Here is a 54,474-nt window from a genome sequence, read left to right as displayed (position 1 = left end):
ATCATCAGGGAATAGTAAGCAAGTATAGTCTTTTCCGGATACTTGTTGCGGACGATGAAAATCGGATGAAAAGGCTGTAAAAGCGGAGGTGCAAACCATGAGGTTTGGCATTGTAGGGCCTATATCAAAAGATACGATTAACCGGGCGCCGGGAGAAACGACAAGCAAGTTCGGTGCCGTTGCCTATAGTGCAACCGTGCTGGCCAAGCTGCTGGAAAGTGCGGAAGATGATATCCTTTGTCTGTCCCACGTGGCGGCAGCCGACAGGGAAGCGGTGTTAGCGCTGCTTGATTTCCCCAATATCCGGCTTTGCGGTTTGGACGGACCGGCGAATAGGGGAACCGAAATTGAGCTGCAGTACCTAAACCAGCATGAGCGAGTCAGTAAGCAGACACAGGTTATGACGCCGGTTTCCTTCGCAGAAATGGAACAATTGACCGACCGGGATTATGTTATATTGATGCCGTTAAACGATACGGATATTCCCTTGGCAACAGTCAAGCGGTTCCGGCAAAGCTCGGAGGCGACTATATTCCTGGATATTCATGGCCTGCTTACCGGAGTCGACCATTCCGGCAAACGGTATAGAAAACAGTGGGCTAAGGAAGCGGAATGGCTGCAGGCGATTGATATTTTAAAAATGAACGAGCACGAAGCATCCTGGGCTGCGGGCCGCAGTCTCGGCACGTTTCCGGAGCATTTGGATTATGCCGTCAGGATGGTGCAAAGCGGGTTGACGGCTTGCTGGATTACCTTTGGCAGCCAAGCCTCTTTGGTTGTCTGGAAACGGCAGCAGCGATTGTTCTGGGCCAAAGTACCGGTCAGTGATACAGGGCAAGTGGTGGATACTATTGGCTGCGGTGACGCCGCGTCAGCCGGCTTCATTTATGCCTATTCCAGGCTGCAGAGTCCGATTATGGCGGTAGTAATGGGTAATTTGCTTGGCTCGGTCAAGGCCTCCCTGTATGATGCCAAAGGCTTTCCCACCAGGCTGGAAGCGCAGGACATGCTGTATCGGCATTACCGTAGTTATTTTCACAGCTTGCTTGATGAGGTTTTGTCACAGCAGCATGTCATTGTACACGAAATAAAAGAGGGGGATCGGGATGAAAATTTTATGTACAGCCCAAATGGGAGCAGCTACGATCATGGGTCAGGCCATGAGAGTCATAGCCATCGCTAAGACTTTGCAGCGGCGGGGCCACGACGTAAGGTTTATCGCTGCAGGCAAACTGATTCCGGTAATACGGAATTTTGGTCTTGACGTACTGGAAGCTGACAATATGCCGGATATACAACATACAGGCACGTTACAGGATTTGAAAGCAGAACCGTCTGAAGCGACGCTGACCCAGATGAAGGAACTGCTGGAAAAGATGGTGGAACTGGAACGCACTATGGCAAAAAAGGTCTGCCCTGATCTTATTGTAAGCGGCACGGTTAGCGGTGCCACCGTGGCCCGTTCGCTGGGGATCCCCTCAGCCCTGGTCTTTTTGCAGCCGCATGGACAAAAGACTGTCCAGATGGTCAGTAAAGTTATAAACCGTAAGGGAGCAGCGGAGAAACAAACCGGAACTTCCCTGCAAAGCATGTTGGGGGCAGCCGACCTGATTATCATGGAGGGAATGCCGGAGCTTGGCGGAGACCTGGCAATGGATTTTTTCGGGGCCGGGCTGGGGGAGATAAAGGAAAAGATCCGCTTTTGCGGACCGCTGCTGGTGGAGTCGCCGGACCAATTGCCGGACCGGTTTTTACTCAAGCAAAAGCATCTTGGCAACGGAGAACGAAACCTGGCCTATATAACCATAGGTGGCGGGTCGCCCTTGATTGGCGAGCAGTTTTTGGCGACCGTATTAAAAGCACTGCAATTAACACCCGATATTACCGGCGTTGTAGCCACCGGTCTTGCCATATCGCCGAATACCATTAAAGCATACCGGCCGCCGGTCAATGCGATGGTTAAAGGCTTTGTACCGGGGACTGAGCTGATCAAAGCCAGTGATGTAACGGTTTTTCATGGCGGCTCTTCCACGCTGATGAGCTGTATTGCCTGTGGCAGTCCGGCCGTAGTGATACCTTCCATGGGTGAGCAGGAGGATAACGCTGCTGTCATGGCCCGGTTTCAGGCCGGCATCGTGCTGGAGAAAGCTTCATTAACGCCGGACAAGCTGGCAGAGGCCATGCGGACCGTCATCCGGTCGGAGTCATACCGGACAGGGGCTCAGGCGCTCAAACGGCTGGGGGACGCATACGGCGGCGCAGAGGAAGCCGCCAATTGGGTCGAACAGCTTGCGGGAGGGGTACAGCGATGAAAGCCGTAATTTTAGCTGCCGGCCGCGGTTCCCGGCTGAGGCCGATTACCGACTATATACCCAAGCCCTTGGTACCGCTGCAGGGGAAACCGCTTCTGGAGTGGATTCTTCTTGGGTTGGCAGCCTACGGTATCCGGGAGTACGTGATAGCAACCAGTTATTTGGCAGAACAGATAGAAAACTATTTTGGTGATGGGAAGCGGTGGGGAGTTGAGATTGCCTACAGTCGCGGCAACGCGCCGGCCGGAAAGGCCGGCGAAGTATGGCGGTGCCGCGAGCTTCTGGCCAAGGAGCCCCGGTTTCTGGTTGTGCCCGGCGATACGCTGTGTCAGCTCGATTACTGTGAATTTATGGATTTTCATACCCGGACGCAAGGGGTGGTTTCTGTGGCCTTATCCAGCCGCTACCGGCTGGAGGTGGGCGTGGCCGAGGTGGATAAGGCGAACCGGATCACCGGATTTTTGGAGAAAGCAAACCTGGATCGTCCGGTAAGTACGGGAACTTATTTATTGGAGCAAAGCATTTTTCCTTATATCGAAAGATTTGCACCGGAGCAACAGGAGGTGGATTTACCGGCCCAGGTCTTTCCTGTTTTGCTGCAGGAGGGAAAGGGCGTGTACGGTTTTGTACGGGACTATGCCTGGTGGGATATTGGCAGGGTCAATGATTATGAGGCGATTGCCCACTTGCCTCCTCATGAGGCCCAGGCCGTCCTGGCTCCCGGCAGCTCGATAAACCAAAAAGAAGGCCGGCAGACTTAAGGAATATAAATTAAGTCTGACAGCCGGGAAGCGCCACAGTTGGTTAATAGTATTTTTAAGGTTTGCAGGCTGTTCCAAAGGCGGGTTAGTTTAAGGCGCAGCCAAAAGTGGAAAAAGGTGTGAGGCAGTTCAAAAACGGGAATCCGGTTTAAGGTATAGAAATTGGAATTTGTCCTGTCCCGTCCCAGGTTGATCGTAAAAGCGGCCCGGTAGCCGGTCTGTTTGGTTAGCTCAATTACCTGATTGTTGTAAAAGCCTCCCGGATAGGCCAGATAGTCCACTTTTTTTTGTAAATGCTGCTCAATTGCCTTTCGGGACCGGGTAAGCTGTGCGAGCACCTCGCTGTCCGAAGCTTTGGTCAGCATAATATGTGTTGCCGTATGCGACTGAAACTGAATGCCGCTGCCGGCCATTTCTTTTATCTGCTGCCAGGTCAGATATTGGCTGTTATGATCGACAAAATCGGTAATGAGAAAAATGGTGGCGGTAAAATTATATTTTTTTAGGATAGGATAGGCTTCCTGATAATTGTCTTCATACCCGTCATCAAAGGTAATCAAAACGGGATTGGACGGCAGTGGTTTACCGTATTGCAGATAGTCCAGCAATTGATCAGGTGTGATAGAGTTGTAGCCGGCTTTGGCCAAATAAGACATTTGGGCGTCAAATTCCTGCGAGCTGATTGCCAATAAGACATGGCTTTGGTTATTTACCTCATGATAGTTCAGTACGGGAACTCCGGGAACAAAGAAGAACAGATAAGCGACTCCGGCTGTAATGAGAGCAAGGCTGCCGATAGCAACGTATAAAAGCAGACGTTTCATGTAACTGCGCGGTCCTTTCCATAAATAAGTAGGGAATCATTGTTTCTGTATCATTTAATTCAACAAGACCAGGGACATTCCTGTCGAATTCTCCTGGCAATTTATCGGAATTAGTAGAAAGAAAGATGAAGTGAAGGCTTGATAAATGATATGACAATATTGCCTATTTCATGTAATAAAGGCTACAATAGAAAAGGAACAGTTATATGCGGTTTCGAAGCGAACGAAGCCTAGGAGGAGGATAACATGGAAAGGTCCAAGGTTTATTTTTCCAATTTACGGGCAACCCAGAATATGAACTTGCTGCAGAAGTTGGAAAGACTGATAAAAAAAGCGGGTATTGAGCAGATTGATTTCAAGGAAAAGTATGTAGCCATTAAAGTGCATTTTGGTGAACCGGGGAATTTGGCCTATCTGCGCCCCAATTATGCGAAAGTCGTGGCCGATGTGATTAAAGGCCTGGGGGGCAAACCCTTTCTTACCGACTGTAATACGTTATATGTGGGCCGACGCAAAGATGCGTTGGAGCATCTGGACGCTGCCTACGAAAATGGCTATAATCCTTTTACCACCGGCTGCCAGATTATTATCGGCGATGGCCTGAAGGGCACCGACGAGGCCTATGTTCCGGTTCCTGCCGGTGAACATGTGAAGGAGGCCAAAATTGGCCGGGCGGTAATGGATGCCGACGTGGTCATCAGTTTAAACCATTTTAAGGGTCATGAGCTTACCGGCTTTGGCGGTGCGTTGAAAAATATCGGCATGGGCTGTGGCTCCCGGGCCGGGAAAATGGAAATGCATAGTGAAGGTAAACCGCGCGTGATATCGGCCCAGTGCGTGGCCTGCGGTGCCTGCCTCAAAATCTGTGCCCATGGTGCTATTTCCTTCCAGGATAAGAAGGCAAAAATTGACCACACGCGCTGCGTTGGCTGCGGACGATGTATTGGGACCTGCCGGTTCAATGCGATTGGGGCGGCATGGGATGAATCCACGGATATCCTGAACAAGAAGATTGCCGAGTATACCTGGGCGGTATTGCATGACAGGCCGCATTTTCACATCAACATGGTTATTGATTTGTCGCCCTTCTGCGACTGCCATGCTGAGAACGATGCGCCGATTCTTCCCGACATCGGCATGTTCGCTTCCTTTGATCCGGTTGCCCTGGATGTTGCCTGTGCCGATATGGCCAACCAAGCGCCGGCCCTGCCTGACAGCTATCTGGCCGAACAGATGAAGGACCGGCCAGAGGACTGTGCGGAAAAGGATCACTTCTGTGTGACTCACCCGGAAACTAATTGGCGGTCCTGTATGGACCATGCCGAAAAAATCGGTATCGGTAAAAGGGCCTATGAACTGATTAAAGTATAGGGCAGGCGTGGCTGCCGTCCTGTATTATGGACTCCCGGATGTTATTATCCGGGGTCTTTTCTTTTTTAGCAGACGGGGAACTGGCTGCTTAAGTGAGGCTTGGGGAACAGTAGTGCATAGTGTGCTAAACTAGGCAGGCTGCCGCACAAATAAGTCCTGGTTGGCAAAAGGGAATGGATCGGACAGGAAGAATTACTGATGTAAGTGGGAATCTGGTGCTGTGAGAAGTATTACCCTTTTTGTTAGTAACGCTGTTGCCGGAAAGCTGTGTTTGGTGCAGGAGGAATAAGCGGTGTCCACAGTTCGTTAGCCGGGACGGACCGGTGGCTGAGAGGAGCAGACGGTGGAGGAGAAACGACTGGCAATCGGTACAGAGGACTCTCTGGCCAGCCGCAACGTTCGCATTATTATTATTCTGTTTGGTGTCTTTCTGCTTTCTTTTCTTTGGCTGGGGCTTTTTTATAAGATCGAAAATGAACGGCAGATTGCGCTGGCCGATGCCTTCAAGGATACGGCAAACTTTGCCCGGGCCTTTGAGGAGCATACCTTGCGGACCATCAAGAGTGTAGATCAGGCCGCGCTGTTTTTAAAACATGAATATGAAAAAGCGGGGAGCCGTATTGATATTCCCCAGTATATAAGGGAGGGGCGGTTTGCCAGCCAGCCGGTGGTGCTTTTAAGCGTAATCGATGAATACGGCAATCTGGCCGTCAGTAGCCAGGTGCCTTTTGTGCCGTCCAATCTGGCCGATCGCGAGCATTTCCTGGTGCACAAAGGCCGGGACAGCGGTGATCTGTTTATCAGCAAACCAGTGCTGGGGCGCTCTTCCGGCAAGTGGTCGATCCAGATGACGCGGCGGGTGAATAAGCCGGACGGTTCCTTTGGCGGAGTGGTGGTTGCTTCGGTCGATCCCTACTACTTTACCCAGTTTTACAAGCAGGTCAATCTGGGGAAAAATTCGACTATTGCGCTTGTCGGGCGGGATGGGATAGTCCGGGCCCGGGAGTCGGGAGTGACAGCGGAGCCCGGCCAGAACCTAAGCGGCGGTGCGCTGATGGCTCATATGGCAGAGCGTGAAGTTGGGCAGTATGTGATCACCAGCGATATTGACGGCACTAAACGGATACACAGCTACCAGGCGTTAAAGGAGTATCCCTTGGTGGTCTCGGTCGGCATCAGTGAACAGGATGCTTTCCAGGAAGTGAATGAGCGGGTTGCCGTTTACTACGGGGTGGCTGCGCTGATCTCGGTGGTAATTGTTATTTTTATTATGGTGCTGCTCTTTATTACGGCACGGCAAAAGCGAACGCAAACGGAGCTAAAGCAGGCTTATGATACGCTGGAAACCGAAGTGGAAGAGCGGACGCGGGAATTATTTGCCGCCAATCAGGAACTGGAAGCGATGAATGAGGAGTTTCAGCATACCAATCAGGAACTGAAAAACGAAATTGCCGATCGCCGGCGGATGGAAACCAGCCTGCGTGTGTCAAAGGAGGAATTGGTGCAAAGAAATAACGAGCTTGTTTCGGCTTTGCATATGCTGGAGCAGGCCCAGCGACAGCTTGTTCAGCAGGAAAAACTGGCCGGCATTGGACAGTTGGCGGCCGGGGTGGCTCATGAGATTAATAATCCACTGGGGTTTGTGACCAGCAATGTGGAATCACTGCAGGAGTACTTCTCCGTCTTCGACAGGGTGCTCAGCCGCTACCGTCAGTTGTGTCTGGCTTTAGAGCAGACAGAGACTGCTGCTGCCCAGACGAATATGGTGGCGGAGCTGGCTGACTACGAAAAAGAGCAGGACCTGGATTATATCCGGGAAGACCTGCCCGAATTGTTCCAGGACACGCTGGCCGGGCTGGAGCGGATGAGCAAGATTGTCCGGGGAATGCGTACTTTTTCCCGTGTGGACCAGCAGGCTGTCTTTGAGGACTATGATCTGCTGGAAGGATTGGAGAGTACACTGCTGGTGGCCCATAATGAGATTAAATATAATGCCGTGGTTGAGAAGATTCTGACGCCCATCCCGGTCATTAAGGCCGTTCGCGGCGAAATCAATCAGGTATTGCTTAATCTGATTGTCAATGCGGTGCATGCGATCAAAGACAAACACCGGACCGAAACGGGTGTCATTAGAGTATCTACCTGGTTTGATGCCGAATTCGTGTATTGCGCAGTCGAAGATAACGGAACAGGCATTACACCGGAGAATATGAAGAGCATATTTAACCCGTTTTTTACGACCAAGCCCGTGGGACAAGGTACCGGGATGGGACTGAGTATTTCTTATGATATCATTGTCAACCGGCACAAAGGCAATATCTGGGTCGAGAGTACGACAGGGGAAGGGGCTAAATTTATTTTTAAACTGCCGATACGGCACGACGGCGAAGCGGCTCTTCCTCCTGCGGCTGTCCGTTTGCCAGGTAGCGTAGAGCAGGGAGAATGACGATGGAAAAAAAGATTTTGTTTGTTGATGATGAACAGCCTATTCTTAACACCTTTCAGCGATTCTTCCGGGGCAGTGGTTTTACCGTATTTACGGCAGAAAGCGGACACCGGGCGCTGGAGATTCTTGCCCAGGAGAAAATTGATATTATCATTTCCGATATGCGAATGCCGCAGATGAGCGGACATCAACTGCTGCGACGGGTGAAGGAATTGTATCCGGCCACCATTCGCCTGATCCTCAGCGGCCATGCGGACGAGAAAGAAATAATCAAAGCGCTGCTCGACGGTTCCTGCAAAATGTATATATTAAAACCCTGGGACGGCAAGTCCTTGCAAAAAACGATTTTGCAGCTATTGGAGATCAAAGAGGTACTGCAGGCCCGAAAGCTGTTGACCATTATTAATCAAATTGACAGTTTGCACCTGCGGCCGCAGATTTTCAGCCGGCTGATGGAGCTGATTGACGCCAATGCCGATATGCAGCAAATTGCGGCAGTGGTTGAGGAAGAGCCGGCCCTTGCCGCCAAAGTATTACATATGGCTAATTCCGCTTTCTATGGCATGCGTACCGGGTCGATCAGTCAGGCCATTGTTTATCTGGGATTGACCACCGTTAAAAATATTGTTCTCCTGACCTGCCTCTGTGAGTCGGTGCCTGACCGCGGCTCCGGCCTGTTTAGCCGGGAGGCGCTGTGGCAGCACGCGATCAGAATGAACCGTCTGGTTAACCGGTTCCATTACCGGCTGACCGGCAAGAACATTCCGCCGGTTGCCGCCTCAGTCGGGTTGGTGATTAATATCGGCCTGACAGTTCTGGTAAAGCAAATGCCGGCGCAATATAAGCAAATTGCCGCTGTTCTGCGGGAGCAGCCCGGGGCGCAGTTGCTGGCTTTGGAGCGGGAAATCATTGGTGTGACTCATCCGGAGGTAGGCGGCTATCTGCTGGACTGGTGGGGTTTTCCCCAGCCGATTATTGAAGGCACCCTGTTTCATTATGATCCTTTTCACCATAACGTAACTGACCGGACGCTGGTAGCCATTGCCTGTCTGGCTCACTATTGTGCCTTGCAGGGAAAGGATAACTGGGAACAACTGCCTGTGGATGAGCGGGTACTTAGCTTTTTCAATATCACTAGAGAAGATTGTAAAAGAATGACCTTGGAAGATTGGGAATAAGCAAGGTATAAGCCGCCCGGACAGTGAATTTATGCCCTAATAAAGAAAGAAGCACCCTGTATGGGGTGCTTCTTTCTTTATTTACGGGACACTTCGGCTGTCAGGTCTTAATCAGACCCAGTTCCAGCCCTTTGGCGACCACCTTGGAACGGCTATTTACTTCCAGTTTGCCAAATAAATTATTCATATGACTTTTAACGGTGCCAACCGTGATATGCAGCTCCGCCGATATTTCGTCATTGGAGAATCCCTTGGCCAGCAAAGCGAGTACTTCTTTTTCTTTTACTGTCAGCGGAACGCATAATTCGTTATCGGTGCTTATAAGCGCGCACCTAGTTTGGGAATTTTCCGCATCTATTTTGGGAAAAAACCACTTTGCGAATCTGCTATGCAAAGTGGTTTTTTATTCATATTTTTTTCTTTCTTTAATGGCCCTTAAAAAGGATTTAAAGGGTCATTTATCGTCCGCAGCGGCCAAATACTCGGCCACCGGCGTTTGATACTCTTGCGGCAGGGTTTCGATCTTGCGCTGGGTGTTTTTGACCAGAAACGCGTAAACCTTAATCATATAGGCTTCCACCGTCAAGACGCAGCGCCTCCTTTCAGTGCTTCCACTTCGGCTGTAAGAGTTATCACCTGTTCATACAGGGCCGCAATGGCCTCGTATGCGTCGGTTAACTCTTGGCTAGGCTTCCCCTCGGCTGCTGCCGGGAATTGCTTTTCCTTGAACATTCCCATGTCTTAATCCCTCCTATATAAGTGGTTATTCATTCCAGATGCAGGCGAAGTTATCAAGGTAAACCGGATCGGCGGCCCAGTCATAGTCTGCCGTGATTACAGCCCCCTGGGGGGCCGTAACAAACAGAGTGTTGGTCTTATCCTTGTATGTCCAGTCCGCCTGCGCCAGCGGGCTGCCAGCAGCCTTTATGACCAGTGTTTCAATCTTTGCCTTATGGTCCAGTTCATAAGACTGCAGCGCGCCCGACCCGGTGCCGACCGCCTCGCCGGTGACGGTGCCTTTTTTCTGGATTAAATCAATTCTCATGGCCGAAACCGAACCTTTGGGGTCGGTTTCTTCTGTTGCCACATAATTGAATTGATCGTTCACCATTTCGGAGTTATGGGCGTCGGGATACTGGGCATCATAGGACATAGGCAAGAATTCTTCCGGCAGCCAGTTATAGTCATAATCAGCAGTCACAGAGACGCCAGCCGGGGCGGTGCAGGTCACTTTCCCGTCGGTGCTGCTGAAAGCAAACCCGGAAGACTGCTTTGTGCCATTAAAGTACAGCGCGAAGGTGTGGGCGGCTACATTCGCCGGATGTGTCAGTGTATAGGTATGCTGTGCGCCATCGCCTACACCCAGCACCTCCTGGCTGACAGAACAAGGCTTTGGCCGCAGGGAAATATAGGCTTTGATTTCAGTGTCCGGCACCACGGGCCTTTTAACCATCAGGTGGGCGCGCTGCATTTCCCGGATGAAGTTATACGTTTTGGTCACGCAGGTGCCGGTGCCTTCGGCAAATACGGCCACATTGTCGGTTCTGTGTTTGACGGATACGCTGGCCAGGGATGCCTGCGACACGTTAATGGTGGGAGCGGTTAAGGTGGCCTGTATTTTGATGGCTTTGGCTTCCGTCGCCGGAGTAGTCACATAATTTTCGACTGTCCGCCAGTCGCTCCAGCTATTGTCATTTCCCTGAATGGATGCCTTGACCTGGACGGTGCCACCGGCCACTTCCGTTTTTTCGACTTTGATGTCCAGAATATCGACCGCGCTGTCTACCGATGTAATTGTGATACTGTCGGACGTTATGACCTTTTCATACACCGTGCTGGCGGTCGTACCGCTGGCCGTGATTGACGTTACGCTGGGCGGCTCCGTGGCTGCGTCGGTCATTGTCAAAGCGACTGCAGCGTCATTTTTTGCACCGGCCAGCCATTGCAGATTGGCCACCGCAACAGCAAGCAGTTCCGCTTTTGTGTTGCCTTCCGTCAATAGGCTGGTGGCCGTTAATTCCTGGGTGGGAAGGTTTTCCCATGCCGACGATGTTGTGTTCCATCTTCTCCATGCTCCGGATGCCGCCTTGAATGCGTATTTTGTCGTTGTGTTGGCGGGTTCGGTGGACACGATCGCCAGGCCGGTAATGGTTGACATTTGGGAGCAGTCAATCTGGCTGATATTCGTCGTAAGTACCAGGGCTGTCTTTGCCATTGAATGGTCCTCCTTTTTTCTTTAGGGTTAATCTGGACAGGGTGGAAATTGTTGTGCGCCGGGCCTGGCAATGCTTCACGTATCCCAGGAAGGACATGACGCTTGCTTTCACCCGGTCCAGTGAAGCCATGCCTTTGCTGTACAGCTTGCTTAAATGCTGGAAACGCTTTTTCGCTGCCTTGATGTTTCTTTTGCGCGGCAGCTTATGAGTGGTGAAAGTCCGATAACCGGCAAAATCGACGCCGCGAGAGGCCGGGTAAATCTTTGTTTTAGGGTTTAGTTTCAGTTTCAAGTGGCATTCTAGCATCCACTTAATATCAGCCAGCGCGTTCCAAAGATATTCTTTCGACGGTCCCAGCAGCACGAAGTCATCCATGTACCGGACGTAATACTTTACCTGCATGCATTCTTTAATAAAGTGGTCCAGGGCATTCAGGTATATGTTGGCCGCTATCTGGCTAGTCAAGGCCCCGATCGGAAGCCCCTTGCCGGTGTCGTCGTTAAATCCGGCAATGATTTGACGCCACAACCATAAAACATCTTTATCCCGGATGGTTCTTTGAATTTGTTCCATCAGTACGTCGTGGTCCATGCTGGGGTAATATTTTGATATGTCGCATTGCAGCACGTAAACCGTGCCCCACGACGCCCCGGCCCGGCGCAGGAATTCCTGTACGCGGCAGACCGCTTTGTGGGTGCCTTTGCCGTTAATAGTCGCATAACTGTCAAAGATATATTTCTTTTCAAATAGCGGCCTTGTTACGTTGGCCAGGGCGTGGTGTACGACCCGGTCAATGAAGGCCGGGGCATGGATGACCCGCCTTTTAACCTCGGTCGTGCATAGAAATTCCCAGTAAGGGCCGGGCTGCCAGGTTTTCGTCTTTAATTCCTGGCGCAGATTTAACAGTGTTTCTTCATGCTTTTGATGGAACCGCAAAACGTCCCCGCGATAACGCCTTCCGCGCCTGGCTTCGCAATACGCCAGATAAAGATTTTCAAAACTGGTTATTCGTTCATAAAGCTGCGAGTAGGTTTTAGGCATTTTCCATCTTCTTCCTGGATTCAGAGAATTCAGGACCGCTTTAGGCTTTGGCTTACTTGTGGCCCTGTTTTGTTGATGTTTTCCCTTGCAGGGAAGGACAAGACTCCCAAATTACTGGCGCTGGATGGGTTCCCGTAAGATGCCCAACTTCTGGCCAAAAATGTAAATTGCGAGGCGACCGCCTATGTTGACGTTGGAGTACGACGCGGGATTGTTGAGGTTCAAGCAGAACAGCCCGTCGTAGGCCCCGTTATCCCAGTTGCCACCGTTATAAAGTCTTGCCCTAGAAACAACTTTACTTCGTGGCCTTTATCCAGCCGCCAACAATTTTGCCGATTTCATTGACGTGTCCGATCCAAACTTCGTAACGGTGGATATTGATGTACCCTAGTGCGTGGCTTTTCCGGATCAAGGCCCGCAGGTATTCGACCTCTATGTCCATGTCCTGCAGGCTTGTCTTTTTGTGAAACCGTTTTGCGCATCGGATCGTCTGATGAATTAGCTCGGCCAGCGTTTGACGGATTTGCGTGGCCAGTACATACTTTTCATGCTTCGGATACTGTTGGAGGACGATGTGACTATATTGGTCAAGTTCCTCCAAGCGAGTTAACAATTTCAATTCTTCCATTGCCATTCAATCCACCAATTTTCAAAGTGCGTTCCGTGCTATCGCCCGGAAATACAGGTATCAGTTTACAGAATTCAGACTACACCTTTGCGAGGCGACCGCCTAAGGTGACGTTGGAGTACGACGCGGGACCGTTGAGGTTCAAGCAGAACAGCCCGTCGTAGGCCCCGTAACCCCAGTAGCCACCGTGATAGCAAACAAAGTCACTGACGGCATACCAGTAATAGTCACCAAAGGTTCCATTGCTTGCCGTCTGGTCAATGCTTTTCGGCACAAATATGTCGTTGAAGTCAAACCCGCTGCCCGACGTGTCCATCATTTCTTTGGGGTAGCCATGCGCCGCCGAAAGAGCAGCCACGCCCGTGTTTATATAGGTGCCATTGCCCAGGCGGTCAAGGATTTGAATGGTTGTGCCGCTGCCTTTGAGGCCGTCCACCATGTGCCAGACATTGCCCCAAAGCTCGGAGATACCGCGCCATTTCGCATTGGTGGACCCGGTGGCCACGGCGGCGGAACTGTTGCTGTTGCCGCTGCCAATCTTGGCCTGCACATCCGGCGATCCCAGTTCAATCAGGCAAAGCATTTGTGTGGCGGCCAATTCGTAGATATTCCACAGGTGCCAGCCGGTTTGCCCGCTGACGTTTCTGGCGGTGCAGCGGTTCTGCATCGTCGGGAAGTCGATGGAAACCAGCGGGGATTTGCCGGATACGGACGCGGCCTTGCTGCTGGCTCCAGCGTCAACAGAGCATTCATACGCGCCGACCCAAAAGCCGGGAATTTCCGCACCGTCTTTCATAAAGGCGGGGTGTATGCGATATCCGGCGATCGGGCGGTCAACAACCCACCAGCACTTCTTCCCGGCCTGCTGGCTGCCGACTGGTGCCACGCCTGTTTTGTAATAGAATTTGGGGATGAACACCATTTCCTGCCCGTCGATGGTTTCGGTCTTTATTCCGGCCCAGGGATAGGTTTTATCAAAGAACGCTTTATCTAATGCCATTATTTATTGTCGCCTCCCGCATTAACTTGCTGCCAAGTACCAGCGCCGCCGCCCGTGGCAACCAGCGCAATGCCAATAGATTCACTGCCCAAAATCAATTTGCCGTTTTCAAACACCGCGCCGGTGACGGTGAAGTCGCTTTGTGAAGTATAGGCCACGGCGGCGCTAACCGGCTGGGCCGTCGTGGAACCTTTCCAGGTTTCGCCCGGTGTCCACATGTCCGTTTTGATATTGCCGCCGCCCCATGCCTTTCCGTCGTATATCGCCACGGAAGAACGGTACAATTTGGCGCGGCCCGATACATACTGATTCACGACAGGAGTTTCCAGAATCACCCGGTGCGTGTCGCCAGCCACATGCAGCGACTTGGTTTTAACTGTTTCCTGGTTCTCGCCGTCAGTCAGCATGTAATACGCACCAATCACAATGCCGGTGCTGTCCACCAGGTCGATGGAATCATCGCCGGAAACCACGGAAATGACTTGCGCTTCCATCATGTCCACCTGGTCAGGATTGTCGAAGTTTTCCACCACCAGGGCGTCGGCATCCGGATACATCATGTTTGCATCCAGGGCCAGGGCCAGGTCGCCGACGACGCGTTCCAGGTGGTCCGTCCGGCGCTCAACCTTGCTGACATCCAAGGATGCCAGCTGCCGGATGATATCGTCAAATTGTTCGGTGCCCGGAATAGCAGCTGCCAATTGGTCGCAAAGCTGTTTCAGATACACGGTTCGGTTCGCCAGTTCCTTGCCCTGGGTGTTCATAACGCCGTTGATGCCGCCTTCGGCCAGGTCCGTGACCTCCAGCTGGTAGATGCCGGGTTCCCATTTCGCTTCTTCCGGCAGGTTGTTTCTCTGTTGCTCGGCCATTTTTAAACCTCCTTAAAAATGAATTTCCCAGTAGCCTTCAATCTCGATGTCAGGTTCTTTTTCAATCGTGCCGCTGCGGACACGCCGGGAAAACATTGTGCCATCGGCGCAGAACAGACCGAATTCCCGAATGGCCGTTCCATTGCCCACGTCGGTGCCGATGAAAAAATCGAAGTGAGCTGTTTTTCCATCGACGGTGACAGCTGTCACCGGCACCAGCGTCCGGTTAGCCAGGTTAATGTCGCCTGGGTCGGCCTGCGCCGTTCCGGAACCGATGCCAATGTGGGTGACGTGCTGGCCCGCCTTGGTGCCGCCAAGTAGTTCCGCCATGCGAATGCGCCCGGCGTCGACTATCAGGTTGTGGTCCCGCCAGCGTTCAATGACGCGGCCTTGCTTTCGCACGCATATGGCCAGCACTCCTTTACAATTTTTCAATTCGTCTTGCAATTTCAAGTCGTGTTCCCCCTCCATATAGAAGTTTATCGCCGTTTAGAATCCAGGTTCCGTCCAGCCGGACCGTCACGCCGCCATCCAGCGGCCAGGTGCCGTCTAAACGCTTTGCGTGGATGATCTGCAGCGCGCCGTCAAATTCATGCGGCAGCAAGTTGTCGCCCAGGGCGATCGCTCCGTTCAGGAGATATTCACCGTTCAAAGCTGGCTTGCCGGTCGCTTCTTCCGTGAATGAAACCTTCCGGTGAAGGACCATTCCTTGATCTGTGACGTTCATTTCTTCCTGGAAAACAGGGTGCCTGTCAGCTGCGGGGCTGAATTTTTCGACGCGCTGCAGGCGCAGCTTGCCGTCAATGCTATCGGCGTATTGAGTAATTCCCAGCCGGATGCCGCCGCCGTCAAGACCGGCGCGCCCGTCCAGCGGAAACGACCCGTTCAAAAGGTTTTTATCTCCACCGTCCAGGTTCCATTTGCCGTCTAACCGGCGATACCGGCGGATAACCAAATCCCCGCTGGCGTCGATCGGCGCGGGATTGTCACCCAGGACGTGCTGCCCGTCCAGCGTCCAGCGCCCGTCCAGAAGGCGCTTGGCTTCCGGTTTTTCATGAAAGCTGGAAGTCCGGATCAGGAGCGGGCCAAGCACGTCCGCTTTGGAGTTAAGCCGCACGCCTGGCGGCACCGGCAAGCGGTGGTCCAGGTGTCTGGCGGCATCCAGCGGCCAGGTTCCGTCCAGTTTGGAAACGTCATGCAGGGACCAGCTGCCGTCCAGCCGCAGCCCTGGCCAGGGGTAATAATCTTTTAGTAAAAGGGCCATCTGCGCCGTGAAGTCTTCGTCCATGGCCGCCACATCGTCCAGGCCCGAAAATACCGTGTAGCGTATGGCATATCCAAGGTGCGCCGGTTTGGCCGCTTCCAGCGCCTGGCGCATTTCCACGCCCCAAAGCAAGTCACCCAGGGGAATGTCAATCCGGAAAGTGTAGGTCTGCGGTATTTCAATAATCTTGGCCGTTTGTCCAAGTACGAACTGGTTCACGATAGCCTGTATTTGCGCGGGCGTCATGATGGCCGGGCGCAGCAATTTGGCTTTGACAAGCGCGCGCCGCAGCGCAATGTCCGCATTTTCCGGTGGCGTCACAGCCAGTTCTTTTTCCCAGCGTTCGATCGCCCAGTCAGCCGTGTCGGCATAAAACTGTTTTAGAATCTCTTCAAGGGCCGTTCTTGCGTCGTCTATCTCGATACCCTGGGAATCCTGCACGGACTGCATGATCCGGCTGTTTCCGTAGTACCAGGATAGATATGCAAACATTGCCTTGCCGCGAACGCTATACATGGATTTCCACGGCTCCGACGACCGCGACCTGATTGTTTGCTACCGGAATATTCCCGGTTCCGCCGTTGATGGTTAAATCAATATAGTCCACGACGCCGGTCTGTTCAATCAGCAGCGACCCTATGCGGGCGTATCGGATGACATCCGCCTGAAAGGCCATGGTCGCCAGGTATTCCGTCAGGTCAGCCGTAAAGTTTTCGTTGATTTCCGCCAGTGATATGTTGGCGGAAGCGTCCATCAGCACCGTGGCGTCAATTTGGATCGGCAGCGATTCGGCTGCGTCAACCGCCACAGTCGCGCCGATCGGCGCTTTGCGTTCGCCCCCATTGGTAGGGGCGATGTATTCCTGGACTGCGGCCACCAGAGCAGCGTCCGGCGGCAGTTTGTTGGGGCCAAGAACGATAAGTTTTACCGTGCCAGGACCGTTCCAAAGGGGGATGACATGCACATCCGTGACCCCTGGGACTTCCTTGGCCCATTGTTTATAATCGTCAATGTTCCCGCTGGTGCCGGGATGGCGGACCTTTTCCAAATATCTGGCCCGCAAGATTTCAGGGTCTTCAACGTCAAGGCCGCCTGTCGTCGGCTCCGGGTTGGTAACAGCCTGTACGTTGCGCCGGTCGGCCAGCATCAGCACAATGCGCCCGGCAGGGATGTTCCCCTGCGCTCCGGCCTCCACCGCCTCGATAGCGGCTTCGCCGTGCCCGGTTTCGTCCAGCGTTATGTTTTGCGTAGTTACGAACTGGAGAGAGGAAGAATCTTCGGTTTCCGCGCCCTCCGTGGAAAGCAGCAAGCCTTCCGGCACCGTGCTGCCTGGCGTCCCGGTGAATAAAACTTTTCCCGTGGCCTTTACGGCGGGCCGGATGATGACGCCATGTTCCGCAGCCCGCATGGTCAAATAGTCGTCGGCGGATGTTTGCGCAAAACCCATGTTCAGAACGTACTGGGCCAGGAGAGACACGAAAACCAGTTCCATGGCCACCGGCGCAAGGCCGTCCCACACATAGCTTCCTTCGGTTTTGTCAATGTCGTCGTCCACGCGGTCCAGCATTCTTTGCCGGATTGCTTCTTCGGTATTTTGCGTACTGTCCAAATACACGGGAATTTCCATCTATAACACCACCTTTCCGCCTATATTCCTTGATTCTCCCCGGACGTTCACGATCCGGCAGACGAAAATCACGCCGTCCTCTATCCATTCAAACTGAAAATTGTCCACGTTCGCCGTGCGGCTATCGGCCAGCAAGCATTCCTTGGCCATGCGCCGAATCTCGCTTTCCGCCGCTTCGTGCGAATAACTTTTGCCTATCAAGGTTTCAAACTCGCTGCCGTAGTTGTCGCTATAAATCAGGTGCTTATATCGCGGGGTAGCCAGGGCCTTGACGCACCATTCAACCCATGAATTCGTTTCGTCCAGCTTGTACTGCCGACCAGTAGGGGAGAGGACGAATTCCTCTTGCGTATAATCCAGTTCCACGTTGCGGCCAAATACGATTTCCTGGGTTGTGGTTTCCTGGGTTTGCGGGTCAGGCAGTGCGGTGGCCGGAAATAAGTTTGCCATATGTCTTTACCCCCTCGGCACCACCCGCGCCACGATGACAAAATCTTGCCCGCCGTTGACCGGCACGGCCAGCACCCTGTCGCCCGGATGTAATGGGAGCAGCTGCGGCGGTGTGATAACCTGGTGGCTATGCGTGCCGCCGATCGGGTCGGCGTGGTGCCCGTCAACCTCGGTCTGTGTCATATACGGTTCGGCCAGCGTCAGGTGGTGGCTTAATAAATAGTCGTCTATCACATATTTGAATCTATCCAGTTTCAGCCCCATATTGTCGGTCATCGTCCCCAGTTCCGCCGTGACCCAGTTGCCGTCAATCGCCGCCTGGGCGCGTTCTTTCATTTGGTTATGCAGCATTCCAAAAAGTTCACTAAAGGGATCGTCTGGCATAATACCGCCTCCGGATATGTTCGCGCGTGGCCAGCCGCATCGACATGCTGCCCGGCGTGCCCAGGTCGTGCTTTACGCTGATGGCCAGCAATTCCGGCCAGCCTTCCAGGTGGACACGGTCCCCGGCGCGAATGGTGTTGATGTCTATTCCCGTTACGCTCACCGTTTCCTGGACGCCCGCCAGCATGTTGTTAGCGACTTTCAAGGCCGTTGCCGTATCGGTGGTTTTGTGTTCTGAAAGCACTTGCTGCAGTGTCCCCAGTTCCGTCTGCCCGGTCACAGTGCCCACGACCGGGCTTCTTTTTCCTTTGGAAGCGTTGCCCATTATCTTCACCTTTGTGACCGCGCCGTCCAGCGTCTGGCGCTGTGTGACGTGTTTCAGGTTTGATTGAAGTTCAAACACCCAAACCGGGTCATTGCTTCCCAGTTCCACCAGTTCAAGGCCACCGGGCTTGAATTTATAGGTCGGAGTTGTTGTGATGGTGCCCGGCATCATGCGCAGCCGGTACAGTTTGCCGCTTTTTTCAGCCGTTTCCTGCAGCGCCTCCCAAATAATTGACCAGAGGTTTTTGGGGCGGTGCATGGCCTTGGCCAAGGGCTGGCCGGTTTCCGGCAGGTTGTAAATCGGAATATTCCATTCGGCGGCAATCTGCTTGATTCGATGGGTCGCCGTGGTGCCTTCCGCAAAGTAGTATTCATCCTCGGAATTCGCCATGTAAATGCTGTTGTCGTACATGGTGATATTCCAGCGCCGCCGCCGCTGGTTGTCGATTTCCACATCCCAAACCGGGCCAGCGTTGAAAACCTGCTTGATTTGTGTGTCGCCAAACGGCACGCCGATGATTTCCATGGTATGCCCCGGCTGGATGACCGGCAGCCCGGTGAATTGGTCGCCAGGCACTGCCAGGTCCATCGTGGCCCGGCAGGCGATTTCGTCCAGCCGGTCTTCCAGCGTGAGTTTTTCGATCGTTTCCCGCAAAAAGTGCTTTCCCTGCAAAACAACGTCATAGCTAATCATTCCAGGCGTAATCATCAAAGCACCAAATCAATCGCTTTTTTCGTCAGGTTTCCCTGCAGCTTTGCTTTATTCATGTTGTAAACCTTATTCCAGTCCTGGCCGTTGCCATAATGCTGCTTTGCAATTTTGTACAGGAATTCTTGCACCGTGTCGCCGGATTTAATCTTTTGCTGCACTATTTTGGGTTTGGGTTTTGGGTTGGGGCGGTTGTTTCTGGCGTACTGCTCGGCCTCGGTTCTGACTTTTATTTCGCGCCACTCGCGGCAGGAAAGGGAATAATAGATGTCGCCAGGTTCGCCGCCCCGGTCCTCGGTTTCCAGGTTGGAGATAAGCACCAGCATATTGATGTTCAAGGATGTTCCTGTAATCATCAGGCGCACGGGCCTGTCGGGGACATAGTCCGTATTTTGGGCGGCGCACCAGCCGTCAAGGGTCATGTACGCGGTGGCCGGGTCGGGAATATCAGCATACCGGCAATAGGTCGGGGTGTATTCGATAGGGAAAAAGCTGCTGAATGATATCTCCTGCAGTTTCTTGCCGGTTGTGAAGTCCACTTCGCCTAAATTCAGGATGTTGACCGTTTCCGTCTGGCGCTCCCATTTGATGGTGATTTTCGGCGGCAGCACTGGTATTTGCAGGCTTTCCTGGGTTTGCGGGTCAGTGAAATAAATTTGCGTTTGATTTTCGTAAACAGGCTGTGACGCAATGCCCAGCGCCTGTTTGGCCAGGTCTCCGGCAACCTGTTTAAACAGATTGCCTTGCATAGATTTTCCCGTTATTAAACGGTCGGTAAGGGAGCTTTTGAAGTCATCCACAGTAAACATGTCGCACCCCCTAACTGGCGGTATTTTCCGCTTTTTGTTTGGCTGCAGCCAGGATCATGCGCCCGATTTTCAAGGCCATGGCCTCTTCGTCAGCTTCATTGATGATATTTACATTTTCCACCGTCACGTCGCCGGTCGTTGCCTGCGGCGCTGGCGGGAAACCGTAAGGGGCCGCCGTGGCCGTTCCGTTCATTCCGCCGATGGCATCCTGGGCGATGACCAGGGCGTCCATTAGGCCGCCGGTCATGCCGCCGGTCGCGTATTGAGTAATGCCCAGGGCTTCGCCGGTCTGCATCCAAAGTTCCAATGCCCTGGCGCGGCGGCTGGGGTTCAGCGGAATGACCGCTTCCGCGCCTTCCTCCGCGAACAGCGCGACGTGCGGAGTGCTAAAGATGCCGCCATCGGCGTGCCCCGGCATGGCTGCCGACTGTCCGGCAGAAAATCCGGAAGTCATGCGGTTCCAAAGATTGCCTGCCTTTGCCGACACATTGCTGATAGCCTGGTCAAAATACCCGCCAATAGCGGATGGTATATTCGAAAACCAGTTAACCACGGAATTGTAGGTATTTGACGCCCAGGTGTCCACGGTCTGGTAAAGCCCTTGCCAGGCTGTTTCCGCCCTGCCGGGCAGGGAAGAGAACCAGGCCGCCGTGTCGTTGACGGTTTGGGCCGCCCAGGTGGAAGCGTCGCTGTAGGTTTGCGTCCACCAGGCCGCCAGCCTGCCGGGCAAGGCGCTGACATAGGCGTCTGCATCATCCACCAGCTGCCCGAAGTAGGCAGCGCCCCTGCCAGGAAGTTCTGACAGCCAGGTAAGGGAGTAACCGACCGAATAACCAATGCGCTCCGGTAAGGTGTCGAACCAAGCGCTGACTGCTGCGGACATTTCGTCTTTCGCGGCCACAATTTTGTTTTTCACCGGCGTGAAGTCCAGCTGTGACGCCAAACCTCCCACATATTCGCCGATCTTGCCACCGGCGAAGAATCCGGCGACGCTGCCGCCGATACCGCCCAGTATGCCACCCGCCGCCGTGCCGATGCCCGGCGCAATCAAGGTGCCAAGGGCAGCGCCTCCGGCAGCGCCCGCTTTTCCGCCCGCGAAAGCCCCAGCCCAGCGTCCGGCCATTCCGCCAGCCGCCTGGACCTTGTTGTCCGACTGGGCAACCCCCAGCGCATCCAGGGCCATGCCAAGCGGCACGGCGGCCTTGGTAAGGAAGCCGCCCAGGGGCGTTTTTGCCAGGCGCATTGCGCCTCCCAGCAGGTTCCATCCCTGTGCGGACGCCCGGCCTAAAAGTCCGGGGCTGGCTGCTTCGGCAGCACCGCCGAAGATCCCGGAAGTACGATAACCCGCATAGGCCCGGTCAATGCCGGTCAATTGCTTGCCGGTGGACCAAACGTCCTTCATCCTGGACCAGAGACCGCCGCTGGTCGTAGTGGCCGCCGCTTCACCGGCTGCCGTTCCACGTCCCAGCATGCCCTTGGCCAGTCCATAGCCGCCTTTGATAAGCGACCCAGCGCCCAGGAAATTGGCACCCAGGGCCAGGCCGACCGCGCCCGTAATATTGCCGCTTAAAAGCGAATTCAAAGAACCTTTCATCATGCCGCCCAGGGCGGCCATCCAGGAGCGCATGCCGATTTCCGCCAGCTTGGTCATTACCTTGCCCAGCTGTTCACCGCCTGGGCCGCTTGACCACGTATCTACGGCGGCGATCATGCGGTCCAGGACATAGACAATTTTGTCGCCCCAGTCCATGGCCTGGAATTTTTCATCACTGGCCAGTTCATCCAGGAAGCCGCCGATCTGGCCCGCCACTTCCTCGGCGCGGGACACAAGGGCGTCCGTCGCGCTGTCGATCGAATCGCCGATACCGTTGGCAATTCTGGTGACAAGCGGGAGAAACGGGGTCATGACGCGAATTTGCGCGGTCTCAAACGACCCGGCCAGCTGCTCAATGGCACCTTTGGCATTATTCATTTTCTCCCGCGCTACGTCTAGCGCCGTCACTTTCAGCATTTCATCGGTGAACTTTCTAACGCCGTCCGCGCCTTCTTTATACAGGATGTTCGCGGCCCGGATGGCATCAGAACCAAACATGGTCTGCATGGACAGCAGCCGTTCTTCGTCGGTCATGCCCGCCATGGACTTTTGCAATAGCTCGGAGATTTCCGACAGTGACTTCAAATGCCCTTCCTGATTGAAAAAGGCGCTTGTCCCTTGTTCTGTCATCAGGCCCAGGCGTTCAAATTCCGTTATCGCCTTTTTCGTGTCAGGAATGAGGTTCATTAACATGGTTTTCAACGATGTGCCCGCGTCAGAACCTTTCAGGCCGTTGTTAGCGAAGAGGCCCAGGGCCACGTTGACATCTTGGAAGCTCATGCCGACGCCGCTGGCGACCGCCGACACGGCAGCCAGCGAGAATTTCAGTTCGGACACGCCCGTGGCGCTGGCGTTGGCTGTACCGGCCAGAATATTGGCCGCCTGGGCCGCGCTCAAGTTGTCGGATTTATAGGCATTCATGGCTGTAGACATGATTTCCGCCGCTTCCGCCAAGTCTAGCGCGCCCGCTGTAGCCAGATTTAAAGCCGCTTCTGCGCCGCCGTTTTCCACCTGTCCGACGCTTAAACCCGCCTTTAAAAGCTCTTCAAAACCCTGCGCCGCCTCTAATGCACTGTATTTGGTGTCAGCGCCCAGTTTTAGGGAAAGCGCCCGTAGGCGCTCCATTTCTTCGCTGGTTGCGCCGGTCAGCGCCTTGATACTAGACAGTTGGGCTTCAAAATCCATGGCCTTATCGGCGCTGTTTAGCATCAGGCCGCCAGCGCCCACCGTCGCGGCTCCCATACCCAACATTCCCAGCGGGCTGCTTAAAGCGCTGCCGATTTTATTGGTTATCCGGGAAACTTCATCTTTGGCCCGCAGCGTGACCGTCCAGGCTGTTGTTGTCAGACTGCGCAGGGATGAGGCGACCGTTTTCAGCCTAGTGGTCAGCCGGTCCCGGCCTTCCAATACCGGGGCAATCTTTTGCCTGTCCAGCATTTGGGCGGCGCGGGCGGTGTTTTTCAGCCTCTGTTCAAACCGTTCCGCCGTCCCAGTGACTTTTTCCATGGCGCTTTGCATGCGGTCCTGGAGGTCAACTAGAATACTCAGCCGGTAAAAACGTCCTTCAGCAGCCATTCTTAGTTTTCAACTCCTCCAGTCGTTTTTGTTCGTCCTCAATTTCAATTTCAAGGCTGGCGGCCATGAAAAGTTGTTGACCACGCGGCAGTTGCCAAAACACACCGGGGAGAACATGATGGCGAACGAACAAGCCATGGATTGTCCACGCCAGGCCGCCGCCCCGGATTAGTTTTTTATTTCTTCCAGTTCCGTGTTAAATTCAGAGATTTCCAGCACCAGGTCGCTTAATTGCGCAACCTCTCCGCCAAGCAAAAGGCGTTTGACCACTTCTTCCGGGCCGGAAGCACGGAACTTACTTAAAAGTTTGGCGTCTCCCCAGTTTGGTTTAACGGTGGCTGCAGCAATCAGGCCGCAGTTAAAGGCTTCATCATCCAGTTCCCTGGAACGGCCACGCTTGGTCTTGACCGTAATCATGCTGCGTTCACGGATGTTATAAATCTGTTTGCCGGTCAGGGCTTTGAGCGTGACCGGAATACCCAGCCGTTTCAGGGATACCGTGCGTTCAGGCACGCTGTCCACTTCCAGCAATTTTTGTAATATCTCTTCGTCGGTCAGTTCAAGCAGGGAGTTTTCCTCGTTTACCTTTTCTTCGTTTGCCATTGTCTATGCCTCCAGTCGTTATTGGTTACTCTTCAATCGGGTCTAAGAGTTCAAAGCCTTCAAAAGTGAAGGGCCATTCTTCGCTAACTTCTTTCCCGGCTTCCCAGTCGGCCAGATTAATCGAGTCAAACATGACATTCATTAGCCGAATACGTTCCATTCCCAGCGCTTCGGGGTCGTCCAGCTTATAAATCAGTTCCGTTCGTACCGACTTGTTGCGGTTGTTGGCCACCGGCGCATTGAATTGAATTAGTTCACTGGTTACTTTGTAGCCGGATATGCTGCCGGTCCCTTTGAGGGAAAGAACTTTATGCCGCACCCAGCGGTCGCCGGACAGCTTCAGTTCAGCCTTTTGTATATCCACTTTCGCACTGGCTTTATTAAAATTGGTCATCCAGGAACCTTCATGATAGATGGAACCATAGTGGCCGTTGATGACATTCGCGCTATCAAATCCCGCCATCTATTACACCCCCTTATTGCACCAGGAAGGTGCCGAATATTTGCTCGATGACGTCCGTTAAACGGGCCGTCCAATTCATGAATACCTGGTCCGGTTCCGGCGTAATGGTGGCGCTGGCGCCGTAATAGGCCGGATTCAGATACACGTCCCAGCCGGTCGCCTCAATGACGCCGCCCTGGGTAAGTACTTCCATGTATTGTTTGCAGGCGGCAATGAGCGCTAGGCGGCCTTCCTCGGTGTTGTTGATTTTACCGATATAATTGTCCTCGGCAGCCGTTTGCAGGTCGCTGTTGATCGCGTCTTGAACACGAATGGCCCTGATTTTCTTAAAGGAATTATTTTGTCCCTGCCGCAGGGTAATGAGGGAGTTAATGCCGCGTAAGGGTTTCACAATTCTGCCGTCATGGAAGAAGATAAACACGCCGTTTCTGACCGCATCTTCCATTTCGGTTCGCGTCCAGCGCCGGGTTACATCGTCAAACGGCGATGCTGCATAAGTGGTCGACTCGGACAATTTTTGCCCGGCAATCAACCCGGCCACGTAGGGAGCAACTTGGGCGCTGGAATAGGTTACGCCGTCCAGTACCGTGCCGGTGCCTACGTTGACAATGCCTTCGTGGTTAAAGCCTGCTGTTCTGGCAATGGCTTTTTGTACCGCGTCGGCTGCTACATCGTCGGCTGCCGGTCCGCCCATGACTGTAATCATGACTTTGCCCTGGTTGCGCATGCGCACCGTCCAAGAAGTTACACTGGTTTGAATGGCCGGGTCCGTAATCCCGTCCAGGCTCATGATGTTAAAGGTTTGCGTTTCAAAGGCATTCATGGCTTTGGTATAGTCGGCTGCCGTAATTCCGGCAATGCCGCTATTGCCCCCAGTCAATGCCTGGCTGGATACGGCGGCCAGCGTGCCGCTGTCGTCGATCTTTTCCGCGACAATCCATACATTGGCCGCATCATTGTTAATTGTGGTGATCGCGTCCGCTATCTGTCCGGCGGGAAAGGTGAAGGTTCTTAACAAAGTGGCATCTTCGTACAGTTTCAGGTCTTGTTTGGTATTGTCCGTAATGTTGGCCTGCACTGTTACCCGGAAGGCGTTACCGCGTGCGCCGGGGTATTTTGCCGTCAGCTTAACTGCGTCAGCCGGTGTGGTGCTGGTATCTTTGAGAATGAGGGAGGCCGGTTTGGCATTGGTATCCGCCAGACGGTAAGCCAGAATTTTGTTTGCGCCGCCGAGTAATGTCATGCGTACGGTATTGTATACGGTTGAACCGTCTTTATCTTCGGCTGCGGCATACTTGTTCAACAAGTCGTTTTCACTGGTGATGGTTTCAAAGCTGCCGACCGGCCCCCAGTGCGCCTTGACCGGCAAAATGACGGTGCCGCGCGCGCCGGTTTGAATGGCAGCCAGCGCTGCCGCCTGAAAGTTGAGAAATAAACCAGGCAGTACCGGCAATTCAGTAACGGACCATGTTCCTCCAGGCATTATTTCACCTTCTTTTCTAAGAATGTATCAATCAATTTTTTCATTTCCGAAACACTGAATGTTTGTTTCCGGTTGTTGTACAATGCCCCGTCAATGACTTCGGGCTGTACACCAAACAACAGCGGGGCATTCGCTTTCAGTTCAGCCATCGCATACTCTTGTTCCGGTGTGGTCTTTGAAGCCGTTTCTTTACTTGCCATACTGTCATACCTCCTGTAAGTTTCCGGCGATGGAGAAGCCGCCAATCTTCGGAACGTCTTCCGTCGGTCGCGCCGTATTGCGGATGAGCGTCACGGATACCTGGCCGCTGGTCACCGGGCTATTTCTGATATTGACTTCCGGCTTGTGAACCGTCATAAAGCGTTTTTGTTCGGCATTTAAAGGCAGTTTAAAGTCCTTTTGCAAGCCTTCCGCAATGGCCAGGGCGGCCCAGGCGGCCATGTCATTCCTAGCGAAAATATGGCCGGTCAGTTTCTTACGGACGGTATACGCGGATAGGCTTTTTTCCTCCACGTCCACGCTGGAGACTTGCCAGTAAAGGGTCATGTCCGGCCTGCCCATGGGATAGAATTCATATATGCGCCAGGGCGCAGGCAGCAGGGCTTTCGTCCATACACAAAGCGCCTGTACCCAGGGGTCGGCCAGAGCCGGGTCAGCGGGCCGGTAAATGCCGCCGAGTGCTTCTATAACAAATTCATAACCGCTGCCGGTTTTCAGAATGCTTTTGTCAGCGATGCATTCCGCTGTTAAAACGTTTAGTTCGATGGGGAAGCCCTGCGGGTCGGGAATAAATGGAACGGCGGCCAGTGCCTGCAAAAAATGGCTTTTTAGTTCGTGGGCCTCCGGCTCGGTACGGGCTACAAGTCGGATGCCCACTTTCAGCCGCAGTTCGTATTCCCGGAGGTAAAAACCGTCGTCCCTGGCCGTAATGGTATCGCCGTCCCGGCTGACCCGTTCCGGGTCTACCTCATAAATCCAGGCATATTTTACGCCCTTGAATTTTCCTTCATCTTCGGCATCCGTATATACAGGGGCGACGTTCATGGCTGTCAGCGTTTGTTTCAATATGGGCTTAACCGCTGTTATCATGGCAATCTCCCTTCTAAATGGTCAACAATGGTGCCGTCGATTTCTTCCATGTCATCATCACTAATGCCTAAAAACGGTCGTTTGGGAATGACGACTTTTTTCTTTTTTACCCAGCCGCCGTTAATTTGGAAACGAAGGTACTTGGCTGTTTTCCGCTTGATTTCCATGCCGTCTTGATGGACATGGGCGTGCTTGATATTGGTGCCCATTTCGACATTCTCAGAACTGGCCTGGTAGCTGAAAGAGTTTTTCAGGTGGCCTTTGTCAGATAAGGTTTGCCCGCCGCTGGACGCGGCCCGGATGGATTTGGGCCAGTCTGTTCCATCCGGGGCATTTTCATCCTCAAAACGCTGCTTGGTTGAGGACACCAGGACTTCGCCTATTTTTTTATTCAGACCCTCCGGGTCTATATCGGAAAGCGCCGCCAGGTCTTTTTTCAATTCGGCAAAATCATCGCTCAAGGTCAGGCCCACTAAAAGCCCTCCATGCTGGTCCGTGAAAAACGCCGGGGCGGCGAAATGATGGTGGCCTGCTGCGGCTGGGGGGTTGGCGCACCGGCGACTGCCGGGCCGATGGTGACAATGCCTTTTGCCAGGTTTTCCAGTATTTTTACTGCGTCGCGGTAGCGCTTCACTAAAATAGCGTCCGCGCTTTCTTCATCAAAGCCGCGCCTGGACATGAGATGGTATAAAGCAATATCCACCGCCAGTTTCCGTACCAGGCCGGGCACCACCTGGAAAGGAACCGGGTACTGCGCCCGGCAATAGGAGTCAATCTCCGTTTGTGCATCCATGATCTTTTCATCCACGATAGACTGGTCAATTTCTCCGCTTCCTGCGTCATCAGTGCAGCGGTTGAGAAATTCATCTGACGACTGTTTTCTTAGGTCGTCAATCGTGCAGTACATCAGGCATCACCTGCAGGCGCTTCATCCTTGGCCGGGGTTTCCTCTTTATGAGCCGCCTCCGCTTTGGCTGCTTTGTCTTTTTTGGCATCTTTCGGTTTTTCCGTTTTGGCTTCTTCCGGCGGCGGGGCTTCAGCCGCCTTGACGCCTTCTGGTTTATCCGCCACATGGTGGACAATCAGCATAGGTTCCTTCTCCAGGGCCGTCAACTGTTCCGGCGTAAAGCGGTCGTCCGCGTACAGGGTGGGCGTGCTGGGGTGTTCAATCCCAGCACGGCGGAAGCCGTCGCGTTTGCTTGCAATCAAAATTGCCATAGAAATATATCCTCCTTGTTTTGTGCCATTAGGCGTTTTCGCCGGTGCTGCCAAAGGCAAGCTGCCACAAGCCAAAACCTGCATTGTCCCGGCAGTCCGCGCCATATAAAAACTTTTTCTGCATGAACACATTCATGTCGCTAACCGAGTCCATGGAAACAAATTCCGGTTTCTTACGCTGTTGAAAGATAAGGGGCTTTATGGCCCGGCTGGTGTCAAGCAAAAACCATGCCTTGGGATTTTTGGCCAGCCAGGGAACCGTTAATAATTCCGCCGTGTTTCTCAGGGTGTTTGTAGTGCCGCTAATCTGTTCGGCAAGTAAAATGCCTCTGCCGGTCTCGTCAAGCTGGGGCGGAACCACCAGTAAATTAGGAGAAATACCCAGCGGCGCTCCGTTAGCATCGGTCAAACTCATCATTTGCGCGCGGGCGGCGGAATAGGACGCGGGGGACAGCGCCAGCGTACCCATGTTGGACTGAATAGGGCCGTCCCCATCGCGGTGATCGGTGTCGAAGAAATACTGGCCGTCATAGCAGAGTTCAACAAAGCCCCTGCCCAGAAGGCCGAATATGATCTCATCCGGGTGTGTGGCGGCGCTGCGCCCTAATTCCCTAATCATGGGCATATAGACGCCATAAGTGTCGTCCTCGACATCGTCTCTGTCGACTTCGACGGTATCCTCCCAGGATTTATTTTTGATGGTGTATCCATGGGCAGCCAGGCTGTTAATGACCCGGTCCCCAATCCATTCCCGCATGCGGGGAAAGGACCCTAGCCAGCCGTATTCCTCGCTTTTGGTCTTAGAGGGAACGACGGTGGCAATTCTTTCATATTGCGGCTTGGTTCCGGCAAAAACCTCATTGAAAATGACTTTATAGCCTCTATAAATGGTTTGCAGGGCTTGTGAATTGACAATCATATTTGTACCGCCTTTCGTATTGTAATCAGAGAACTTCGACCCAGACGCCGTCCGGCTCAATAGCCAGGACCTTCCCGGCAGCGCTTCGCTGACCTGCGTCATTGGTGCCCGCCACCGTTTGATCGTCCACAATATAGCAGGTGGATAACAAGGCAGTCACCGGGTCCACTTCCGTATTGGCAAATTTGAAAACCCCGCGCCGTACTTTTATGGTTTCCTCCCCGGCGTTACCTGAGTTTACGCGGTATTCTTCCGCCCGGCCAGCCGCTTTCACATTGGCGGCAGTGGAACCGGGGGCCGCAAATCCGTCGGCATTAATGACCACCAAGGAACCGGCATAAATGGTAGTGGCCGCGGCCATCGGCAGCACTAAGATTTTCCCTTCGCGTTCCGGTGTGTTGCGGTCACGTGTTAGAGCAGCCATTATTCTTCACCTCCGAATTTTTTAAAAGCTTCCTCGGTTATGCCCAGCGCTTTATTGACGGAGAGCTGCAGCTCATCCACCTGCTGTTTGCGTTGGGTTTCGCCGCCCGCAATTTCCGGACCGACCGGCACCACAGGCGGGGCATCTTTCAGAAACGCCTTAAATCCTTCCGGGTCTTTCAGAGCATATTGCTCGGCCCAGGCTTTTTGCGCCGGGGCGACTTTGCCGGATTTCATGGCCATACCCACCAGGTCGTCGCGGTCTTTGGCCGCCAGTTTGTCCTGCAGGGCCTTAAACTCTTGGGCGCTCACATAGCCGGACGGATTTTTCAAGGCGATAATCCGGCCTTTCACATCGGCCAGGCTGACCGTTTCCGGCAGGTCCAACAGGGAAAGCACTTCTTTGTTGGCCACGAGTTGGCCGCTTTGTTCCACTTTGCTTTTTAGCTCTTGAATGGCTGCCTTGATTTCCTCTTCGGTAGCGGTTTCCGGCAGACCTAAAAGTCCTGCCAGCATTTTCAGTAATTCATCCATACTGTTTGCCTCCGTTTCTTTATTTGCAATCGGCTCCATGCCGTCGATTGCGGGGGTATTTGTCAGGCCGCACGAATGTAGGATAGCGGCTCGGCCATCGGATTTTCGCGCAAAAATGACAGGGGACAAGTAGCGATATTCCTTGTTTTGTATAAACTCCTGCGCTTTTGGCGTCCATTCGACTTCCCCCCACAGCCCGTCTTTGCCCCGGTTTTCCAGCTTTTTAATCCAGGCGGCTGCCGGTGCAATGACATCCTTTAAGGTCTGGTGTTCGTAGTCAATCACCGTGTCATTTTTCTTGGCGGCAAACGTCCGCATAATCATATTCATGGCGGTATCGTCCACCAGGAATTTTCCTTTGTCGGTTTCAACCCAGCCGTAAGGAAGAAGTTGGATGGTATTGCCCACAGGCTGTCCGCTTCCGGAAGAGAGAGCGAAAAAAGCCAGAATTTTATTGCTTTCAGGGTCGCTTTTCATGATATGGACATTCATAGACATTCACCTCCTAACTAAACCCCTTTTAAATTCCTTTAAATGCCCTTTAATTTCGTTTAAAAAATATCGCCGGTATATTTGGTTAGGTGGTGTATTTTTTAAGCGATTTTGGGGCAAAATAGTATGTTAAGCCTTGGCCTTTTCCCGCTGCCGCTTTTCGTAAGCATCGCGCAGCCGTTTGGTGTACTTGGAAAGGTCCGGCTGGTAGGCTTCTTTCCCTGGGTTATAGTCAAAGCCAGGGTCCGGAATAAGCTGGCGGGCGGGTTTTCCCGGTGGCTCAATCAGCCTCTGCCAGGAGCCGGTAGATACTTTGACTTTTTGCTTGTCTACTTGGCGCTGGGACAGCGTCCGGACGCTGCAGCGGCAGCGAAAGCCGTTAGGAGGATACCACGTATCCCAGAACGGGTCATCCAGGCGGCGGCATTCACCATGCACGGCCCGGTGCGTGTCCCTGGTATCCTTGTCCATGACCGCGCTGTATACGCCATAGGGCCGGTCGGTCATAACCGCCGGGTCGGTCATTTGCTTCCAGCGGCCTACTTGGTAGGCCGTTTGCGTGTTCTGACGGAATATCGTATCGGCACGGAAGGGGGTAAGGCCAACCCAGCCCCGGCTTTCCATACGCTCGTTAATGGCTTCCCGAAAGTCCTTCATAGTTGCGCCGCTTTCCAGGGCTTTGGCCAGTTCTTCAAAAATATCATTGAGAACATCCAGGGAAGTGATTTCCGCCGCCGTGAAGGCGTTGACCATGGCCTGCCTTTTTAGTTGGTAGAATTGGGCAGGCGTTAGGACAATCTTGTCGCGAAAGTATTCAATGGCTTCCAGGGGACTTAAAGGTTTTAATGCAATCTCACTCATGAGCGGACCACCGGCCAAACAGGTCGGCTACATACATGCCCTCCGCCAGCAGTTCCTGCAATTCGGTTGTGTCCAGTTTGGCATAGATGGCCAGCAGCCTTTCTTTTAGTTCCTCCGGGTCATTGGCGTCCTGAATGGCCGCCATGTAGGGACTAAGCAGCTTTTCGATGATCGGCGCACCGTTCACCAGCAGTTGATCGGCCAGGTCATCTATCGTTCGCTGTGAACTGACCATATCCGGAGGCTTTTTAAAAACTTGCAGGGATGCTTTAGATGGAAACAGGTTGCCGCCTTGCATCAGCGGAGCCAAAAGCTCTTGCCCGGTTTCCGGTTTCGGAATGCCGAACTTTTCATATAGGTGCTCGGTAGCAAGAGGCAGGCCGATTTCCGCCAGCGTTTTGTATTTCGTAGCTTCTTTTTCCTGGTCTTCCGGTTTTTCATAATGGAATTTCAGGTACGGCAGGCGCTTATCGTCGCCGTAGTTAAAGAGGACCAGCGGGCGAATGAGGTCGCGCCGGATGGTTTTACTAACGCCCTTGCAATCGCTTTCCAAAATATCCTGGCGGACTTCGGCGTGTGTTTTGGATGCGGCGTAACTGCCGGAGTCGCCAATATCACTGGACATGGTTTGACCCAGCACGGCCTTGGATATTTCCGTATTGCAAAACTGCGCCAGATTTTTAAAGACGTCGCCGTCTTGTTTAATGGCCTGGATAAATTCCACTTCCGTGTTTTTGGATATAATACCGGCGGCATCACTGGCTATTTGCAGTACAGCCTGCAGCAGGGCGTTTTTTTCTTCCTGGCTGGTGCCCGGTTCATATTTGCCTAACCTTATCGGCATGCCGTAGACCTCGGCAAAGGCGACCCAGTCTTTTACTGTAAAATTTTTAAATAAATACATCCAGACGCATACCCGGTATACACCGGCGCGGGCCGGACTGCCGCTGCGGGCCTTGTATTGATGGATAATGAATTTATTGGGCGGTATCTCAATGCCGGTAGACAGGTTTTCCTCGGTAAGCAGGCGAAGGTTGTCCAGTTGGTCATAGCGGAATTTCTTCTGGTGCCGCCATTTTAGATGAATGGGAACAGCAGCGCCGTCCTCAATGGCCCACATGATTTCACTGACGGAAAATCCTTTGCCGATAGCGTCCAACAGGTCTAATATGGCATCTTCAAAGTCCTGGAGATTATATAAAATGTTGCCTACAAATTTGGCGATTTCCTGGTCGCGTTCGTCGTCGGAATAGGCGATAATTTCCCAATCAAGCCCCAGCACCGTGTTTTTGCGGGTTTGCATAACCGAAAATAGGTGCGGGTCCTTCTCCTCAATTTCTTCAAACAGTTCCGCTTGCCGGTAGATGTCACCCTGGTCAGCCTCCTTTAAAACACGCGCCAGGCGTTCGGGTGTCAGGCCACTTGATGGATAGGAACTGTATTTATCCCGGACCGTTGCCACGGCAATTTCGCGGGTGTCCGGACGCTTGTTTTGTGTCGTGATAGGATTGCCGTTGTGGTCAAGAATCAAGTCAGTACGCTCCTTTCTGCCTTATGCGGCGGTGTTGTACGCTTTGATATTCAACCGGGCCTGCAAGTAAGGTTTTGCCGATGGACAGGTACTCCGCAATTGTGGCGCTGTTCATCGCCATGCCAAAGTGATTGGCAACCCCTTTCAAAAAGCGATATATGGTATTGCCTTTTGCATCCAGAATTTTTTCTTTCCGCAAGTTTTTCAGATGCACGTCCACGGTATCCAGTATCGGAGGATATTCAGCCCCCTTGGTCGGTAACAGCATTATGGGCTGCGCTTCGTTTAAAAACAGGTCGCAAAATTCTTCCAGCGAGTCGTCCCGGTCGACGGTAACGCGCTGAAACTGCTTTCCTTGATGTTCGGCAGTCTCTTCCTGTAATTCGGTTCCTGAAAAATCCTGCAGCCAAACTTTGCGGGGATGGGCGTAAGCAATCCGGCGGGCCTCCGTTCGTAAAGGCTTAGAGTCGCAGACTAAAGCGGTAATGCCTAATTTGGTCCAAAGTTCCTCAATCCGCTGCACCATTTCGTCAGAGTCCAGTTCTTCAAACCAAATCCACTTTTTTCTGCTGTCTGTCAGGCGTTCATATGCCGCAAAATGCGCCATGTCACCGCAGTCGACACCGGCAAAGACCGGATTTGCACTGCGAAAATAACATAGGCTATGTTCACCGCGATTAAAATTGAGCACCATTTCCGTGATGGGCTGCATATCGCCGCCATCAGGTTTGGCTAATGTAGAGCAGTTGAATTTGGCCTTGCGGGATTTTTTCTTTGTCGCTTTATCCCATTGGTCCATAATGTAGGAAAGAGAAATGGCCGGAACAATAAGCTGCGGCAGACGGTAACTCAGTTTTCCTTCTTTAATCCGGTTGGGATATTGGGCCACCCAGCGGCCTGCTGTTTCGACGTCATAGGGTTTGCCGCAACGTATGCAGACCCGTTCCCAGCGGTCATTGACTTTACGGATGCAGGCAGGAAAAAGGTCTTCCAGCACCTGGTTATCCTTGCCGCACGCCGGACATTTCACATTCCAGATGTATTGGCAGCCGTCTTGATATTTCGCGTCAATTCCCAGTCCCGGCATCATGCCTACGGAGAAGTTATAGCGAAAACGGATGTCACTGGCGGCAATACGGTCATACGACCATTCCATGTTTTCTTCCGGCAGGATGTCTACTTCATCATAAAGGTTGCAATCCAAAGGAATGGAGATAGCATTTTTTATATCAAAAAGACCTAACGTATATAGAAAGTGACCGCGAAATTCCTTTAACCCTTTATGATTGGCTCCTTTAAATTTGCCTTCGCGCATTAATTCCTGGAGATAGGTGTTTTTCCGGATGGCCGGAGTAAAGCGGGTTTGGTCAAACCGTTCGGCAAATTTGTCAGTAGGAAGAAAGTACCCAACATCTAACCCGCCTTGCGAAGGAATGTACATGCTGGTGCCTATGCCGATAGTCGAAGCGCCGATCTGCGCTCCTTTTAGGTTGGACAGTTCCACATCTTCCTGGTTTTTCAAAAATACATTGTCAATGTCTTCCACAATCTGCCGGAATACCTGGTGACGGTCAAAGGAGTAAATGCCGTTGTCGGTGTATACTTCCCGCTGGAGAAAATCGGAAAAGCGCTCATATTTTTTTTGCTTTCTTATCCCTAGATCAGCCAGTATTTTCATTTCTGCCTTACCTCTTCCGCCACCGCATCGACCATATCAGACAAGCGGGCAATCAGTTCCGGCTCCCTGGCCAGTTCCTCTTTCAAAGCCGCTTTAATTTTTTCGCTTGCGGCGTCAATACCCCGGTTGTAGTCAAGTTTCAGTTTTTCAACCTGTACATTCGCCCGCTGCAAAAGAGCGAGTGCCTTAAACACTTCGGTTGCTTTAGAGCCGTCCAGTGTGTCGACTTTCATCAAATATTCCATGATTTTTTGCAAGGCTAGTTGATTGGATGCTTCGGCCAATTCGGTGGCCGGGCCGTCCTTGGTATCGGTAACAATGGCTTTGGCTTGTTCCTTTACAATACGCAGCCTTTCCAAGCGTGACAGGAAGTCTTTCCCATAACGGCCTACGCTTGACATACTGACGTCATGTCCGGCTTTATTGATAAATTCGGTAATTTGCTGGTAGGTATCGCCAGCCACTAACCTTCTGTTAATGGCTTCAACCAGTTCCGCAGGCAGAATACTTGTAATTTTACTGTGCCGCCGACGATCTTTGGCCATTTAGAGCGTCACACCCGGGTCGGCAGGGATGCTGCCTTCCAGCAAATCTTTGCCTGCCGCTGTCAGTCTGGCCAAGATACGAGTAATTCCCAGTTCTTCGCTTTTCACTTTCTCAGTTTCCAAGTATCCTTTTTCCGAAAGGTAGGTGAGATGCGTTTCGACTTCGGCAGGAGAACAACAATACCGGGCATCGGTGAGAATTTGGGAAATAAGATGGTCGCCTGCCGGAAAAGGGTAGTTCGCATCAAGGATTTTTAAAATACGACCGCGTATTTCACGGGATTCACGTGGTCTCACGAGTTTGTCCTCCAATCAATTTATTCAGATTTTTATTGACTTCACCCATTTCTTTGGCCAGCATATCCAGCTTATAATCCTGATTTGCCACGGCACGCAGGAAGTCGTCGCGCATTACATAGCGGGTTGGCAGGATGGCTTTAAACTCCGCAAGATCATCAGCCACTTTATTAATGGCCTTGTCCTGGTCTTTCAGCTTGTCTTTTATGTCAGAGCGAATGTCTTTAAGAAAATAGCCGATGGCACCAATAGCTACTGTTAGAAAGGTGCCAAGGAAAATCATAATAATTTCTTTTAGTTCGATCATGCGGGTCCCCCTAAAAAACTAAACATTAGAATTTCTTTTCTATACCAACGCCAAAGAATTTCTGATAGTCCGGCACCGTAGCAATGGCCTTGTATTCTAAGTCTTTGTTGATTAATCCCAGCGACAGGGCGGCCCCTTTGTTTGTGACATAGCCGCCCAGGCTGATATGTTTGCGGTTGGCTTCCATCCGGCGTTCCACTTCTTTATCCACCATATCGGTCACGTCGATCGTCGTGGCGGTAGTCACTTCGCCGGTAAGTTTTCCTTGTTCAAACTTGCTGGTTTCTCCGGGTATTCCGGCCATTTCAAACTCTTTGCCGTTGTAGCGCATATACACGGAAGGAGGGGAGACCGTTAACTCTACATCCGTTTTTTCCAGACCGGTTGTTTCTTTGCCAGTGGCCGCATCCCGGTATATGACAGTTTCCTTGGGAACGTAGGCCAATTGTGTGACCGTTTTGGTTTCGGTTTTAATGACAGGCGGCTTGTCCTTTTCAGCTTGCAGCGCCTTTTCGGTACTGCTTAACCGGCTATGTAGGTTGGAAACATAAGCATAGAGAATGTATGAAACGATAAGAATGGCGATCCCAATAAGCAAGGAAACGCCATATTTTTTAACTGTTGCTTGCATATCCATCTGTCGCCACCTCCTTATGATAAATTGCTATTGTAAATATACGGGTACAGGTGTGCTTTCTACCCGCTCCATTGCCACCTGTGCGTACACGCTCGTTTTTTCAATGGCGATGAAATTCCGCCCCATGTTCTGGGCGGCCTTCGGCAATGTACCCGAGCCGGTAAAGGGGTCCAAGATAATGCCGCCGACCGGCACGATGGTGACAAGCTGTTCCATCAGCGGTGTTGGCTTCCCGGCTAAATGGAATTTATCCGTCTGTTTGACCGGGAAGCGGTAACAGCCGGGATACGGACCGGCATGCTCGGCCTTGTGGCAGGGGCCTTTCGTCCCCCACACAATGTACTCGCACTGATGTTTAAAGTAGCCTTTATGCGGTGCGCGGGCACCTTCGGTTTTGTCCCAGGCAATGATGCCCCGCCAGGCCAGTTCCCCCATTTGCAGTGCGTCCGTGGCCAGCGGCAGTTGCCGCCAGTCACTGAACATTAGGAAATAACCGCCGGGCTTTAAAATCCGATAACATTCACCAATCCATAAAACGCACCAATGCAGCCAGGACCGGGAGTCTTTGTTGTCGCCCAGGAAAGAAGGGCGGTGAACCAATTTGTTAGTTGTCTGTTCATACTTTTTAATCGGGTCCTGCGTCTTTTGGGCTATCGTTGAGCCGCCGGACGAATAAGGCGGGTCGGTAATGACCGCATCGACGCTATCCGATGGCAACTGCTCCAGAATGGGGAGACAATCCCCCTGGATGATTTGATTGATAAAGCGTTCCGTCTCTTCTCCCCCCTGTCGCTACTACGCAGAAATAAAATCCGTTACGCCTCGGGCAATGGCCCTGGCCATACGGTCCTGCCATGTTGGATTGTCCAGAAGAGCGGCCTCTTCATCGTTGGAAATGAAAGCCATTTCAATGAGGCAGGCAGGTGCTTCGGTTTGGGTTAATACATAAAAGCGGGCTTCTTTGTCCGGGTCACCGTCTGAATAATCTGTGCGTCCATATCGGTCAGGGAATTCAGACGCCAGTTGCTGATAAATGCAGGTAGCCAGGCGGTCGCCTGCTGTTTGGCCGGGAGAAGTCCAGACCTCAAACCCTTTTGCCTCCGGATTGGCTGCACTATTACAATGCAGAGAGACAAAGGCGTCTGCGCCGAATTGGTTGGACAATTCCGTCCGGTAACTCAGGTCGTCGGTTTCGGGCTGTTCCCAATCCAGCCGGGTCATAGCTACCTCGCACCCGGCATTTACTAAATATCCGGTGACCTTTTTGGCGATTATGAGCGCAACGTCGGCCTCTTGTAAGCCACTGTTTGAATTTACCGCCCCTGGGTCAGTGCGGCGGCCAGCATGGCCTGGGTCAATCGCGATTTTAAACATTTGCAGTTCCTCCTTCCTAGAAATTTGATTTGTTATTGATGTATTTGCCGCCCACTTGGGTCAATAAACCACCGCCGCAAGTAACTCCGGCGAATACTTCATAATGCGCCCAGGACTTGTCGGTCAGTACCAAATAGGCGGTTACGAGAAGAAAAGACAGGAAGGCCACTAACGCCATGGTGCTGGTTAAACTGGGATTGCCGTCCGGTCCCCAAAGCAGGGCCTTAACAAACTCTTTAAGACTTTTCATCAGAACAGCCCCAACAGTTTCAATCCGCCTATAACGATAACCGCACCAACAGCCCAAACCAGCCATTTAGGAACGTTGTACTTCCCGGAAATTTCCTCCACTTTGTCGTCGGCTTTGTGTGACAAGTTATTGATCTGGGTTTTGACTTCATTTTTGCTTGGCATAAAATTCACTTTCCTTTCGTCGGTTTAGCACAATAAAAAATCCTAGTGCAGATTTTTATCTACACTAGGATTTTCCCATATAGCTTATAAAGTTTATAGTTACAGCACTTTAGAAATGTACTTTAGAAGGAAAGTCGCCTGATTTCAAAGCATTCATCTTTTCGATTATAGTTTCAATGTTTTTCATGTGATAATCTTCAATGATGCAGCATTTAAACTCTTTTAATGCTTCATATATCGTATTGATCTCAGATTTTGTAAGTGTCAAATTTAAAACTTTGTCCATTAAAAATCCTCCAAATTATCGTTAAACAGTGAAATGGAGCTTTCTTTTACTCGCTGCCGATTAATAATGTTTCGGACCCATACTTCGGAAATGTCATACCGTATAGCCAGTTCCGTATAGTTTTTTCTATTAAATTCCTTAATGATTAATCGGTCTCTAGCGGCAGCAATCACGCTTTCAAACTTCGGCACGTAAATGGTGCAGCCGCCTGCCGCGTGGGACATTTCTACGAACGCGGGCACGCCGATCGCATTGATTGCCTGAAGGGTAGCCGGGTGCGCTTCCCGCAAATCTTCCAAGCGCACTTCCTTGGCCAGTAACTCCCGAATTGCCTTTTCCAATAGTTTCACCGCCTTTCATTTTACTGCCTTTGATAGTTTCTGGCAATCATGGATTTTAATGCTTCAAACACTTTATTCGCTTCGGCTCGGGTCTGCGGCCAGGCTTTTTTGATAATCCGGCGGCAAAGTCCCTGGCGGCGCTCGGCTTCAAAAAAGCCAAGCTGCTCGAATTGCTGTTCAATCATTTTTAGCTGGGCGGGATAGGGCGCGCCGTCCGCATCCCGATAGGGTCTATACTTGGGCTGCCGGTTGGCGGTATTCGAACTTTGAAAGCCTAGCCGCGCCAAATGCTCCATAACCCGTTCAAAGCCTTCCAAGGTCAGGAACTTGGCGGAGGAAACACCGCCATATAGTTCCAATATGCTCCGATAGTCTTCGTCATCCAGTCCCAGTTCTTTTTTCGCTACGTGGATTAGCGCCAGTTGGCTGGCATTTACGCCAATACTCCTTTTGCTGACTGCGCGTCCGTAGCTCATACCGGTTCCTCCGCATACAGAGCCACACTTAAGGTTTCTTCCAGCCAGAGGGCTTTTTTGAGTTGTGCCAGGTCGATGGCTTCCAGGTCAAAGAAACGCTGCACCCGTTCCAGATTCTTAACTTCATGAATGGCGTCCAGTTCTTCCTCGCAGGCCCCCGTGATGCCCAGGGCTTCCAGAGTTTTTTTATCAGCTTTGTATTCGCCTTTCAGTTTCTTTTTGGCTGTTTTGATCGCTTTGCCGTCCAGGCCCAAATCGGCCAGCAGGCCGTCCAGGTCGTGAGCCTTATAATCCCCTTTTAAAAGGGTCATTAAAGCCGCTTTAAAACGATTTTCAATGTCGAATTTTACTTCCACCTTGCGGGTAACTTTATCACGAACAATATCGCCCAAAAGCCGGACCAGCATACGGTAATTGTCAATTTCCAGCTTTTCTTTGTAAAGTGCTTCAAAATGGCCTTTAGTGCCAAAAAATTGAACCTGCTTAATGTTTTTATTCTCCATGTCGGAAAGGGCCGCGGTCTGCAATTCCACTTTAATCTTATCCAACGCCTTTTTTTGCTCCTTGATGGATTGCTCCAGTTTAAGAGCCTGGTCTACTTTGGCGGCCAGGGCGCTCTCAACATATGCCATATTACAGTCCTCCAATCGCGGCCCGGCATTTACGGCAAATATGGCGGCCTTCATACAGTTTCAACTCTTCATCACTATGGCAGAAGAGGCAGGAGCCTTCAATCCGTTTCAGTTCAATTACGCCCGCTGCATTCACGCTGACGTTAACTTTTTCCCCTGGTTCAATGCCATATTCACGGCGCAGGGAGACTGGAAGAGAAACGCCTCCGGCGCGGGTGATTTTTTTGTTATGTTCCATACAGTTATTCCTCCATTTTGATTTTAATTTTTAGTTTCTCTATAGGTGCCGTCTGCCAGGCTTTTAATAGCCGCCACACGCGCAGGCGGACGCCTCGCTTTTGTGCTTCTTGCCCCAGGTAGAGCGTCAGCGCCAAAAACCGCTCCCCGTTGGGGGTAATTTTCCTGCAAGTTGCCATTCTTCAGCCCTCCTCAAAAGAAAGAGAAGTTTTTTGCCAAAAGGTGTGTGAAGCGCTGCCACAAACTCGGTCGTTTTCGGGTGGGATAAAGAATGTTTTTGATTTCCCGCGTATCGGTATAGGTCATACGGAATTTGCTCATTTTCAATCCCTCGCTTTCACACGCTGATGATAATTTTTCTGGCAGTCAGAATATCTTCCAGGGAAATGGGCTGGTTTTTCTTGTTGGCAATCGTCCAGGCGAAAAGAAACAGCTTTGTCATAATTCGCAGCGCGCCGATCATATTAGCCACCTTGTATAGTTCCTGCAGGCATTCATCCGTCAGATTGACGCCATTCTGTAGCACAATGCCTTTCACATCGTCCATGGGGACCTTGGTATCCAGGGCAATTCGCACCGCCCGACTAAAAAATTGCCCGGTAACGGTTTTGTTTTTCTCGGTAATTGCCTCCATGATCTTGGGGTTTCCTACCAACACCAGCGGGCATTTTGTGGCGTCGTAAATGCGGCGCAAGGTTTCCAGCCCGTCCAGGCGTAGAAAGTGAGCTTCATCGATGATAATCATCCGGTTGGAGTGCTTCAGGCTGCTAATGATGCTTTTTTCTAGGGCCTTGTTCCGGCCTTCGGCCCGTTTATTCATGGCTTCCAGCAGTTCTTCCATAATATCGCGCCCGCTTCGAATGTTGGGGCTGGCAGTGACGAACAGGGCGGTGGGATTGTTTTTCACGTATTTTTCCAGGGTTATGGTTTTTCCTATGCCCGGTGCGCCGTAAATAACAATGACGTCGTTCCGGTCGGAAGCGTACTGCAGGCCGAACCACATTTCGCGCATGATGGCAGTCTCGATAATTTCCGGTTCCTTGACGGTCAGAGCTGCCGTTTCCCGCGACTTAATGGCGTCCAGTACCGGCATGAGTTTTTTGGCTACGTTTTCATTGTTTCCCTGATAATTTCCCGCGCGGAATGAGGACAACGCCCCACCGGAAATACCTGCTTGTTTGGCCAGTTGCTCCTGGGAAATTTCATTACTGCCTGAACTTAGATATTGGTTGACCCGGTTTCTTACCTCAGTGACAAATTGCTCTATTTCCTGAAAATCCATGATCTTTATTCCCCTTTCCGTCGTTCAATTTTAGTTCCGTGCATCATTTCAAAAACGCTCCTGCCGTCCGTGCCAGTGGCTTGGTTGGCGCTATTATACCGGATTGCTTCCCGCAGTTCGGCAGGCACCGGCACCATTTCGGTGACGGTAGTCGGTTGTGGGTCAGGTGATTGGGGACCATATTCGCGGAACAGGTCCACGATTTCCGCCATACTGGGAGCGTCGCCGCTCTCAGCCGCCTGGTATGCCCAATGATTTTTGACCGTTTCCCATTCGGCTTTCTTGCGCGAACCGTCGTCATGCATACCTTCCGGCGATTCATGCAGGGCATCGCGCAGCGGCATCAGTGTCGCCGTAAACAGTGGGCGTTCATCCAGGTCATACACATAAATGGTGCTGACGTCGTTTTGTCGGCAACTGATCAGCAAGTCTTTTTTCTTGTGTAAAGTCATTTCCGGCGAATAGTATTCACGCCCCCGGAAGGTGATGCCGTTGCGGCCCACCCGGTAGCGACCCGTCTGTTTCTGAAGGAAGTGCTGCATGACCGCTTCGGTTGTCTGCCGCACTGGCAGGCGCGTCCGGATAAAGGTTTCGTCCGGGCACTCACCTTCGCGGCCTCTGCCGCGTTCTGATGGTCGTTTATTATAAATGTAGCGGACATAGCCGCCGAAGATTTCTGCTAATTGTTCCAGGGTGATATTATACTTCGCTTTGTTTTTGTCGCCTTTCAGCTTATCGGCCAATCTTTCCGGACGATGGGCCGTATTACGCCCGCAGTAGGTGTCCATATGCGGGCAGAACCAATTGGACATATTCAGAAATGCCACGCGTTCAATCGTTTTAGCGCGGGCGTTCTCCGGAATGGCAAAGTGAGTGATAATCCCTAGCCGTTCCATCATCGGCACCACACGCTGCTTGTCCGCTTCTAGAGCGGCTTTCCGTTCGCGGAAGCCGCGACCGGCAAACCGTTCATTACAATAGTCTCGTCCATTGTCGAGATACACTTCGCGTGGCAGCCCGATAGCCGGGTCCAGCGCTGCTTCCGCAAACGATGCCATAATAGTGTCGGTATTCGGGGAGAAGGTGACCGTCCAGCTTACTAGTTTGCCGCTTCGCATATCCATCCAGGCCGTTACCCATGGGCGCACCCAGGTGCCGCGTGGCCCCAGGATAAAAAAGTCGAATTTCCGGTGATCGCCTACAAATACTTGTCCGGCCCGGACGCTTTCCGGGTCGCGGCGGGTGAAGGTCTGGCATTTGTTATAGAACGCTTTTTTGCCTTCCTGAATGGCCACCAGGACCGCCGTCGGCAGTTCTTTGGCAATCCGCCGCAGGGTGGCATCGCTGGGGCAAGTCTCGCCGTTTTTCTTGGCTATCAGTTCCAGAATGCGGTGACACTCGGCAATTTTGAGATTCTTTTTTAAAAGCCGGATAAACTCTGTCAGTAGTTCATCACTGATGGCAAACCGCTTGCCGCTGTTCTGGCCGTACTGGGGCAGGAGAGCGGATAAACCATCTTTTTGATAGCCTTTTTTCCAGCGATACAGCGTGGTTTTGGATACCGTTTCATCGAGGTGTTCCTGGTTCCATTCCCGGACGAATTGTTCCGTCAGTTCGGTTTTCTTGCCGGGTCGCAGCAGGTAACTTTCGAAGGCGTCCAAAATCGCGTGGTTCCGGTGCGCTTTTTCCCTTGCCCACGCCGGTGCCTGGTCATAGGCGCTGACCGTTTTGACCTTTTTTACGTTGGTGCCCAGGCCCTGTTCTTCGATGTACTTGGTCTGATAGCTTTCCGGTAGTGCGTCCAGCCTGATTTGAAGCATCTTGCCGCCGCGTCCGCCGCCACTAGTCGATTCCACATAGCGAAATTCACCATATTTGCCAGCCATCGCATTTCTTTGGATTGTTCTTTCGCTAGTTTCAAGCAGGGCTGCCGTTTCCGCTACGCTGAGAAAGGTTTCAACCATACGACTTCACCCTTTCGGTCAGCGGCAGTTTTGAAGGGGGAAGCATTCGAATGACAATATGGCCATTTTTGATATAGGCGATGGCTGTCACACCAGCTTTTCGGACGCCAACGCATAACAGTTGCATTATCTCACCCCCCGCACGCGGTTCCATTCCCGCTGCAATTGACTTTGCTTTTGACGGATGGTTTTTTCCGCTTGCTGTAGGCGGCCCATTTCCAGAAGATAGATTTCTTCCGATTTCACCATACGGCCCCCAGCGGCAGACATTAAAATGTCCAGGATGGTGTAGTCTTGGGTCAATTTGCAGAATATAGGATAATATTCTGCTGGCATGCGGTGGCCTTCTTTGGATTCCGCAGTCCAACTGTTCAGCATACTTTCGCTGATTTCAAGGCCCAAATACTCGGACATTTGTCCGGCAATAGCATAACGCTTGAGGCCGCTGTTTTTGATGGCCTCGGATATGGCTTCTTTTATACGCAGCCCCAGCGGTTTAGTTTCTATTTGAAAGTCTGGGGCGTCAAATTTTTTAGGGTTAATTTCTTCGATCATGTCAAACAGATTGATTTGGTTTTCCAGATTCCGGTCTGTTTTTTGTCTCCGTCTCGCCATTGTACAACCTCCCATGATGGCTTATACTGGTACTGTAAATTCCTTTTCGGAATTGGTTTGCAGGATTAATTTGTTAAGCGGAGAATTAAAAATAGAATGGGGTGGTTGTCGGGCTTCCTTGGCCTAGTAAACTTCGGATTGCCCTTGGCGCTTTGGCGCTTCCATCCCATCTTTTTTTATATCCTTTCATGCCGCCCATTGTGGCCAGATTTCTTCGACTTTACGGTCGATCTGCTGGGCAATTTCTTCTTGTATCCGCATGCTTTTGAGTTTTCCGCTAATTACACTGCTAACTGCGGCACGGCTAACTTTTAGCTTATCCGCAATCATTGTGGGACGGATGCCTTTTAAAAGCAGTTCAGCTCGGATTTCATTAGGTTTCATACTGGTTTACCTCCCTTAAATTAGTGTTTAATTACTGTCTTACGGCATTTGCGGAACGACCCGGCCTTTATTCTCAAGTGTTTTTGCCGTGTTCCAGCATTCTTTTGTAAAGGGTGATTATTGTGGTTCAGCAACCATCAGAAAACTTTAAGAAGCTTAAATTTTTGATTGGACTGCCAGTTCTTGAAGAGGCTCATACGAAGTGGTTAAAAGGGCTTTCCTATTCAGAAATGATGAATTTAGCGCGTCTGTATGAAAAAGAAGTTGACGACTTGGTGTTGAAATTATTCCGAATAACCAGCGAAGCTCTTTGTCATCAAATGACCCATACAATCATTCAGAATACCCCGGAAATTGTACAAGCCTTGCTGTATGAGCGCTATGTTACTGTGTTAGGACTGTTTGAGCGATTTGAACAGAATCCAGAGTTTAATGCAACAACTTATGGGCAGGGATTATTGGGGATGCTGTCCCTATATTATCAATTCTTGCGATACTCCGAGAAAGTCTAATCAGTTCCCATTCGTTCCTTTTTTCAGTTGCAAATTGCCTCATGGCTTTTGGGCAAATGATCGGTAAATCTCCGTTGGGCAGTTGTAACATTGTTTCACCTCCCTTCACCGCGTCCGTTAAACGTGGTATTTTTTGGGAATAATAGATTTACAAATTCATGTTTACAAATTTATTATAGTGGTTATACACGCTATTGTCAACAAGAATAGCGTTAATACACACTTGAAAGGAGTGTAGCCATGGATCATCTTACACAAGATGAACCAGATTACAAGGCAATAGGTGTCCGCCTGAAAGAAGTCCGTGGCACACTATCGCAGAAAGCATTTGGCGAGTCAATCGGCTATAGTTATAGTTACGTAAAAGACTGTGAACATGGCAAAAAACAAAGCCTGGAATATTTATTTAAAGTATCTGCTATCTATAATGTTTCTTTGGAATGGCTTTTAAAAGGAACAGTGGTTATAGACGCTGCAGCGCAAAAAGTCGAGACCTTTTTTGACCCCGACTTAAAGCGAATGATAGATGTTCTAAAATCAATTATGGAGAGCGACAACCCACACATGCGCAGCTGGGCGATCGTCCAATTTGAAACCGCCTTTAAAGAACATTGCGCTGCGGTAGAAGAAAAAAAAATTCATGCATGACCCGCTGGATGGCAGCAAAAACTGGCGAGAGTTTGCCGCCCGCCTGGGATTACAGATTGTGAAATAACGAGGGGGTAATCCTATGAATTTAGCTTTTGGAATAGCAATGTTTTTCTTTGGACTGTTTGGATTCATCTCAATCATAGGTATTTTTTGGGCACTTTATAAGAAAAAACCAAAAAGAATATGGATAATATCCGTTCTAATGAATGTATTTCTCTTTATAGGATCAGTTGCATTATATAATTATCTGTTGACACCCGAAGAAAAGAATGCTATTGTTGCTCAACGGGAACAACGAAAAATAGAACAAGAAACACAAAAAAAGGCTGAACAGCCCCAAGTAAACGGGCAAGAAAAGCAGGACATAGCACCTGAAACCAAGTCCCGGGAATCAATTCTTACATCAATAGCAAGTAAAAGTCTCGGTAAAAATTTCAAAAAGATAGAAGTTAAAGACTTTGTCGATGATTCGAATAAAAAGATCGTTTTAGTTTACTATAATGGTTCTGATGGATATAATAGCACAATGGCGAAAAAATCTATGCTTATTCAAACAGCGGATTTATTCGAAGAACTATTTGCTGCCGGTATTGCTATTCATGAAATTACTGCCTTTATTTATACTGATATGAAAAATTCTAACGGGTTACACGAAAGTCTAGTAATGAAATGTCAGCTTAAAGGCAGCACAGCTGCCGGTATCAACTGGGCTAATATCAATAAAACTAACTTCGATCAAAATCTTGACTATATTTGGACTGCGCCGGGGCTTAAAGACTAGAATATCCACAATTACATTTATTTTGTATATTTATTTGGTCTTACGTATAAATATTTAACTGATTACTTATATATTTCCTTCCAAATTGTCGTCACTAATTATAAGGTCAAAAGTGCTTTAGACCCTTACGATATAAGCATTAGTGGCCTTTTTTATTGCTGTCGCCACTGTGTCGCCACCTCCGCACCGCAAAAGCCGAAAAATGGCCCCCAATTTAACCCTTAAAATAGCCGTTAAACCAGTATTAAAGAGGATTTAAAGGGTATCGGTATCGTGTCCTTTAATCGTGGACAAATTGTCTATAAATGTCTACGACCCTTTATTTTTTCCCAAACTAGATGCGTAAGCCCACAAATAAAAAAAGACCCGCCAGCCCTTATTCTCACTAGGCTTTCGGGTTTTCCCGTTTTTTCTCGTTTTTTCCCATACTACTTGAGGGTTTATAGTGCTTTTGGGCAAGCGATAGGCAGCCGGACTTTCGCCGTTGCTTGCCTGCCGGGAATGACTGCCTTGGTTTTGATTATAGGCTTGAATGGAATCAATGACAATGGAGCGGATGGACGTAGCTGGGATCGGCTTGGTTAAAAAGGCGTTGATCTTGCCGTGATTTATCGCGTCAATAGCCATTTGCAGCTCGGCGTGTCCGGTCAGCATAATTCGCTGAACCTGCTTGTCCAGGTTCTGAATGCGGGAAAAAAGCTCAATGCCGTTCATAAAAGGCATGCGGTAATCAGAAATAACGACGGCAAAGGGGCCTTGGAACTCAAAGATCTTTAAAGCCTGAACAGGATCTTTGGTGGTTACTACATCGAAATGACCGCGCATAATCCGCCGTAATGATGCCAGATAGGCTTCATCATCATCGACAATCAAGATTCGTCCATTAGTTGTCTGATTCATTGTTATTCCTCACTCCATGACCTTTTCCGGTATTGCTCACTATTTTACTCTAACCCTACTATTTGACAAAAAAGCAATTTTTCCTCTACCTTTTTATAGGTTTGCTATATTTGACGAAAATTGTCGGCAATGCTTGTTATTTATAGAGTTTTATAGTTAATAAATAATAATTATTATTTATATCTTATGCTACATGATGCGAACAGCTTATCGGAGTAATATAAGAGCAAGACAAGTCCTTGCTTTGGAACAAGGCAATTTCTAGTAAAGGAGGAAACCTGGCATGAGCAACAACCGGATTGTAGTATTTCGTTTAGGCAATCAGCAATATGGAACAATTAGTGCCGCCGTTGGTGGAATGACAAGCCAGGTACAGGATGTCCAGGCTTTACGGTCAAATTGCATCCCGGTGATAAAAATACAGACGGAACTTACTGACTCTGCTGGCCAACAGGCTTTGTTGCTGAACTCTCACGGATTGCAAGTGGCACTACTGGTGGATGAGGTTATTAAAGTAGAAGATTTGCAAGGAACCGAGCCAGTGCAGGAACCGGCTGGAATCTTTCGCATCTGGCGCATCAGCGAATAACAAAGAGTGCCGTACGCAAGTGGGCGCTGCGGTCAATTGATTTTCTATGATACATAATAAACTTTTATATAACTTAACAATGTTGGAACTGTTAGGACTAATACTATAGAGACGGAGGATGGAAAAGATGAAACGGATCACAATAAGAATGCAGTTAATCGGAATATTTAGTCTGGCCATTGCACTGCTAGTCGCACTGGTAAGCGGTATTATGTATCAGTTTGAAGCCGCTACGGACAACTACAAAGACATGCTGTCCGGTACAGTGGAACGGACGATAAACTTGCAAAAATCGAAGTCGGATTTTCATGCCGGGCTGAGTGGCTTGCGGGGCTTTCTGGGCTATAACGACGAGACACTGGCCGTTACCGCAATGGATGAGTTTGGCAAGAGTGTAAAGCAGGTAAAAGAGTTTGCGGCGGCAGCTACTGCGGCAGGCACCAAACGGGAGGGTGAGAAGCTGGCGACTATGCTTACGTCCTATGTAGAAGAAATTAACGCAGTCATTAGCGCCAAAAAACGCAACGATCCTTCCTTTACGGCGCTACTGGATTCGGCCAAGCAAAAAACAGCGGTTATTGATTCCCAGTTTGAAGTGGTGTCCAAAGCGCAGGACATCGTGCTGCATGAGCGGGTTCAGGAACAGAATGAACATCAGGCTGTTGTATTTAAGCTGGTCATTGGGTTCAGTATACTTGGTATTCTTTTACTGGTAGCGCTGATCGTCTGGTATAGCCGGTCCCTTGCCAGGAGACTCCACAATCTGGGGAATGAAGTCAAAGCCGTAAGCATGCTGGACTTGAGTACGCAGGATCAGAAGGCTGTACGCAATGATGAGATCGGGGATATGGCCAATGCCGTTATTACCATGAAAACCGCCTTGCGGGAGATCGTCGGCAAGGTCAGACAAGATGCCGATGTTCTGGCGGCTTCCAGTGAGGAGTTGACGGCGGCGGTAGAAGAGCAACTGCAAAACTCAGAAATCATATCCCGTACAATCAGTGAGATTTCAACCGGGTCCGGCCAAAATACAAGCAGTATTACCGAGATATCCGCAGTCGTTGAGGAAGTAACTGCCGGAGCTGAAGAAATGAGTGCCAGCGCGGCAGAAGTGAACCGCACTACAGGCAACGCGGTAGAGGATGCCAAGGAAGGTATGCATTTGATCGGCAAAGTCGTGTCACAAAACGAGACGATTGAGAAGGCTATGCAGGAAATCACTACGGTATCCGGCTTTCTGACAGAGGGTTCGGCACGGATACAGGAGATTATCACCGTTATCGGCAGTATTGCCGGACAGACTAACTTGCTGGCTTTGAACGCAGCGATTGAAGCCGCCCGCGCCGGTGAGGCCGGCAAAGGCTTTGCGGTAGTGGCCGAAGAAGTTAGGAAACTGGCGGAACAGAGTGCAGAAGCAACGCGGCATATTGGGGAAATCATTAAAAAAATGACCGGTGATGTTTCCTATTCGGTTAATCTGGTAAAACGGGCCAATGAGGAAGTGGCGGCAGGCAAGGTTGCTGCAGCCGATGCGGCAGAGGGCTTTACGACCATTGTGAGCAAATTGGAGGCTGCCCAATCGGGCATAGCGCAGATTGCCAATGCTGTTGAGGAAACGGCGCATGGAATGCAATCCATTGTCGCTAATGTGCAGAGTGTCAGTGCGGTGGCCGAGGAAACCAGTGCCGGCACCGAGACGGTAGCCGGTGCCGCAACCCAACAAAACTTCAAGCTGCAAGGTGTTTCGGCAAGCGCCGAGGACTTGGCCAAAATGGCGGTTGAGTTGAATCAAATTATCAGTAAATTCAAAGTTTGAATCGACTTGTAATAATTTCCTGAAAAATAGAGTTGAATCAGACGGAAGTATACGCTATACTATTACAGGACCGGCATTAAGTCGACGCTGCTTTACAGCCTAAGCCAACGAGCGTGGTGAATTGGACGATGGATGATAACTACTATATGGGACTGGCCTTGCTTGAGGCCCGCCAGGCGTACTCGCTGGGGGAGATTCCGATTGGCGCTGTGCTGGTGGTTGGCGATGAGGTGGTTGCCAGGGCGCACAATATGCGGGAAATCTGGAATGATGCCACCGCCCATGCGGAAGTTATCGCCATCCGGGAAGCCTGTCAGAAGCTTGGCAGGTGGCGTTTGACGGGAGCAACAATTTATGTTACTATAGAACCGTGTCCGATGTGCGCCGGAGCTCTGGTGATGAGCCGTGTTGACCGTCTGGTATACGGAAGTTCGGATTATAAGGCCGGAGCCGTTGAATCCATCTTTAATGTCGTACAGCATGATGCGCTAAATCACCGGCTGGAAGTAACGGCAGGTGTGCGGGCGCAGGAATGTTCCGCGCTGATGAAAGACTTCTTCCGGGAGCGCCGGAAGAAATAACAGCATAACTGGAGAGGTGTCCGAGTGGTCGAAGGTGCTTGACTCGAAATCAAGTGTCCTGTCAAAGGGACCGTGGGTTCGAATCCCACCCTCTCCGCCATAAACCTAGTAAAAATAGGGGTTACAGCTTTTGCGCTGTAACCCTTTGCTGTTTTTTATATCAATCGTGGTAACATGGTGGTAACAAGCGACTTTTTACACTTCATTTAGGTGTAGAATTGTCACTGTTTGTTGTGTTGTTTCCGAAGATTTCGCTACCTACTTTGATGGCGGCATCTTTCTTCATGTTGTCGATTACGTGAGTATAGAGATCGGCAGTAATTCCAATGGTGCTATGCCCGAGGATTTGTGAGGCTACTTTTAAGGGGACTCCCGAATTTAGCATTAAGGTCGCACAGGAATGCCGCAGGTCATGGAAACGAATATGCTTAAATTGGTTGGACGATAAGAATTTAGAAAAATTTTTACTAAAGATACGAGGGTCAATCGGATTGCCGTCTGCTTTACATACAAGTAAGCTATAATTTTTATATTCTGTGTCCAATAGCGCCATCTTTTTTTCTTGCTTAGTAATATGAAGATTAATCATATCCAGTACTTCTATGGGAGCATTAATAATTCTGTTGCTGTCTTCGCTTTTGGGGCTTTCGAACATAGGTCCGTTGTTGGTGGCAATTAGCTGTTTGGAAATTTTGATTGTTCCTGTGTCTAGATTGATTTCTGTTTTCCTAAGTCCTAAGATTTCTCCTCGTCTCATTCCACATATTGCTGCCAAGGAAATAGGCACTTCCCAATCTGTGTCTTTGGCTGCCTTAAGCAAGGACCGAATTTCTTCCGGGGAGTAAATTTCTCCTTTGTATTTTCTAAGTTTAGGTGTATTGGTAACTCGTTTAACAGGATTATTAAAGATTATTTGTTTCTTGGCTGCGTGTTCAAGCGCCTCATGTAAAACCCTGTGAATATACATGACTGATTTGGGCGCTAAGCCACCTTTACCGTCAAGTCTGCCACTAGTTAGCTTTAAGGCATACAAATTATCTATATGGCTGGCGTTTAGCTTCTGTAAGTCGATATTGCCGATTATAGGCAGAATATGCTTTTCCACCAGGCTACGATAACCGGCTGCGGTATTTTGCCGCAAATGAGTTTCAGCGTAGTTTTTGAGCCAATCCTGTAGATATTCCCTGACGGTTAGATTCTTAATCGGAATAAAAGTGCTGGTAGCCTGTCTCGTATTAACATCAAGTAGATAAGCTTCGGCCTCAGCTTTAGTGCGGAATCCTTTTTTTGAAGTTTGATTATTTTTGCCTGTAATAGGATCGTTGTAACGGTAGTAAACATCATAGACCTTTAGGTTTGTTCTAATTTTTCCATGCTTGTCCTGGCCCTTTTTTATTATTCGCTCTTTTATTGATCCGTTCATTTGTATCCTCCCAATATCCCGATATTAAGAAGATTCCACACTAAAAAGCTTTAAGATATCATTTTAACTGATGTGAATTATAAATAAGCCATTCATCTAAGCCTGATTTAGGGATGCGAAATTGCCGACCTATTTTTATACAAGGAATGATCTTATTGTTTACCAAATTATAGGCGGTGTTAATCCCTATTCCAAGATATTGTGCCGTCTCACTAACCGTTAATGTTGCTTTTTCCATAGTATGGATTCCTCCTCGTGGATATAATGTATATTCAAGTAGTTAATTGATGCGGAAATCATTCCGGAGTTTTTATTCTAATTCCGATGTAACCGCGTTTGTTCTCATCTAAAAGACGTTTCCTTTGGCTGTCTAAGTTGTAATGGCCTTTAAGCAGCTTGTGCCAATCTTGAGAACTAATACTTTGCAAACGATTAGATTGACAATAATTAATATAGGCACATTCTATTTCATTAGTCATTGTAAAACTGTTAGGCGTAATTTCACAGCAGTCTGCAATGAAGGCGTGAAACGAATTTTGTTCCTTGATGTATAGAGTTTTCAGCCTTGTTGATAGAGTACAATCTGATAGTGCATTTCTATTCTTGATTAATCTTTGAAGTCCGTTGACGGCAAATTCTACAATATATTCTTTTTCAAGTAGCAATTTTGTTTCTAAATGGTAATCTTGCTGATTTTGAGGAACACTGTTCAAGAAAGGAATAATTATAATTCGATCAAAAAAAGCGTTTGTTATATCAGGAGCTTTGAGGTTTGGTAAATTATTTCCAGCAAATACTAAAAGAGCTCGATTTTGAAAAGAAAAGGCATTTTGATATTTGAGCTCGGCGACAGAAGAATCGTTTCCTGTCAGTATTTTTATTTGGCTCAAGTTTTTCAGACTTTCTTCGCTAATCTCTGCGCATATGTTTAATTTTTTTCCGTAAATAGCGCCTAGTCTAAATCTGTCATTTAGATCATGAATACTAAGATTAGAGCAGAATTCTTCACCGACTATTTTTCTCATAACATTTAATAGCAGACTTTTTCCGGTATGCGGTGGTCCGAAAAAGAAAAAAGATTTTTTAAGACTTCTAATCTCGGAAATCATAAGACCAAGTACTTCTTGTAACAGGTGCAAGATTTCCGAGTCGTTGTTGCTTAGGTTGAATAAAAATCTATTGAATGTGTATCCTTGAACTTCTTCATAAAAAGGATAGTTGCAATCTATATAGTTTGTAAAATGAAATCTCGGGTGAGAATCTAGCCGTGATTTGTTTGAAAGATCCAATATCCCGTTTCTGAAGTTGATATATCCTTCTAGTGAAGGACTGTTGGGGTGTATGGCTGTTGATAACTCGCCAGTATAAGACTTGAGGCATTTGATGATTTCCATAATTTTGTAAGTGTTTACGTCGGTTCTAAGATTTTCAGGAATTGCTTTTCTGATATTAATTTCAGCTGTTTCTCCAAGCAATAATTTATAGTAATTAAAATTTCTATCGTAATAATATAAATTATTATCAGAAACACCAAAAATGTTACCTTCACTAACAAGTAACTTGGCAATTTGATATGGAGTAGAGGGCGATTTTTTAAAAGTAGGGGTTGATATGGAAGTTGAGAGATTTAGCTTTGGAGCCTCGTTTGCGGTAGAAGCTTCTTGCTTTGGAGTAGAAAAAGGCTGAATATCATTATTAGGGAGAGACTCTGTTGGAACGGTAACATAATCATTTGTAGTTTGTGAAGTCTTGCATAGTAGATCAGTCATGTTGCTAGCTAATAAAGACTTGGCTCTTGTGGTGGTCAAATGTTTGGAAAGAAAACTTTTAGAGCTCAATTTAAATCCTCCTATTTATCCTTTGTATAATTAAGGGGGGAGATTCCCCCCTCCCACGTTTTTTTTATTCGACAGGTTTTACATAATGTGAAATAATCATCTGTGCAGCTGTAAAAAAACAATTTTTTAGTTGATCATTATTAAAGGCAGCGAAATGAATGTTTTGCTTACTTGGATGAAAATAGGAGCTTAAGTAAAAACTTATAGGATCTGCTTCAAAGTAGGCCATGATGGATTCTCCGATATTTAACGGGTATTTTGTTGAAATTTCGAATCCAAAGGTTGAGTCTGTACATAATAATTTCCCCCCTTTTTCATTATTTTGGATAAATAACTTGAACTGTTCACTATTTGGGGTTAAAATCGTGGGAATAAACTGAAAAGCCTGATGATTGATAAAGCCATAACCCCATATGTTAGTAGTTGTTGTAATAAGTAATATCCCTTTGTTTACTGGTATTACATTTCCGTTATCATATATAATTGCGGTGTTTTTTTGTAATTCGACATAACAGACTTCTTCGGGGGAGGTACAAGCTTTCTTTGAATATTTTGATAGCCTCGTTAATAACTGCTTAATCCGGCCAATTCGGCCGGCAATCCGGTCACATTCGGGCACCGAATCCGGTCGGATTCGGCCACCTCGTGAAGTATTTTCAGTTTAACAAAAATCATTCAGTAGTTACAGTCGTAATATCCTCATTTTAGTCTCTAGGGCTCATTCGGGTTACGCTTCGATGGCCCGGAAAGTTCGAAACGATAGGAGTTGTGAACGAGCCGATCAAGCACGGCATCGGCAATTGTACTGTCTTCAAACAGCCCATGCCACTCTCGGACCGGAAGTTGCCCGGAGATGACGGTGGATCGATATCCAAATCTGTCTTCCACCACTTCAAGCAAGTCCCGTCCGGAGACC

General features: G+C 50.2%; 67 protein-coding genes and 1 tRNA gene. 13 read left to right on the top strand and 55 right to left on the bottom strand.

Translation table 11 applies throughout. The features are described 5' to 3' along the window. Nucleotides 1-97 precede the first annotated feature (97 nt). The 3 genes from BMW43_RS08495 to BMW43_RS08485 are packed head-to-tail and all read left to right on the top strand — an operon-like array spanning nt 98 to nt 3,073. Entirely contained in the window at nt 98-1,183 is a 1,086-nt protein-coding gene (locus tag BMW43_RS08495) for a PfkB family carbohydrate kinase (protein ID WP_091745736.1), read from the top strand. Next, nucleotides 1,107-2,312: a glycosyltransferase gene (locus BMW43_RS08490; protein ID WP_091745733.1), complete on the top strand. Its 1,206-nt coding sequence runs from the start codon at nt 1,107-1,109 to the stop codon at nt 2,310-2,312. The genes BMW43_RS08495 and BMW43_RS08490 overlap by 77 nt, the downstream gene beginning before the upstream one ends. After that, nucleotides 2,309-3,073 (top strand): nucleotidyltransferase family protein, encoded by a 765-nt coding sequence (locus BMW43_RS08485; protein ID WP_091745730.1) that lies wholly within the window; start codon nt 2,309-2,311, stop codon nt 3,071-3,073. Before BMW43_RS08490 ends, BMW43_RS08485 begins: the two co-directional genes overlap by 4 nt. Here BMW43_RS08485 and BMW43_RS08480 read toward each other — a convergent pair. Next, the gene (locus BMW43_RS08480; protein ID WP_091745728.1) at nt 3,070-3,897 is read right to left on the bottom strand and encodes a polysaccharide deacetylase family protein; all 828 of its coding nucleotides are present in this window, start codon (nt 3,895-3,897) and stop codon (nt 3,070-3,072) included. The two genes, BMW43_RS08485 and BMW43_RS08480, sit on opposite strands and share 4 nt — an antisense overlap. Nucleotides 3,898-4,143: 246 nt before the next feature. Between BMW43_RS08480 and BMW43_RS08475 the strand changes: the two genes are divergently transcribed. From BMW43_RS08475 to BMW43_RS08465, 3 genes are all read left to right on the top strand, one after another. Further along, nucleotides 4,144-5,268: a DUF362 domain-containing protein gene (locus BMW43_RS08475; protein WP_091745725.1), complete on the top strand. Its 1,125-nt coding sequence runs from the start codon at nt 4,144-4,146 to the stop codon at nt 5,266-5,268. 343 nt (nt 5,269-5,611) lie between these two features. Further along, entirely contained in the window at nt 5,612-7,714 is a 2,103-nt protein-coding gene (locus BMW43_RS08470; protein WP_091745723.1) for an ATP-binding protein, read from the top strand. Nucleotides 7,715-7,716: 2 nt separating this feature from the next. Beyond that, nucleotides 7,717-8,892 (top strand): HDOD domain-containing protein, encoded by a 1,176-nt coding sequence (locus BMW43_RS08465; RefSeq protein WP_177173515.1) that lies wholly within the window; start codon nt 7,717-7,719, stop codon nt 8,890-8,892. Between the two features lie 100 nt (nt 8,893-8,992). Here BMW43_RS08465 and BMW43_RS21710 read toward each other — a convergent pair whose 3' ends face one another. The 48 genes from BMW43_RS21710 to BMW43_RS08250 form a co-directional block, all read right to left on the bottom strand. Then, the gene (locus tag BMW43_RS21710; RefSeq protein ID WP_091745719.1) at nt 8,993-9,286 is read right to left on the bottom strand and encodes a response regulator transcription factor; all 294 of its coding nucleotides are present in this window, start codon (nt 9,284-9,286) and stop codon (nt 8,993-8,995) included. A gap of 60 nt (nt 9,287-9,346) precedes the next feature. Continuing rightward, complete coding sequence (locus BMW43_RS21705) at nt 9,347-9,472, bottom strand: CD1375 family protein (RefSeq protein ID WP_281246121.1); 126 nt, start codon at nt 9,470-9,472, stop codon at nt 9,347-9,349. A gap of 2 nt (nt 9,473-9,474) precedes the next feature. Continuing rightward, nucleotides 9,475-9,630 (bottom strand): hypothetical protein, encoded by a 156-nt coding sequence (locus tag BMW43_RS21075; RefSeq protein ID WP_177173513.1) that lies wholly within the window; start codon nt 9,628-9,630, stop codon nt 9,475-9,477. Nucleotides 9,631-9,655: 25 nt separating this feature from the next. Beyond that, nucleotides 9,656-11,107 (bottom strand): hypothetical protein, encoded by a 1,452-nt coding sequence (locus BMW43_RS08455; RefSeq protein ID WP_091745717.1) that lies wholly within the window; start codon nt 11,105-11,107, stop codon nt 9,656-9,658. After that, nucleotides 11,061-12,149: an RNA-directed DNA polymerase gene (locus BMW43_RS08450; protein ID WP_091745715.1), complete on the bottom strand. Its 1,089-nt coding sequence runs from the start codon at nt 12,147-12,149 to the stop codon at nt 11,061-11,063. The genes BMW43_RS08455 and BMW43_RS08450 overlap by 47 nt, the downstream gene beginning before the upstream one ends. Before the next feature lie 295 nt (nt 12,150-12,444). Further along, nucleotides 12,445-12,783: a diversity-generating retroelement protein Avd gene (gene avd, locus BMW43_RS08445; protein WP_143050592.1), complete on the bottom strand. Its 339-nt coding sequence runs from the start codon at nt 12,781-12,783 to the stop codon at nt 12,445-12,447. A 73-nt stretch (nt 12,784-12,856) separates the two neighbouring features. Then, nucleotides 12,857-13,777, bottom strand: a complete 921-nt coding sequence (locus BMW43_RS08440; protein WP_091745713.1) for a hypothetical protein — start codon at nt 13,775-13,777, stop codon at nt 12,857-12,859. Beyond that, nucleotides 13,777-14,646: a hypothetical protein gene (locus tag BMW43_RS08435; RefSeq protein WP_091745711.1), complete on the bottom strand. Its 870-nt coding sequence runs from the start codon at nt 14,644-14,646 to the stop codon at nt 13,777-13,779. The genes BMW43_RS08440 and BMW43_RS08435 overlap by 1 nt, the downstream gene beginning before the upstream one ends. A 12-nt stretch (nt 14,647-14,658) precedes the next feature. Further along, complete coding sequence (locus tag BMW43_RS08430; RefSeq protein WP_091745708.1) at nt 14,659-15,099, bottom strand: hypothetical protein; 441 nt, start codon at nt 15,097-15,099, stop codon at nt 14,659-14,661. Then, nucleotides 15,068-16,426, bottom strand: coding sequence for a putative phage tail protein (locus BMW43_RS08425; protein ID WP_091745706.1), 1,359 nt, complete (start codon nt 16,424-16,426; stop codon nt 15,068-15,070). Before BMW43_RS08425 ends, BMW43_RS08430 begins: the two co-directional genes overlap by 32 nt. Then, entirely contained in the window at nt 16,419-17,537 is a 1,119-nt protein-coding gene (locus BMW43_RS08420; RefSeq protein ID WP_091745704.1) for a baseplate J/gp47 family protein, read from the bottom strand. Before BMW43_RS08420 ends, BMW43_RS08425 begins: the two co-directional genes overlap by 8 nt. Next, nucleotides 17,538-17,987, bottom strand: a complete 450-nt coding sequence (locus tag BMW43_RS08415) for a DUF2634 domain-containing protein (RefSeq protein ID WP_091745702.1) — start codon at nt 17,985-17,987, stop codon at nt 17,538-17,540. A gap of 6 nt (nt 17,988-17,993) precedes the next feature. After that, nucleotides 17,994-18,371, bottom strand: coding sequence for a hypothetical protein (locus tag BMW43_RS08410; RefSeq protein ID WP_091745700.1), 378 nt, complete (start codon nt 18,369-18,371; stop codon nt 17,994-17,996). Further along, a complete protein-coding gene (locus BMW43_RS08405) occupies nt 18,352-19,389 on the bottom strand; it encodes an XkdQ/YqbQ family protein (protein ID WP_143050591.1) in 1,038 nt (345 codons plus the stop codon). The genes BMW43_RS08410 and BMW43_RS08405 overlap by 20 nt, the downstream gene beginning before the upstream one ends. Before the next feature lie 14 nt (nt 19,390-19,403). Then, nucleotides 19,404-20,213 (bottom strand): LysM peptidoglycan-binding domain-containing protein, encoded by an 810-nt coding sequence (locus tag BMW43_RS08400; RefSeq protein WP_218140633.1) that lies wholly within the window; start codon nt 20,211-20,213, stop codon nt 19,404-19,406. Between the two features lie 10 nt (nt 20,214-20,223). Further along, a complete protein-coding gene (locus tag BMW43_RS08395; protein WP_091745696.1) occupies nt 20,224-23,382 on the bottom strand; it encodes a phage tail tape measure protein in 3,159 nt (1,052 codons plus the stop codon). A 168-nt stretch (nt 23,383-23,550) separates the two neighbouring features. Continuing rightward, on the bottom strand, nt 23,551-23,985 hold the full coding sequence (locus tag BMW43_RS08390; protein ID WP_091745694.1) for a phage tail assembly chaperone: 435 nt from the start codon (nt 23,983-23,985) through the stop codon (nt 23,551-23,553). A 25-nt stretch (nt 23,986-24,010) separates the two neighbouring features. Continuing rightward, nucleotides 24,011-24,448: a phage tail tube protein gene (locus tag BMW43_RS08385; RefSeq protein ID WP_091745691.1), complete on the bottom strand. Its 438-nt coding sequence runs from the start codon at nt 24,446-24,448 to the stop codon at nt 24,011-24,013. Between the two features lie 13 nt (nt 24,449-24,461). Beyond that, the gene (locus BMW43_RS08380) at nt 24,462-25,931 is read right to left on the bottom strand and encodes a phage tail sheath subtilisin-like domain-containing protein (protein ID WP_091745689.1); all 1,470 of its coding nucleotides are present in this window, start codon (nt 25,929-25,931) and stop codon (nt 24,462-24,464) included. Continuing rightward, complete coding sequence (locus BMW43_RS08375) at nt 25,931-26,131, bottom strand: YqzN/YkzM domain-containing protein (protein ID WP_091745687.1); 201 nt, start codon at nt 26,129-26,131, stop codon at nt 25,931-25,933. The genes BMW43_RS08380 and BMW43_RS08375 overlap by 1 nt, the downstream gene beginning before the upstream one ends. A 4-nt stretch (nt 26,132-26,135) precedes the next feature. Continuing rightward, on the bottom strand, nt 26,136-27,020 hold the full coding sequence (locus BMW43_RS08370) for a hypothetical protein (RefSeq protein ID WP_091745686.1): 885 nt from the start codon (nt 27,018-27,020) through the stop codon (nt 26,136-26,138). After that, nucleotides 27,017-27,493, bottom strand: coding sequence for a phage virion morphogenesis protein (locus tag BMW43_RS08365; RefSeq protein WP_091745684.1), 477 nt, complete (start codon nt 27,491-27,493; stop codon nt 27,017-27,019). Before BMW43_RS08365 ends, BMW43_RS08370 begins: the two co-directional genes overlap by 4 nt. Beyond that, nucleotides 27,493-27,927, bottom strand: a complete 435-nt coding sequence (locus tag BMW43_RS08360; RefSeq protein ID WP_091745682.1) for a gp436 family protein — start codon at nt 27,925-27,927, stop codon at nt 27,493-27,495. Before BMW43_RS08360 ends, BMW43_RS08365 begins: the two co-directional genes overlap by 1 nt. Further along, complete coding sequence (locus BMW43_RS08355; protein ID WP_091745680.1) at nt 27,927-28,238, bottom strand: HI1506-related protein; 312 nt, start codon at nt 28,236-28,238, stop codon at nt 27,927-27,929. Before BMW43_RS08355 ends, BMW43_RS08360 begins: the two co-directional genes overlap by 1 nt. Before the next feature lie 28 nt (nt 28,239-28,266). Further along, on the bottom strand, nt 28,267-29,157 hold the full coding sequence (locus tag BMW43_RS08350) for a Mu-like prophage major head subunit gpT family protein (protein ID WP_091745678.1): 891 nt from the start codon (nt 29,155-29,157) through the stop codon (nt 28,267-28,269). Between the two features lie 25 nt (nt 29,158-29,182). Then, nucleotides 29,183-29,581: a hypothetical protein gene (locus BMW43_RS08345; RefSeq protein WP_091745676.1), complete on the bottom strand. Its 399-nt coding sequence runs from the start codon at nt 29,579-29,581 to the stop codon at nt 29,183-29,185. Next, nucleotides 29,581-30,606: a phage protease gene (locus BMW43_RS08340; protein ID WP_218140632.1), complete on the bottom strand. Its 1,026-nt coding sequence runs from the start codon at nt 30,604-30,606 to the stop codon at nt 29,581-29,583. The genes BMW43_RS08345 and BMW43_RS08340 overlap by 1 nt, the downstream gene beginning before the upstream one ends. A gap of 129 nt (nt 30,607-30,735) precedes the next feature. Further along, nucleotides 30,736-31,467, bottom strand: a complete 732-nt coding sequence (locus BMW43_RS08335; protein ID WP_091745675.1) for a phage head morphogenesis protein — start codon at nt 31,465-31,467, stop codon at nt 30,736-30,738. Beyond that, on the bottom strand, nt 31,460-32,998 hold the full coding sequence (locus BMW43_RS08330; RefSeq protein WP_218140631.1) for a DUF935 domain-containing protein: 1,539 nt from the start codon (nt 32,996-32,998) through the stop codon (nt 31,460-31,462). Before BMW43_RS08330 ends, BMW43_RS08335 begins: the two co-directional genes overlap by 8 nt. Nucleotide 32,999: 1 nt before the next feature. Continuing rightward, nucleotides 33,000-34,676, bottom strand: a complete 1,677-nt coding sequence (locus tag BMW43_RS08325) for a phage terminase large subunit family protein (protein WP_091745673.1) — start codon at nt 34,674-34,676, stop codon at nt 33,000-33,002. Then, nucleotides 34,673-35,221, bottom strand: coding sequence for a phage protein Gp27 family protein (locus tag BMW43_RS08320; protein ID WP_091745672.1), 549 nt, complete (start codon nt 35,219-35,221; stop codon nt 34,673-34,675). The genes BMW43_RS08325 and BMW43_RS08320 overlap by 4 nt, the downstream gene beginning before the upstream one ends. Next, nucleotides 35,222-35,518 (bottom strand): hypothetical protein, encoded by a 297-nt coding sequence (locus tag BMW43_RS08315; protein WP_091745670.1) that lies wholly within the window; start codon nt 35,516-35,518, stop codon nt 35,222-35,224. Then, nucleotides 35,505-35,825, bottom strand: coding sequence for a hypothetical protein (locus BMW43_RS08310; protein ID WP_091745668.1), 321 nt, complete (start codon nt 35,823-35,825; stop codon nt 35,505-35,507). Before BMW43_RS08310 ends, BMW43_RS08315 begins: the two co-directional genes overlap by 14 nt. Before the next feature lie 25 nt (nt 35,826-35,850). Next, complete coding sequence (locus tag BMW43_RS08305) at nt 35,851-36,462, bottom strand: hypothetical protein (protein ID WP_091745666.1); 612 nt, start codon at nt 36,460-36,462, stop codon at nt 35,851-35,853. A gap of 27 nt (nt 36,463-36,489) precedes the next feature. Then, nucleotides 36,490-37,179 (bottom strand): DNA-methyltransferase, encoded by a 690-nt coding sequence (locus BMW43_RS08300; RefSeq protein WP_245732276.1) that lies wholly within the window; start codon nt 37,177-37,179, stop codon nt 36,490-36,492. Nucleotides 37,180-37,257: 78 nt separating this feature from the next. Next, a complete protein-coding gene (locus BMW43_RS08295; RefSeq protein WP_091745662.1) occupies nt 37,258-37,836 on the bottom strand; it encodes an N-acetylmuramoyl-L-alanine amidase family protein in 579 nt (192 codons plus the stop codon). 16 nt (nt 37,837-37,852) lie between these two features. Then, on the bottom strand, nt 37,853-38,086 hold the full coding sequence (locus tag BMW43_RS08290; protein WP_091745660.1) for a hypothetical protein: 234 nt from the start codon (nt 38,084-38,086) through the stop codon (nt 37,853-37,855). Beyond that, nucleotides 38,086-38,250, bottom strand: a complete 165-nt coding sequence (locus tag BMW43_RS21070; protein ID WP_177173512.1) for a hypothetical protein — start codon at nt 38,248-38,250, stop codon at nt 38,086-38,088. Before BMW43_RS21070 ends, BMW43_RS08290 begins: the two co-directional genes overlap by 1 nt. 109 nt (nt 38,251-38,359) lie before the next feature. Continuing rightward, nucleotides 38,360-38,536, bottom strand: a complete 177-nt coding sequence (locus BMW43_RS21065) for a hypothetical protein (RefSeq protein WP_177173511.1) — start codon at nt 38,534-38,536, stop codon at nt 38,360-38,362. Next, nucleotides 38,536-38,877 (bottom strand): Mor transcription activator family protein, encoded by a 342-nt coding sequence (locus tag BMW43_RS08285; RefSeq protein WP_091745658.1) that lies wholly within the window; start codon nt 38,875-38,877, stop codon nt 38,536-38,538. The genes BMW43_RS21065 and BMW43_RS08285 overlap by 1 nt, the downstream gene beginning before the upstream one ends. A gap of 20 nt (nt 38,878-38,897) precedes the next feature. Continuing rightward, nucleotides 38,898-39,353: a regulatory protein GemA gene (locus BMW43_RS08280; RefSeq protein ID WP_091745656.1), complete on the bottom strand. Its 456-nt coding sequence runs from the start codon at nt 39,351-39,353 to the stop codon at nt 38,898-38,900. Next, nucleotides 39,350-39,985: a hypothetical protein gene (locus tag BMW43_RS08275; protein WP_091745654.1), complete on the bottom strand. Its 636-nt coding sequence runs from the start codon at nt 39,983-39,985 to the stop codon at nt 39,350-39,352. The genes BMW43_RS08280 and BMW43_RS08275 overlap by 4 nt, the downstream gene beginning before the upstream one ends. 1 nt (nt 39,986) lies before the next feature. Further along, a complete protein-coding gene (locus BMW43_RS08270; RefSeq protein WP_091745652.1) occupies nt 39,987-40,223 on the bottom strand; it encodes an AbrB/MazE/SpoVT family DNA-binding domain-containing protein in 237 nt (78 codons plus the stop codon). A 4-nt stretch (nt 40,224-40,227) separates the two neighbouring features. Next, nucleotides 40,228-40,401, bottom strand: coding sequence for a hypothetical protein (locus BMW43_RS21060; protein WP_177173510.1), 174 nt, complete (start codon nt 40,399-40,401; stop codon nt 40,228-40,230). Nucleotides 40,402-40,559: 158 nt separating this feature from the next. Then, nucleotides 40,560-41,504 carry an AAA family ATPase gene (locus BMW43_RS08265; protein ID WP_091745650.1) on the bottom strand — a complete coding sequence of 315 codons (945 nt, stop codon included), beginning with the start codon at nt 41,502-41,504 and terminating at the stop codon, nt 40,560-40,562. A 5-nt stretch (nt 41,505-41,509) separates the two neighbouring features. Beyond that, nucleotides 41,510-43,468, bottom strand: a complete 1,959-nt coding sequence (locus tag BMW43_RS08260) for a Mu transposase C-terminal domain-containing protein (protein WP_091745648.1) — start codon at nt 43,466-43,468, stop codon at nt 41,510-41,512. A gap of 126 nt (nt 43,469-43,594) precedes the next feature. Further along, nucleotides 43,595-44,083 carry a hypothetical protein gene (locus BMW43_RS08255; protein WP_091745646.1) on the bottom strand — a complete coding sequence of 163 codons (489 nt, stop codon included), beginning with the start codon at nt 44,081-44,083 and terminating at the stop codon, nt 43,595-43,597. Nucleotides 44,084-44,269: 186 nt separating this feature from the next. Further along, nucleotides 44,270-44,467 carry a hypothetical protein gene (locus tag BMW43_RS08250; protein ID WP_091745645.1) on the bottom strand — a complete coding sequence of 66 codons (198 nt, stop codon included), beginning with the start codon at nt 44,465-44,467 and terminating at the stop codon, nt 44,270-44,272. A gap of 122 nt (nt 44,468-44,589) precedes the next feature. Between BMW43_RS08250 and BMW43_RS08245 the strand changes: the two genes are divergently transcribed. The 3 genes from BMW43_RS08245 to BMW43_RS08235 all read left to right on the top strand — a co-directional run bounded on the left by BMW43_RS08245 (nt 44,590) and on the right by BMW43_RS08235 (nt 46,411). Next, nucleotides 44,590-44,979, top strand: a complete 390-nt coding sequence (locus BMW43_RS08245) for a hypothetical protein (protein WP_091745644.1) — start codon at nt 44,590-44,592, stop codon at nt 44,977-44,979. A 240-nt stretch (nt 44,980-45,219) separates the two neighbouring features. Next, nucleotides 45,220-45,627 carry a helix-turn-helix domain-containing protein gene (locus BMW43_RS08240; RefSeq protein WP_091745642.1) on the top strand — a complete coding sequence of 136 codons (408 nt, stop codon included), beginning with the start codon at nt 45,220-45,222 and terminating at the stop codon, nt 45,625-45,627. Between the two features lie 82 nt (nt 45,628-45,709). Next, on the top strand, nt 45,710-46,411 hold the full coding sequence (locus BMW43_RS08235) for a hypothetical protein (protein ID WP_091745640.1): 702 nt from the start codon (nt 45,710-45,712) through the stop codon (nt 46,409-46,411). A gap of 309 nt (nt 46,412-46,720) precedes the next feature. On the opposite strand, the gene BMW43_RS08230 is transcribed toward BMW43_RS08235, so the two are convergent. After that, nucleotides 46,721-47,311 (bottom strand): response regulator, encoded by a 591-nt coding sequence (locus BMW43_RS08230; protein ID WP_091745638.1) that lies wholly within the window; start codon nt 47,309-47,311, stop codon nt 46,721-46,723. A gap of 283 nt (nt 47,312-47,594) precedes the next feature. Here BMW43_RS08230 and BMW43_RS08225 point away from each other — a divergent pair, with 283 nt between their 5' ends. The 4 genes from BMW43_RS08225 (at nt 47,595) to BMW43_RS08210 (ending at nt 50,397) form a co-directional block, all read left to right on the top strand. After that, complete coding sequence (locus BMW43_RS08225; RefSeq protein WP_091745636.1) at nt 47,595-47,900, top strand: CheW domain-containing protein; 306 nt, start codon at nt 47,595-47,597, stop codon at nt 47,898-47,900. A gap of 127 nt (nt 47,901-48,027) precedes the next feature. Further along, complete coding sequence (locus tag BMW43_RS08220; RefSeq protein WP_091745634.1) at nt 48,028-49,716, top strand: methyl-accepting chemotaxis protein; 1,689 nt, start codon at nt 48,028-48,030, stop codon at nt 49,714-49,716. 128 nt (nt 49,717-49,844) lie between these two features. Beyond that, entirely contained in the window at nt 49,845-50,297 is a 453-nt protein-coding gene (tadA, locus tag BMW43_RS08215) for a tRNA adenosine(34) deaminase TadA (protein WP_218140630.1), read from the top strand. A gap of 10 nt (nt 50,298-50,307) precedes the next feature. Beyond that, nucleotides 50,308-50,397, top strand: a tRNA-Ser gene (locus BMW43_RS08210). 102 nt (nt 50,398-50,499) lie between these two features. On the opposite strand, the gene BMW43_RS08205 is transcribed toward BMW43_RS08210, so the two are convergent. From BMW43_RS08205 to BMW43_RS08185, 5 genes are all read right to left on the bottom strand, one after another. Next, entirely contained in the window at nt 50,500-51,720 is a 1,221-nt protein-coding gene (locus BMW43_RS08205) for a site-specific integrase (protein ID WP_091745632.1), read from the bottom strand. A gap of 58 nt (nt 51,721-51,778) precedes the next feature. Next, on the bottom strand, nt 51,779-51,958 hold the full coding sequence (locus BMW43_RS08200; protein WP_143050589.1) for a helix-turn-helix domain-containing protein: 180 nt from the start codon (nt 51,956-51,958) through the stop codon (nt 51,779-51,781). Nucleotides 51,959-52,016: 58 nt separating this feature from the next. After that, the gene (locus tag BMW43_RS08195; protein WP_091745628.1) at nt 52,017-53,558 is read right to left on the bottom strand and encodes a DNA primase family protein; all 1,542 of its coding nucleotides are present in this window, start codon (nt 53,556-53,558) and stop codon (nt 52,017-52,019) included. A 64-nt stretch (nt 53,559-53,622) separates the two neighbouring features. Beyond that, nucleotides 53,623-54,177, bottom strand: a complete 555-nt coding sequence (locus tag BMW43_RS08190; RefSeq protein WP_091745626.1) for a hypothetical protein — start codon at nt 54,175-54,177, stop codon at nt 53,623-53,625. A 92-nt stretch (nt 54,178-54,269) separates the two neighbouring features. Then, a partial coding sequence (locus BMW43_RS08185) for an ATP-binding protein (protein ID WP_177173509.1) occupies nt 54,270-54,474 on the bottom strand: 205 nt, incomplete at its 5' end.

It is taken from the genome of Propionispora vibrioides, from assembly GCF_900110485.1.
In the GTDB taxonomy this organism is placed as follows: domain Bacteria; phylum Bacillota; class Negativicutes; order Propionisporales; family Propionisporaceae; genus Propionispora; species Propionispora vibrioides.
Note: the sequence above shows the minus strand (reverse complement) of the source record. Positions and strands in the feature narration are given on the sequence as shown.

Excerpts from the sequence above, each read along its gene's own strand:
- BMW43_RS08310 (WP_091745668.1), bottom strand. The coding sequence starts at position 35,825 with ATGATCGAACTAAAAGAAATTATTATGATTTTCCTTGGCACCTTTCTA.
- BMW43_RS08350 (WP_091745678.1), bottom strand. The coding sequence starts at position 29,157 with ATGATTGTCAATTCACAAGCCCTGCAAACCATTTATAGAGGCTATAAA.
- BMW43_RS08440 (WP_091745713.1), bottom strand. The coding sequence starts at position 13,777 with ATGGCATTAGATAAAGCGTTCTTTGATAAAACCTATCCCTGGGCCGGA.
- BMW43_RS08240 (WP_091745642.1), top strand. The coding sequence starts at position 45,220 with ATGGATCATCTTACACAAGATGAACCAGATTACAAGGCAATAGGTGTC.
- BMW43_RS08455 (WP_091745717.1), bottom strand. The coding sequence starts at position 11,107 with ATGGCAAAGACAGCCCTGGTACTTACGACGAATATCAGCCAGATTGAC.
- BMW43_RS08265 (WP_091745650.1), bottom strand. The coding sequence starts at position 41,504 with ATGGATTTTCAGGAAATAGAGCAATTTGTCACTGAGGTAAGAAACCGG.
- BMW43_RS08250 (WP_091745645.1), bottom strand. The coding sequence starts at position 44,467 with ATGAAACCTAATGAAATCCGAGCTGAACTGCTTTTAAAAGGCATCCGT.
- BMW43_RS08420 (WP_091745704.1), bottom strand. The coding sequence starts at position 17,537 with ATGGAAATTCCCGTGTATTTGGACAGTACGCAAAATACCGAAGAAGCA.
- BMW43_RS08435 (WP_091745711.1), bottom strand. The coding sequence starts at position 14,646 with ATGGCCGAGCAACAGAGAAACAACCTGCCGGAAGAAGCGAAATGGGAA.
- BMW43_RS08225 (WP_091745636.1), top strand. The coding sequence starts at position 47,595 with ATGAGCAACAACCGGATTGTAGTATTTCGTTTAGGCAATCAGCAATAT.
- BMW43_RS08200 (WP_143050589.1), bottom strand. The coding sequence starts at position 51,958 with ATGGAAAAAGCAACATTAACGGTTAGTGAGACGGCACAATATCTTGGA.
- BMW43_RS08395 (WP_091745696.1), bottom strand. The coding sequence starts at position 23,382 with ATGGCTGCTGAAGGACGTTTTTACCGGCTGAGTATTCTAGTTGACCTC.
- BMW43_RS08280 (WP_091745656.1), bottom strand. The coding sequence starts at position 39,353 with ATGAGCTACGGACGCGCAGTCAGCAAAAGGAGTATTGGCGTAAATGCC.
- BMW43_RS08255 (WP_091745646.1), bottom strand. The coding sequence starts at position 44,083 with ATGGCGAGACGGAGACAAAAAACAGACCGGAATCTGGAAAACCAAATC.
- BMW43_RS08375 (WP_091745687.1), bottom strand. The coding sequence starts at position 26,131 with ATGGCAAGTAAAGAAACGGCTTCAAAGACCACACCGGAACAAGAGTAT.
- BMW43_RS21060 (WP_177173510.1), bottom strand. The coding sequence starts at position 40,401 with ATGGCAACTTGCAGGAAAATTACCCCCAACGGGGAGCGGTTTTTGGCG.
- BMW43_RS08340 (WP_218140632.1), bottom strand. The coding sequence starts at position 30,606 with ATGAATGTCCATATCATGAAAAGCGACCCTGAAAGCAATAAAATTCTG.
- tadA (WP_218140630.1), top strand. The coding sequence starts at position 49,845 with ATGGATGATAACTACTATATGGGACTGGCCTTGCTTGAGGCCCGCCAG.
- BMW43_RS08490 (WP_091745733.1), top strand. The coding sequence starts at position 1,107 with ATGAAAATTTTATGTACAGCCCAAATGGGAGCAGCTACGATCATGGGT.
- BMW43_RS08320 (WP_091745672.1), bottom strand. The coding sequence starts at position 35,221 with ATGGCCAAAGATCGTCGGCGGCACAGTAAAATTACAAGTATTCTGCCT.
- BMW43_RS08380 (WP_091745689.1), bottom strand. The coding sequence starts at position 25,931 with ATGCCTGGAGGAACATGGTCCGTTACTGAATTGCCGGTACTGCCTGGT.
- BMW43_RS08355 (WP_091745680.1), bottom strand. The coding sequence starts at position 28,238 with ATGGCAATTTTGATTGCAAGCAAACGCGACGGCTTCCGCCGTGCTGGG.
- BMW43_RS08485 (WP_091745730.1), top strand. The coding sequence starts at position 2,309 with ATGAAAGCCGTAATTTTAGCTGCCGGCCGCGGTTCCCGGCTGAGGCCG.
- BMW43_RS08370 (WP_091745686.1), bottom strand. The coding sequence starts at position 27,020 with ATGATAACAGCGGTTAAGCCCATATTGAAACAAACGCTGACAGCCATG.
- BMW43_RS08400 (WP_218140633.1), bottom strand. The coding sequence starts at position 20,213 with ATGTTTACTGTGGATGACTTCAAAAGCTCCCTTACCGACCGTTTAATA.
- BMW43_RS08345 (WP_091745676.1), bottom strand. The coding sequence starts at position 29,581 with ATGGCTGCTCTAACACGTGACCGCAACACACCGGAACGCGAAGGGAAA.
- BMW43_RS08295 (WP_091745662.1), bottom strand. The coding sequence starts at position 37,836 with ATGTTTAAAATCGCGATTGACCCAGGCCATGCTGGCCGCCGCACTGAC.
- BMW43_RS08410 (WP_091745700.1), bottom strand. The coding sequence starts at position 18,371 with ATGCCAGACGATCCCTTTAGTGAACTTTTTGGAATGCTGCATAACCAA.
- BMW43_RS08325 (WP_091745673.1), bottom strand. The coding sequence starts at position 34,676 with ATGAAAATACTGGCTGATCTAGGGATAAGAAAGCAAAAAAAATATGAG.
- BMW43_RS08230 (WP_091745638.1), bottom strand. The coding sequence starts at position 47,311 with ATGAATCAGACAACTAATGGACGAATCTTGATTGTCGATGATGATGAA.
- BMW43_RS08385 (WP_091745691.1), bottom strand. The coding sequence starts at position 24,448 with ATGGCGGGATTTGATAGCGCGAATGTCATCAACGGCCACTATGGTTCC.
- BMW43_RS08305 (WP_091745666.1), bottom strand. The coding sequence starts at position 36,462 with ATGGATATGCAAGCAACAGTTAAAAAATATGGCGTTTCCTTGCTTATT.
- BMW43_RS08235 (WP_091745640.1), top strand. The coding sequence starts at position 45,710 with ATGAATTTAGCTTTTGGAATAGCAATGTTTTTCTTTGGACTGTTTGGA.
- BMW43_RS08390 (WP_091745694.1), bottom strand. The coding sequence starts at position 23,985 with ATGGCAAACGAAGAAAAGGTAAACGAGGAAAACTCCCTGCTTGAACTG.
- BMW43_RS21075 (WP_177173513.1), bottom strand. The coding sequence starts at position 9,630 with ATGGGAATGTTCAAGGAAAAGCAATTCCCGGCAGCAGCCGAGGGGAAG.
- BMW43_RS08260 (WP_091745648.1), bottom strand. The coding sequence starts at position 43,468 with ATGGTTGAAACCTTTCTCAGCGTAGCGGAAACGGCAGCCCTGCTTGAA.
- BMW43_RS08465 (WP_177173515.1), top strand. The coding sequence starts at position 7,717 with ATGGAAAAAAAGATTTTGTTTGTTGATGATGAACAGCCTATTCTTAAC.
- BMW43_RS08360 (WP_091745682.1), bottom strand. The coding sequence starts at position 27,927 with ATGTACTGCACGATTGACGACCTAAGAAAACAGTCGTCAGATGAATTT.
- BMW43_RS08270 (WP_091745652.1), bottom strand. The coding sequence starts at position 40,223 with ATGGAACATAACAAAAAAATCACCCGCGCCGGAGGCGTTTCTCTTCCA.
- BMW43_RS08495 (WP_091745736.1), top strand. The coding sequence starts at position 98 with ATGAGGTTTGGCATTGTAGGGCCTATATCAAAAGATACGATTAACCGG.
- BMW43_RS08290 (WP_091745660.1), bottom strand. The coding sequence starts at position 38,086 with ATGAAAAGTCTTAAAGAGTTTGTTAAGGCCCTGCTTTGGGGACCGGAC.
- BMW43_RS08450 (WP_091745715.1), bottom strand. The coding sequence starts at position 12,149 with ATGCCTAAAACCTACTCGCAGCTTTATGAACGAATAACCAGTTTTGAA.
- BMW43_RS08205 (WP_091745632.1), bottom strand. The coding sequence starts at position 51,720 with ATGAACGGATCAATAAAAGAGCGAATAATAAAAAAGGGCCAGGACAAG.
- BMW43_RS08220 (WP_091745634.1), top strand. The coding sequence starts at position 48,028 with ATGAAACGGATCACAATAAGAATGCAGTTAATCGGAATATTTAGTCTG.
- BMW43_RS08405 (WP_143050591.1), bottom strand. The coding sequence starts at position 19,389 with ATGATTAGCTATGACGTTGTTTTGCAGGGAAAGCACTTTTTGCGGGAA.
- BMW43_RS21065 (WP_177173511.1), bottom strand. The coding sequence starts at position 38,536 with ATGGACAAAGTTTTAAATTTGACACTTACAAAATCTGAGATCAATACG.
- BMW43_RS08335 (WP_091745675.1), bottom strand. The coding sequence starts at position 31,467 with ATGAGTGAGATTGCATTAAAACCTTTAAGTCCCCTGGAAGCCATTGAA.
- BMW43_RS08480 (WP_091745728.1), bottom strand. The coding sequence starts at position 3,897 with ATGAAACGTCTGCTTTTATACGTTGCTATCGGCAGCCTTGCTCTCATT.
- BMW43_RS08475 (WP_091745725.1), top strand. The coding sequence starts at position 4,144 with ATGGAAAGGTCCAAGGTTTATTTTTCCAATTTACGGGCAACCCAGAAT.
- BMW43_RS21070 (WP_177173512.1), bottom strand. The coding sequence starts at position 38,250 with ATGCCAAGCAAAAATGAAGTCAAAACCCAGATCAATAACTTGTCACAC.
- BMW43_RS08415 (WP_091745702.1), bottom strand. The coding sequence starts at position 17,987 with ATGGCAAACTTATTTCCGGCCACCGCACTGCCTGACCCGCAAACCCAG.
- BMW43_RS08275 (WP_091745654.1), bottom strand. The coding sequence starts at position 39,985 with ATGGCATATGTTGAGAGCGCCCTGGCCGCCAAAGTAGACCAGGCTCTT.
- BMW43_RS08425 (WP_091745706.1), bottom strand. The coding sequence starts at position 16,426 with ATGTATAGCGTTCGCGGCAAGGCAATGTTTGCATATCTATCCTGGTAC.
- avd (WP_143050592.1), bottom strand. The coding sequence starts at position 12,783 with ATGGCAATGGAAGAATTGAAATTGTTAACTCGCTTGGAGGAACTTGAC.